Raw genomic sequence first — 57,671 nt, 5'->3', positions numbered from 1 at the left:
ATCATGCGCGACGCCGAGCCCGGGCTTAAGACCAACAAATGGGGCACGATCGAGGTCGAAGCCGGCTCGCAGCGCACCTCGATCCAGGACGTGTACTCCGGCGGCGACGCCGCACGCGGCGGCTCCACGGCGATCCGCGCGGCCGGCGACGGCCAGGCGGCGGCCAAGGAAATCGTCGGCGAGATCCCGTTCACCGCCGCCGAGATCAAGGACCGTGTGGAGCGCGCGGCGCGCTACACCGAGCTCGGCCAGATCGAACAGACCATCGTCGACAAGGTGACGCTGGCCGGCGGCATCGTCGAATTCACCGTGCGCGCCCCGATGGTGGCGCGCTCAGCGCAGGCCGGGCAGTTCGTCCGCGTGCTGCCGTGGGAGAAGGGCGAACTGATCCCGCTGACGCTGGCCGATTGGGACGCCGAGAAAGGCACCATCGACCTCGTGGTGCAGGGCATGGGCACCTCGTCGCTGGAGATCAACCGGATGGCGATCGGCGATGCGTTCAGTGGCGTCGCCGGCCCGCTCGGCCGCGCCTCGGAGCTGCATCGCTACGACGGCAACCAGACCGTGGTGTTCTGCGCCGGCGGCGTCGGCCTGCCGCCGGTGTATCCGATCATGCGCGAGCACCTGCGGCTCGGCAATCACGTCACGCTGATCTCCGGCTTCCGCGCCAAGGAGTTCCTGTTCTGGACCGGCGACGACGAGCGCGTCGGCAAGCTGAAGCAGGAATTCGGCAATCAACTGTCGCTGATCTACACCACCAACGACGGCAGCTACGGCGTCAAGGGCTTCGTTACCGGGCCGCTGGAAGAGATGATCAAGGCCAACCAGCAGGGCTTCGGCCGCAGCATCGCCGAAGTGATCGCGATCGGCCCGCCGCTGATGATGCGGGCGGTGAGCGATCTCACCAAGCCCTACGGCGTTAAGACCGTGGCGAGCCTCAACTCGATCATGGTGGATGCGACGGGAATGTGCGGCGCCTGCATGGTGCCGGTGACCATCGACGGCAAGATGGTGCGCAAGCACGCCTGCATCGACGGCCCGGAAATCGACGCCCACATCATCGACTGGGACAAGTTCCTGCCGCGCTTCAACGCCTTCAAGGCGCAGGAATTGGAGAGCAAGGCCAAGCACGGGTTCGCGTAGGGGCTCGACGTCGCGACATCGTCATTGCGAGCCGAAGGCGAAGCAATCCAGCTCCGTGCACGGAGCCTCTGGATTGCTTCGTCGGCTTCGCCTCCTCGCAATGACGCAACCGACACGAATCGGCCGGGGTTCGCCCCCGGCCATTGTCGTTCTGCGGAGGTGACCGCAGCGCCGTTCTTCCTCCCTCAATCTCGACCTCCTCGACGTCATCCTGAGGTGTCCGATGCGCCGCGCTTATGCGCGGCACATCGGACCTCGAAGGATGGGCCACGGTGCCCGTTGCCCTCATCCTTCGAGGCTCGCTTCGCTCGCGCCTCAGGATGACGGCGGCGCGAGGAGGCCAAAGAACAAGCCGGCTGATCCGACTCGCCGTGCCCGCGTTCGTCGCCGGCCATGACGAGGTTGAGCGATCAGTAGCCCCGGCTCCCGGCGCAGGTCTACCCGCCGTCCTCGACCTTCACCCCGCCCTGCATCCCGACGATCTTGGCCCGATAGGCTTCGGCGTCGCCGAAATCGGCGAAGCCCTGATAGTGCGGGTGCGGGCCTAATACGCGGCGGGCGTGCTTGATCGGGCACCAATACAGCTCGGTCCGCGCCGCGACCTCGCGGGCGAAGGAGATCACGCCGTTGCCGTAGGAGCAGTAGGCGCAGTTGATCTTTTCCAAGAGGTTCAGATAAGCGAGGTGGTGGCGGTCGAACACCAGATAGTCGCGGCGGCGCACTTTCGGGATCTTGTAGATCGGAAAGCAGATCGCCTGAAAGGCCATCACGCTGACATCGAGGATCACGAACGGCACGATCAGCGCGTAGATCACCGGCGCGGTGAGCACGATCCACGGATTGGCGTCGCGGATGTAGCGCGACAGCCGGATCTTGATCGCGCCGTGCAATCGCTCGACGCCCTGCTCGAACACGATCCGCTGGTTGTCCAGATGCCAGCGCAGCGCCTCGCGGCGCCTGGTCAGCTCGACCTCGATCTCGGCCTCGACCGCGCGCAGTCTGGCCATCAGATCGTCGAGGGGCGTGGGCATCGGGAGTCCTTTCGGGTGGGTCGGCGAGCGCCACCGGCGCATGGAACAGCAGCCCGCGCAACCGGATTTCCCGCGCACCGCAAAAATCACCGCCGCCCGCGTCCGGCAGGGTGTCAAAAGCCGCAAAACGCCTTAAGTTGCCGCCATGCCGAAATCCCCCTCGAAAGCCGCCGCGGCGCCCGCCGCAAACTCCCCTGCCCCGGCCGCCGCCAAGGCGCCGGGCACGGGCGATCACATCTTCCTGGTCGACGGATCGTCCTACATCTTCCGCGCCTATCACGCGCTGCCGCCGCTGACCCGCAAGTCGGACGGGCTGCAGGTCAACGCCGTGCTCGGCTTCTGCAACATGCTGTGGAAGCTGCTCCGCGAGATGCCGCCGGACAACCGGCCGACGCATCTGGCGATCATCTTCGACAAATCCGAGCACACCTTCCGCAACCAGCTCTACCCCGACTACAAGGCGCACCGGCCGCCGGCGCCGGACGATCTGATCCCGCAATTCGCCCTGATCCGCGAGGCGGTGCGGGCGTTCGACCTGCCGTGCCTCGAACAATCCGGCTTCGAGGCCGACGATCTGATCGCCACCTATGTGCGCGAGGCCTGCGAGCGCGGCGCCACGGCTACAATTGTTTCGTCCGACAAGGATTTGATGCAGCTCGTGACCGATTGCGTCACGATGTACGACACCATGAAGGACCGCCGCATCGGCATTGCCGAGGTGATCGAGAAATTCGGCGTGCCGCCCGAGAAGGTGGTCGAAGTGCAGGCGCTGGCCGGCGACAGCGTCGACAACGTGCCGGGCGTGCCCGGCATCGGCATCAAGACCGCGGCCCAACTGATCAATGAATATGGCGACCTCGACACGCTCTTGGCGCGCGCCGGCGAAATCAAGCAGCCGAAGCGGCGCGAGGCGCTGATCGAGAACGCCGAGAAGGCGCGGATCTCGCGGCAACTGGTGCTGCTCGACGACAAGGTGAAGCTCGACGTCCCGCTCGACGAACTCGCCGTGCACGAGCCCGACGCGCGAAAGCTGATCTCGTTTCTCAAGGCGATGGAATTCACCACGCTGACGCGGCGGGTCGCGGACTACTCCCAGATCGATCCGTCCGACGTCGAGGCCGAAGCCGCGCTGAAGTCTTCACCTCTCCCGCTTGCGGGGGAGGTCGGCGCGCGGAGCGCGACGGGTGGGGGCACGTCCACAGGCGGAGACCTTTTTTCGGGGCAAGTGCCCTCACCCCAACCCTCTCCCGCAGGCGGGAGAGGGAGCGCGCCGCATTCGGCGGAAGGTGGTCCTCTGAATGCCGGCCGCGGCCGCGACGGCCAGCCGGGCGAGGTGCTGTCGCCACAGATCCTCGCCGCCAAGCGCGCCGAAGCCGCGCGAAAAATTCCGGTCGATCGCACCGCATACAAGACCGTGCGCACGCGCGACGAGCTGCAGGGCTGGATCGCGCGCATCCACGACGCCGGCGCCTTCGCGGTCGATGCGATCGCGACCTCGATCGATCCGATGCAGGCGGAGCTGTGCGGCATCGCCTTGTCGCTCGGGCCGAACGACGCCTGCTACATCCCGCTCGGCCATCGTCAGACCGGCGACGGAAGCGGTCTGTTCGCCGCAGGATTGGCGCCCGACCAGCTCGGCGCGCGCGATGTGCTCGATGCGCTGCGGCCGCTGCTGGACTCCGCAGGCCTCGCCAAGATCGGCTTCAACATCAAATTCACCGCGGTGCTGCTGGCGCAGCACGGCGTCACCTTGCGTAACATCGACGATGTGCAACTGATCTCCTATGTGCTCGATGCCGGCCGCGGCAGCCACGGTCTGGATGCGCTGTCCGAAAGCAATCTCGGCCACACCCTGCACGTGCTCGGCGCATTGACCGGCAGCGGCAAGGCGAAGATCGCGTTCGATCAGGTGCCGATCGACCGCGCCACCGAATATGGCGGCGAGCGCTCCGACGTCGCACTCCGGCTGTGGCGCGTGCTGAAGCCGCGGCTGGTCGCCGAGCGGATGATGGCAGTGTACGAGACGCTGGAGCGGCCGCTGGTCGGCGTGCTGGCGCGGATGGAGCGGCGCGGCATCTCGATCGATCGCCAAGTGCTGTCGCGATTGTCCGCCGACTTCGCCCAGACCGCCGCAAGGATCGAGGCAGAGATCCGCGAACTCGCCGGCGAGGACATCAACATCGGCAGTCCGAAGCAGCTCGGCGACATCCTGTTCGGCAAGATGGGCCTGCCCGGTGGCAGCAAGACCAAGACCGGCGCGTGGTCGACCTCGGCGCAGGTGCTCGACGAGCTCGCCGAACAAGGGCACGAATTCCCGCGCAAAATTCTCGACTGGCGCCAGGTCTCGAAGCTGCGCTCGACCTACACGGACGCGCTGCCGACCTATGTGCATCCGCAGACCCAGCGCGTCCACACCACCTACGCGCTCGCCGCCACCACCACCGGGCGGCTGTCGTCGAACGAACCCAATCTGCAGAACATCCCGGTGCGCACCGAGGACGGCCGTAAAATCCGCCGCGCCTTCGTGGCGACGCCCGGCCACAGACTGGTCTCGGCCGACTACTCGCAGATCGAATTGCGCCTGCTGTCCGAAGTCGCCGATGTGCCGGCGCTGCGGAAAGCGTTTCAGGACGGCATCGACATTCATGCGATGACGGCGTCCGAAATGTTCGGCGTGCCGGTCGAGGGCATGCCGTCGGACATCCGCCGCCGTGCGAAAGCGATCAATTTCGGCATCATCTACGGCATCTCGGCGTTCGGCCTCGCCAATCAGCTCGGCATCCCGCGCGAGGAGGCCGGCGCCTATATCAAGCGCTATTTCGAGCGCTTCCCGGGCATCCGCGCCTATATGGACGAGACCCGCGATTTCTGCCGGACGCACGGCTATGTCGAGACGCTGTTCGGCCGCAAATGCCACTACCCGGACATCAAGGCCTCGAACCCGTCGATCCGCGCCTTCAACGAACGCGCCGCCATCAATGCGAGGCTGCAAGGCTCCGCCGCCGACATCATCCGCCGCGCCATGGTGCGGATGGAGGACGCGCTGGCCGAGAAGAAGCTGGCGGCGCAGATGCTGCTGCAGGTGCACGACGAACTGATCTTCGAAGTGCCAGAGGATGAAGTGACGGCGACGCTGCCGGTGGTGAGCCACGTCATGCAGGACGCGCCGTTCCCGGCCGTGATCCTCAACGTGCCGCTGCAGGTCGACGCAAGAGCCGCGGACAATTGGGACGAGGCGCATTGAGTAATGCCTTCGGCCTCTCATCGTAGCCGCTGGCTCTCCCCGCTCCGCAGCGCGCCCCCTCTCCCGCCTGCGGGAGAGGGTTGGGGTGAGGGCGAGCCGAGCACTGAGTCCGCTATCCGCTGAGAGTCAGCGTCCCCCACCCGGATCGCTGACGCGATCCGACCTCCCCCGCAAGCGGGAGAGGTTGCGCCGTGCCGGTTGCGACGACGCAATCCCAAATCGTGAATACCGCCGCTGCCCGCTGGCATCGGCCGATGCCGGCGGCTAGATTGCGGCCGGTCAACCTCAGAGAGCCCGCCCGTGTCCAAATCCGCGTCCCGCGCCCGCCTTGCCGACATCATCCGCACCCGCTCGTTCGGCCGTGGCGAGATCACGCTGGCGTCGGGGCGCAAGAGCGACTTCTATTTCAATCTGAAGCCGACGATGCTCGACCCCGAGGGCGCGGCGCTGCTGGCGGAATTGACCTATGAGGCGCTGCGCGACGAGCAGGTCGACTATATCGGCGGGCTGGAGATGGGCGCGGTGCCGCTGGCCGGCGCGATCGCGCAGCTGTCGTGGCTGAAAAACCACCCGATCGCGGCGTTTTTTGTGCGCAAGAAGCCGAAGGAGCACGGCGCCCGGCTGGCGGTCGAAGGTCTGGCGAAGGGCGAGAGCCTCGCCGGCAAGCGCTGCGTCATCGTCGAGGATGTCACCACCACCGGCGGCTCGGCCATCAAGGCGGTCGAGGCGGTGCGCGAATCCGGTGCCGAGATCGTGCTGGTGCTGACCATGGTCGACCGCGAGGAAGGCGCCACCGAAGCCTTCGCCGCAGCCGGGCTGCCGTTCCGATCGCTGTACAAGGCCAGCGAATTCCTCAATCGCTGAACACCCCGGCGCCCCGAAGAAACCGCGCGTTTACCATCCCGCACTAAAGTGAACGGGTCGCGGCCAGGCCGCAGCACGATCGCGTCGGGTGGAGTGAGCGTTGCGTCAAGCCTTTGAAATGCGGCGCCTTCGGCGCCCCGTGATGCTCGCGGCGGCGCTCGCTGTGGCAACCCCCGTGGCGCTGAGCCCGGTGCCCGCCGCAGCGCAGAACATCCTCGACATGCTGTTCGGCAGCGGCGGCCCGCAGCGGCCGCAGCAGCGCGGCGCGCCGGCGCAGGCCAATTTCTTCGCCGATCCGTTCGGGCTGAACCAGCAGGCCGCACCGCCACCGCCGCCGCGCCCGGTCGCCTCCGGCGGCGGACCGGCGTTCTGCGTGCGGCCGTGCGACGGCAAGTATTTCGCGCTGCAGGCGCGCGGCGGCATGACGGCGGCGCAGATGTGCAACGCGTTCTGCCCGGCCGGCAACGCCAAGGTCTACTATGGCAGCAATATCGACTACGCGACCGCGGCGGGCGGCCAGCGCTATGCCGACAGCGAAAACGCCTTCGCCTATCGCAAGGCGCTGAAGGCGGATTGCACCTGCAACGGCCGCGATCCCGCCGGCCTCGCGCAGATCGACCTGTCGCAGGACACCTCGCTGCGCGCCGGCGACATCGTCGCGACCGCGACCGGCCTCGCCGCCTATACGGGCGTCCGGCTCGGCGCCGAGCAGACTCCGGATTTCACCCCGGTGGCGGATTATCCCGGCCTGACCGCGCAGCTCCGCGCCCGGCTCGGCGAAATGAAGGTGGCGCCGGTGAACGATCAGTTCGTCGAAACGCCACTACCGATCGCCCGCGACGTGTCGCTGCCGGTCCCGGCGGCAGCGCAACCCGCGGTGCGCGGGCGCCGCGCGGGGGTGGATTGAGGCACAACCGTCATTCCGGGGCGCCGCGCAGCGGCGAGCCCGGAATCTCGACATTCGGGGCGCCCGGCGGTCCCGCGCAGAACAGCTCGCGATTCCGGGCTCGCTCGCTCTGCGAGCGCCCCGGAATGACCGTCCAGGGGACTACCGCCCGACGATGACGCCGATCACATTCGGCGCGGCGCGGTAGGTCTCTTCGATCCGGGCGCGGGCGGCGGCGCGATTTTCGGGCGTCAGCAGGCCACGCTTCTCGGCGAGGATCATCCAGCAATAGCCCCACCAGTCGGTCAGCATGCCGGAATCGTCGACGAGGTCGTAGCCGTGCTCGGCGGCGAAGATCCGCGCGCTCGATTCATCCAGCGTGTCGAGCCAGGCGAGATCGTCCGTCCAGAACATCTCGTCACACAGATCGTCCGGCGAATAGCCCCAGATCGACAGGCACACCGCATTGAACTCGCGGTCGAGCTGGTCGTCGTCGATCCATTGCCGCCGCGCCAGTTGATGCAGCCGCGACAGCGAGCGGGCGAAATCGGCGATCCGGGTCAGGGCCATCTGATCGAAGGCGATGGTGGACATGTAGTCCTCGCAAGTTTGGACAGGCCATAGATATTGTGGCGCCAAGCGCCGAATCAAGATGATATATCAATGGCTTGTAAAAATGTTCTTAATTTGTTCTAGACGCCCAATGCTCGGGTCGATGAGCGGGGACAATGCGCCCCGGCACCACGGTGTCTATTGCGACGCACGGGTTGCGGCGGAGCGACATACGGACCGTCGATCCGCGGTCGCGACCGCGTCAAACTCATCCGCTAGCAGTCTCCATCTCGCGCGAACGCTCGCCGTCCGGATGCCGTCGTTCAGCGCAGCTTCAGCGTCGCGGCGCCAGAACGCGAGTTGTGCACAAAACCAAGGCACAGCGCCGCAACGATGCACTCGTCATGGGTTTCGGTCCGGCGCTAATGTTTGTATGGTTTGAACTCATAAAACCCTTGTAGGATCATCATTTGCCCGCGCAGCCCGTGCCAGAGAAATTTCAGCAGCCGCCGATCGACGAACTGGCGCTGTCCGAGATCAAGAGCGCCATTCTGGCCAAGCTGACGCTTGCGATCGGCAAAGAGGCGACGCAGGCGACCAAGCACGATTGGTACAAGGCCGCGGCGCTGGCGCTGCGCGACCGCATCGTGCACCGCTGGCTGGTGTCCGAGAAGGAGAGCTACGACGCCGGCCGCAAGCGGGTGTATTACCTCTCGCTGGAATTCCTGATCGGCCGGCTGTTCACCGACGCGCTGAACAATATGGGCCTGCTGGCGCAATACGGCGCCGCGCTGGGCGACCTCGGCGTCGGCCTCAACGATTTGCGCAAATGCGAACCGGACGCGGCGCTCGGCAATGGCGGCCTCGGCCGGCTCGCCGCCTGCTTCATGGAAAGCATGGCGACGCTGGAGATCCCGGCGATCGGCTACGGCATCCGCTACGATTACGGCCTGTTCCGGCAGATCATCAATCACGGCTGGCAGCAGGAATTCCCGGACGAGTGGCTGTCGTTCGGCAACCCGTGGGAGCTGCAGCGGCCCGAGGTGGTGTATCAGGTGAAGTTCGGCGGTAGCGTCGAGCAGGTCACCGACCCCAAGGGCGTGACGCGCGCGGTCTGGACGCCGATCGAAACCGTGCAGGCGATGGCCTACGACACGCCGATCGTCGGCTGGCGCGGCGAGCACGTCAACGCGCTGCGGCTGTGGTCGGCGCGGGCGCCCGATCCGATGCTGATCGACGTCTTCAACACCGGCGACTATCTCGGCGCCACCGCCCACGAGGCGCGCGCCGAGGCGATCTGCAAATTCCTCTATCCCAACGACGAGAGCCCCGCCGGGCGCGAATTGCGGCTGCGGCAGGAATATTTCTTCGTCTCCGCCTCGCTGCAGGACCTGATCAAGCGGCATCTGGATTCGGACGGCCAGATCCGCAACCTCGCCAAGAAGGCGGCGATCCAGCTCAACGACACCCATCCCAGCCTCGCCGTCACCGAGCTGATGCGGCTGTTGATCGACGTCCATCACCTGCGCTGGGACGACGCCTGGCAGATCACCACCGCGACGCTGAGCTACACCAATCACACGCTGCTGCCCGAGGCGCTGGAGACCTGGCCGCTTGATCTGTTCGAGCGCACGCTGCCGCGGCATCTGCAGATCATCTACCGCATCAACGAGGCGCATCTGGCGCTCGCCGAGCAGCGCTGCCCCGGCGATATCGAGTTCCGCGCGTCGGTGTCGCTGATCGACGAGCGGGCCGGCCGCCGGGTCCGGATGGGGCACCTCGCCTTCATCGGCTCGCACCGCATCAACGGCGTCTCGGCGATGCATTCCGACCTGATGAAGGAGACCGTGTTCCACGATCTCAATCATCTCTATCCGGACCGCATCACCAACAAGACCAACGGCATCACCTTCCGGCGCTGGCTGACGCTGGCCAATCCGGGGCTGACCGATCTGGTGCGCTCGGCCTGCGGCGACGAGGTGCTGGACGATCCGACGAGGCTCGACCGCCTCGAAGCCTTCGCCGGCGACAGCGCGTTCCAGCAGCAGTTCCGAACCGTCAAGCACCGCAACAAGATCGCGCTGGCGCGGCTGATCAGCGAGCGCAACGGCATCCGGGTCGATCCGGGCGCGCTGTTCGACGTCCAGATCAAGCGCATCCACGAATACAAGCGGCAGCTTCTCAACGTGCTGGAGACCGTCGCGCTGTATCACGCGATCAAGGACGAGCCGAACCGCGACTGGGTGCCGCGCGTCAAGATCTTCGCCGGCAAGGCCGCGGCGAGCTATCGCTACGCCAAGCTGATCATCAAGCTGATCAACGACGTCGCCGAGGTCGTCAACAACGACGCCTCGATCGGCGGCAAGCTGAAGGTGGTGTTCCTCGCCGACTACAATGTCAGCCTGGCCGAAGTGATCATTCCCGCCGCCGATCTGTCCGAGCAGATTTCGACCGCCGGCATGGAAGCGTCCGGCACCGGCAACATGAAACTGGCGCTCAACGGCGCGCTGACGATCGGCACGCTCGACGGCGCCAATATCGAGATCCGCGATCACGTCGGCGCCGAGAATATCGCGATCTTCGGCATGGAAGCGCTCGAAGTGGTGGCGCGGCGCGCCCAGGGCCTCGACGCCAACGACGTCATCACCCGCTCGCAGCCGCTCGCCCGCGCCATCCGGGCGATCGACGCAGGCGCGTTCTCGCCCGACGATCCGGCGCGGTTCGCCTCGGTGGCGCACGCGCTGCGGCACCTCGACCACTACATGGTCAGCGCCGATTTCGACAGCTACTACGAGGCCCAGCGCGGCATCGACGCACGCTGGGCCGCCGGCCCCGCCTGGACCCGGGCCGGCATCCTCAACGTCGCGCGGATGGCCTGGTTCTCGTCGGACCGCACCATCCGCGAATACGCCGAGGACATCTGGGACGTTCCGACACGGCACGCGACGCAACCCCCGCCGGCACGGCTGGCGAAGGGGTAGCGGGGCCGAGCGGAGGTCGCAGCGCTCGCGCCAGCGCACAGCGCAACCTCTCCCGCTTGCGGGAGAGGTCGGATCGCGCAGCGATCCGGGTGAGGGAAGCTGACTTTCGGCGTCACGCGGACTCAGTGCCTGGCTCGCCCTCACCCCGGCCCTCTCCCGCAAGCGGGAGAGGGAGCAGAGGGGCGGCGTCGCATCACATGACGATCGACAGCCATTGCGCCCGGCCGCGGCGCGGGGCAAGTTGCGCCGAGAGAGCCAGACAAAAGCAAGAACAAGAAGGGAGCCACCATGGACGCCAAGGTTTTGGACGCCAGGGTTCACGACGCGCCGCATCCGTTCGACGTCGCGACGCGGGTTGAATGCGCCGACGGCCGCTGGCAGGGCGCGACCAGCGACGACTACCACGCCTTCGTCGGTCAGTTCGGCGGCGCCACCACCGCGACGCTGCTGCGCGCCTTGATGCAGCATCCCGAGCGCGCCGGCGATCCGCTGGCGCTGACGGTGAATTTCTGTGCGCCGGTCGGCAACGGCGCATTCGATCTGGCGCCGCGGCTGATCAAGGCGACCCGCTCCACGCAGCACTGGTCGATCGACCTGACGCAGCCCGAGGTCGGCGTCGCGGCGTTCGCCGCGGCCGTGTTCGCGCAGCGCCGCGAGACCTGGTCGCACCAGCCGACCGAGATGCCGCAAACGCCGCGCTATGAGGACTCCCCGGTGTATGGACGCGCCGGCGTCGCCGCCTCCTGGATCCGGCAATTCGAATTCCGCTTCGCCGAGAACGCGCCGAACTTCACCGGCACGCCACACGTGGAGCCGGCGAGCGCCCACACCAAGGTCTGGATCGGCCACGCCGTGCCGCGGGTGATCGACCTGCTGTCGCTGTCGGCGATCGCGGACGCGTTCTTCGCGCGGATCTTCCACGTCCGCGGCGAATTGCTGCCGATCGGCACGGTGTCGATGACGACGTATTTCCATGTCGACGCCGCGGACCTCGCCGCCGAGCCGATCACCGCCGTGCTCGGCGTCGCCGACGCCAACGTGTTTCACAAGAGCTTCAGCGATCAGACCGGGGAACTGTGGTCTGCCGGCGGGCGTTTGCTGGCGACCACGCATCAGATCACCTATTTCAAGGCCTGATCCAGCCGCGCCGCCATCGCGTTGTCGTCACGCGAAGCGGCTATGGCCTGCGCGTGACAACGCTCCGGCCCACTTGCCCGAAAGGCGCCGCGCATGACGCCCTCCAGCTCCGTGATCCCGCCCGATCCGAACCGCCGCGTCGCGCTGCTCGGGGTGCCGATCGAGATCGGCGCCGGGCTGCGCGGCACGCTGATGGGCCCGGCGGCGCTGCGCACCGCGGGTATCGGCCGCGTGCTCGAACAGTTGCGCATCACCGTCGAGGATCACGGCGACATGGCGCGGCCGCCACCTTGTCGCGACGCGGGTCCGACGCCGGCCAACGCCAATTATTACGACGAGGTGAAAAGCTGGGTCGGCGCGATCTCGGCGCGGGCCCATGAGCTGGCGCGTTCCGGCGCCGTGCCGCTGTTCATGGGCGGCGATCACAGCCTGTCGATGGGCTCGGTCAACGGCGTCGCGCGCTATTGGCAGACGCAGGGGCGGCCGCTGTTCGTGCTGTGGTTCGACGCCCACGCCGACTACAACACCCCGGCGACGACGCTCTCCGCCAACATGCACGGCATGTCGGCGGCGTTCCTGTGCGGCGAGCCGGGGCTCGATGCGCTGCTCGGCGACGAGCCCCGGGTGTCGATCCCGCCCGACCGGCTCGACCTGTTCGGCATCCGATCGATCGATCCGCTGGAGAAGGAATTGGTGCGCGCCCGCGCCATCCCGGTGGTCGACATGCGGGCGATCGACGAATTCGGCGTCGGCGTGCTGATCCGCCGGTTGATCGACCGCGTCCGCGCGGCGAACGGCGTGCTGCATCTGTCGTTCGATGTCGACGTGCTCGACCCTGCGGTCGCGCCCGGCGTCGGCACCACCGTGCCGGGCGGCGCGACCTATCGGGAGGCGCATCTGGTGATGGAGCTGCTGCACGACTCGGGATTGGTGCGTTCGCTCGACGTGGTCGAACTCAACCCCTTCCTCGACGAGCGCGGCCGCACCGCCCGGGTCGCGGTGGAGCTGATCGGCAGCCTGTTCGGCATGCAGATCTCCGACCGGGTGACGCCGAGCAACGCGCTGCTGCCCGAGGGGTGAGCGCCATCCCCGCGGTCGTCATTCCGGGGGGAGCGCTCTCCCCGCGCTCGTCATTCCGGGGCGCTCGCCCTTGCGAGCGAACCCGGAATCTCGCAGTTTTGGAAAAAACAGAGTCGCAGAACTCTTCGGGATCGTAAGTCTCGGGTGACCTCGGGATAGCCTAAGAGGTCTTGGGGCGGGCGTAACGAGTTCTCGGGAAGGTCGTTGGCGACCGTCGGAATCTCGTTCCCCGCCTCGTTTGGTCGGAAAGGCCGGACACCCGGACGGTAGTAAGTGCTGGCCGCACGATAGACGATCCAGGCGCCGGCCTTGCCTCGTGGAACAAGGCAGGGACATCATGACAGCCTCCCCCTCATCGGACAACATCTTCATCGGCATCGACGTCGGCGGCGCGAGCCTCGACGTGGCATGGCATCGAGGCGGTCGCGCTCATTACGCGAACCGCCCGGACGCGATCGCAGAGCTGGTTCAGCGTCTTGTCGCCGGGCCGCAGTTGACGCGGATCGCGGTCGAACCGACCGGCGGCTACGAGAAGCCGCTGGTCAAGGCGCTGCGCCAAGCGGGTCTGCCGGTCGAGATTGTGCACACCTCGCGGTTTGCGGCGTATCGCACGTTGATCGGTCAGAAGGCCAAATCGGATACGTCGGACGCGCGCCTGCTCGCTGCCTATGCGGCGAGTCCCGACGAAATCCGTGGTCGCAAGTCCGATCACGTCGAACTCGAGGAAAATCCAGTCCGAGAGGCGCTTCATGAATGCGCCAGCCGCCGTGACCAACTCAAACAGATGATCCACGCCGAGAGTTGCCGGCTGGCGACGACGCGGCTCGCCGAGATCCGGCAGGCGATCGAGCAGCACCTCGACATGCTTCGGGCCGAAGACAAACTGCTCCAGCAGAGGATGCAGACCCTGCTCCGCCAGAGCGCCGACCTGATCGCGGCCCAACGCCTCCTCACCACCATCAAGGGCATCGGCGTCACCTCGGCGACGACCCTGATCGCCATGGTGCCCGAGCTCGGCCGGGTCGACAACAAAGCCGCCGCAGCGCTGGTCGGCGTGGCGCCGTTCGTTCGCCAAAGCGGTACGATGACCGCTCCGGCCCGCATCCGCGGCGGCCGCGCGGCCGTCCGACACATCCTCTACATGGCGGCCGTCGCCGCCAGCCGGCACAACAAAATCCTGCGACCGTTCTACGAACGCCTGATCGCCGACGGCAAGCCAGTGAAGGTTGCGCTCATCGCCGTGCTCCGCCGGCTCGTCGTGTTCGCCAATGCCGTTCTGAGGTCCGGACAGCCATGGAAAGGCGCATCACTGACTTGACAGGAGACACGGTAGATTCCGGGTTCGCGCAGCGTTGCTGCGCGCCCCGGAATGACCGCTGTGGATCGGGCGTGTCTGGCGCATTGCGCCACTTTCGGCTAAACGCGCCGCAGCATTTTCCTCGCCCTGTGAGCCCATGATCCGTCTCGACAACATCTCCAAGCAGAACGGCCACCAGATCCTCTATATCGAGGCCTCCGCGACGCTGCTGCGCGGCGAGAAGATCGGCCTGGTCGGGCCCAACGGCTCCGGCAAGACCACGCTGTTCCGGATGATCAAGGGCACCGAGACCCCCGACGAGGGCCAGGTGTCGGTCGATCGCGGCCTGACCATCGGCTATTTCAGCCAGGACGTCGGCGAAATGGCCGGGCGCAGCGCCGTCGCCGAGGTGATGGAGGGCGCCGGGCCGGTCAGCGAGGTCGCCACTGAATTGGCCGAACTCGAACATGCGCTGGCCGATCCCGACAGGGCCGACGAGATGGAGCAGATCCTCGAACGCTACGGCGAGGTGCAGCACCGCTTCGAGGAGCTCGACGGCTACGCGCTGGAGGGCCGCGCCCGCGAAGTGCTGGCCGGCCTGTCGTTCACCCAGGAGATGATGGACGGCGACGTCGGCAAGCTCTCCGGCGGCTGGAAGATGCGCGTGGCGCTGGCGCGGATTCTGTTGATGCGACCCGACGTGATGCTGCTCGACGAACCGTCGAACCATCTCGACATCGAAAGCCTGATCTGGCTCGAACAGTTCCTGCGCGGCTTCGAGGGCGCGCTGCTGATGACCTCGCATGATCGCGAGTTCATGAACCGCATCGTCAACAAGATCATCGAGATCGATGCCGGCACGCTGACCAGCTATTCGGGCAATTACGAGTTCTACGAACAGCAGCGCGCGCTCGCCGACAAGCAGCAGCAGGCGCAGTTCGAGCGCCAGCAGGCGATGCTGGCGAAAGAGGTCGCCTTCATCGAACGCTTCAAGGCGCGCGCCTCGCACGCCGCCCAGGTGCAGAGCCGGGTCAAGAAGCTCGACAAGATCGAGAAGGTCGAACCGCCGCGCCGCCGCCAGACCATCGCGTTCGATTTCCTGCCGGCGCCGCGCTCCGGCGAGGACGTCGTCAGCCTCAAGCGCGTTCACAAGCGCTACGGCAGCCGCGTGATTTATGACGGACTCGATTTCCAGATCCAGCGCCGCGAGCGCTGGTGCGTGATGGGCATCAACGGCGCCGGCAAGTCGACGCTGCTGAAGCTCGTCACCGGCTCGACGACGCCGGACGACGGCACCGTGGCGATCGGCGGCAGCGTCAAGATGGGCTACTTCGCCCAGCACGCGATGGACCTGATCGACGGCGAACTCACCGTGTTCGCCTCGCTGGAAGAATGGTTTCCGCAAGCCGGGCAAGGCTCGCTCCGCGCGCTCGCCGGCTGTTTCGGCTTTTCCGGTGACGACGTCGAGAAGAAGTGCCGGGTGCTGTCCGGCGGCGAGAAGGCGCGGCTGGTGATGGCGAAGATGCTGTACGATCCGCCGAACTTCCTGGTGCTCGACGAGCCGACCAACCATCTCGACATCGCCACCAAGGAAATGCTGATCAAGGCGCTCGCCGAGTACGAGGGCACCATGCTGTTCGTCTCGCACGACCGGCATTTCCTCGGCGCGCTGTCGAACCGCGTGCTGGAACTGACCCCCGACGGCATCCACAAATACGGCGGTGGCTACACCGAATACGTGGCGCGAACCGGCCACGAGGCGCCGGGGCTGCATAGTTAGGTATCAGTAGGGTAGCTCTCCGCTTGCGGCGCTGCCACCTCTCCCGCTTGCGGGAGAGGTCGGATCGCGCAGCGATCCGGGTGAGGGCACTCCTCTCCGCGAGTCGCAAACTCACTGCACGGGGCGCCCTCACCCCAACCCTCTCCCGCAGGCGGGAGAGGGGGCGCGCTGCGGTCGGGGTGGCGCTTACTTCAAGACGCTTACTTCAACAAAACGCGAGAGCGGCTCAGAACAGAGGCTTCATCTGCGCGACCTTGATCGGGCCGAGCATCACGGCGCCGTCGACGAAGCGCAGCGGGACGGCGCGGGCGGGGCGGCCTTCGAGGGTGGCTTCCTGGCCGAGCGCGTTGATGCCGGCGGCGACGCCGACATTGGCGTTCTGGCGCACCACACGGCCGAGGCCGGGGATGGCGCGGTCGAGCGCGCCGAGCACGTTGTTGACGTCGTTGGCGCGCACGCCCGGCGCGAGGCGATCGAGCGTCGATTGCGACACGCCCTGTTCCAGCACCTTGTCGATGCCGAGCTTGGGGATCACCTGGTCGAGCCCCGCGACTACCATCTGCAATTCGCCGTCGACATTCCCCGCCGGGGTCAGCCCGAGCGCACCGATCGCAGTCGCGATCATCCCGCCCTGCTGAATCCGCGCCTGAGTGATTTCGATCCGGCCGCCGGCGGCCTGCAATTCGCGGAAGCGCTCCGGCCACGGCTTGGGGCGAAAATCCTTCAGCCCGCTCAGCGTCACGCGTAGATTCGCGTCGAACAGCTCGGCGAGCAGCGGATGCAGCTCCTGAATGCTGGCGCCCTCGAAGCGGAAATCGGTCTCGATCCGCTGCTGATCGGGCGCTGGGCCTTCGACCTGCCGCGCATGCATTTCGGCGTGGCGGGCGCGGGCCAGCGGCGTCTGCGTCGCGCCATCGACGCGGTCGAGCGCCGGCGCATCGAACACCAGTGCGACACGCTGCGGCGGCCCGGGCAGGCCGGCGACGCTGCTGCGCGCGGTGGCCCAGTTCAGCACCATCGAGGTCGGCCGGCCGCGATCGGCGAAGCTCGCCGGGCCCTTGAACTCGGCGATCAACAGGCGCGGATCGTAGATCTGCGCCACCACCAGGATCTCGCCGAGCTTCGCCGTCAGCGGCGTCCGGCTCGCCACCTGTTCGGCGGTCTGCGAGGTCAGCGCGACGCTGGCGTCGGTGCAGCGCACTTCGAGCCGGAACGGGAAGCCGGCGACGGTGCGGTCGCCGCACTCATAGACCCGGCCGGCGGCTGCCTCGCGCGCGCGCCAATTGTCGACGATGCGGTCGACCTGCGACGCAGAGACGAACCAGAACAGGCTCCAGCCGATCGCGGCGATCAGCAGCAGCGTCGGCATCAGGTACAACGGCCACAGCCGGCGGCGGGTGGTCGGGGGAATGTCAGTCATGGAGCCTACTTAGAGTGTGCGCCTGAAAAGGCAAATTCGAGGGAAAGCTCGCCGGGCGCGCCATGCCGGAACCGTGCAGCGGATCAGCTGCGAAATCGCTGACATCCGCATGGCTCTTGGGGTACAGACGGAATTTGTCATTAGAGCGATAGCCTGCCGTCATGTCCGCCAAGACCTTGTCCGATTCCGATCTGTCCGACGGCGATTTGTGGGTGTTCGGCTATGGTTCGCTGATGTGGAGCCCCGGCTTCGCCTTCGTCGAGCAGGTGCCGGCCCGGCTGATCGGCGAGCACCGAGCGCTGTGCGTGTATTCCTTCGTGCATCGCGGCACGCCGGAACAGCCGGGGCTGGTGCTCGGGCTCGACCGCGGCGGCGCCTGCCGCGGCATCGCCTTCCGGGTCGCTGACGAACACCGGATGCGGACGGTGGCGTATTTGCGTGAGCGCGAGCAGGTCACCAGCGTGTATCGCGAGGTCAAGCGCTCGGTCTGGCTGGGCGACGATGCGCGGCGGCGGATCAGCGCGCTCACTTACGTGGTCGATCGCGGCCATGCGCAATATGCCGGCCGGCTGACGCCAGCGGAACAGCTCCGGCTGGTGCGGCAGGGCCACGGCCGCTCCGGGGCGAACCGCGACTACGTGCTGTCGACGGTGCGCTCGCTGGAAGGCCAGGGCTGCCGCGATCCGCATCTGCACCGCCTCGCCGAGGGGCTACGCGACGACGCGCCGGTGCATCGCTGACCAGCAGCCGGCACGGCGCACTTCTCCCGCTTGCGGGGGAGGTCGGATCGCGCAAGCGATCCGGGTGGGGGAAGGGCTCTCGGCGAATCGCAGAGACCGTGCTCGGCTCGCCCTCACCCCAGCCCTCTCCCGCAAGCGGGAGAGGGGGCAGGCTGCGGCTTGTTGTGGCGTGGATTACTGATTGCCGATATTGCGCTTGGCCACTGTCGGTGCGGCAGCCGGGACGTTCGCGCTCGGCACCCGACCGAACAGCTCGGCCTGCTCCTTGCGACCGGCTTCGATCAGCCGGTTGCTGGCTGTCTCGATCAGCTCGCTGACGGTGTCGATGAATTCCCGCCGCGTCAGGCCGACCGGCAAGGGATCGAGAAATTCGACGACGATCGTGCCCGGGTAGCGCATGAACTGGCGGCGCGGCCAGAACAGTCCGGAATTCAGCGCCACCGGCAGGCACGGCACGTCGCAGTCGACATAGATCTGGGCGACGCCGGCCTTGTAGTGCGGCGGCGCGCCGACCGCGGTGCGGGTGCCTTCCGGGAAGATGATCAATTGCCGGCCGCGATTGACCTCCTCGCTGGCGCGGCGCGCCATCTCCATCAGAATGCGTCCGCCCTTCTTGCGGTTGATCGCGATCATGTCGGCCTTGATCAGAAACCAGCCGAAGAACGGAATCCAGGTCAGTTCGCGCTTCAAGATGTACAGCGGCGCGTCGAAGAACTGCAGCAACGCGAAGGTCTCCCACATCGACTGATGCTTGGGCGCGACGATCAGCGGGCCCTGCGGGATCTTCTCGAGGCCGCGGAATTCGACCCTGGTGTTGCAGACGACACGCATCAGCCAGATGCTGCTCCGGCCCCACAGCTTGGCGACCCCGATCAGCGCGCGGCGCGGCAGCACGAAGGTCGGCACCGCGACCAGAATCCAGAACACCAGCAGCAGATAGAACAGCACGTTGAAAATCAACGAACGGACGAAAATGCTCGTCATCGAAACGATCCGGTCAGTTGGCGAGCGCCGTCGCCGGTTTGTGGGCCACCGACTCGGGCGACTGCTCGGCGGCTTCGGGCATGATGTCGATGCCCAGTCGCGCCAGCCGCACCCGCGCTTCGACGGCGACGTATTTGGCGTATTCGGATAGCAGCAGCCGCAGCGTCGCGCCACTGCTCCACCACGCCTCGTCGCGCCACTTCTCGCCGATCACCGAGAACGGGATCAGCTCGATGTCCGGCATTGCGTGCGACATTTCGGCAATCGCGCGCGGCATGTGGTAATTCGAGGTGACGACGATCAGCGAGCGGAAGCCGCGCTCGTGCGCCCAGCGCCTCGTTTCGGCGGCGTTGCTGCGGGTGTTGAAGGCGGAGCGGTCGAGATCGACGCAACAGCCGAGCCAGTCCTTGCTGTCCGGCACCGAGCGCGAGATCTCGCTGGCGCCGCTCGTCCTGTGCACGCCGGAGATCAGCAGCCGCTTGCCGTAGCCCGAGGCGAGCAGGTCGACGGCATCCGATACCCGCGACGACCCGCCGGTCAGGACCACGATGCCGTCGGCGGCTCGGGACGGTCTGGATTCCTCGACGCGGAGCTGCAGCAGGAAGGCGGCGAAGCCGCCGACCCCGAGCACGCCGAGCCCCAGCACCGCCGCGACCGCCGCGCGCACGAATCCGAATCGGCGCATCGGTCTGGCCTGGCGTTGGTCGGACGGAAACTGGGCAGGACGCGGATCCATCGGATGCCGATATACCTCGATTGCGGGCCGCCGGTGCGGCTTCTTTCGGCGCACGCGCTGGCCGGAAACGACCGGACTCTAATGGGTTTTCCGGCGAAAGGGAGTCCGCCGGGCGTCCGAATTGGGTCCGGCCGGTCGCCGCCGGCGCCGCCGCATCAGTCGATCGCATTCAGCGTGCTGAACAGCGTCCGGCGCGACGCCAGCGCGGTGATCGCCGCGATCAGCGCCGCCTGCCCCGCCAGTGCCAGATAGCCGGTCGGGCGCAGCGAGAAGGTTCCCAGCAGCGCCGCGAACTGGTCGCCGACCGGGGTGCCGGAGAACCAGGTCGCGACCGATTCGGAGAAGCCGAACACGAACACCGCGGCGCCGCCGCCGATCAGCCCGCCCTGCAGGCCGAGCATCAGGAAGTGGCGGAAGAAGCGATCGGCGATGAAGCGATCGCTGGCGCCGACGAAATGCAGCACCTCGACGATCGGCTTGTTGGCCGCCATCGCCCCCCGGGTGGCGAACGAGACCGAGATGATGGTGGCGACGATCACCAGCGCCAGCACGCCGATGCCGGCGAACACCGTGGCGCCGGTCATCGAGCGCATTCGCTCGATCCAGGCGCGGTGATCGTCGACGGTGGCGCCCGGCGCCGCCTGAGCGATGCGGACGCGGAGATCGGCGAGATCGAGGGCGGTGCCCGGCGTGACCCGCGCCACGATCACCCGCGGCACCGGCAGATCGTCGAGCGACAGGCCGGTGCCGAGCCACGGCTCCAGCAGGCCGGCGGATTCCTCTTTGCTGAACGGCCGCACTTCGACGACGCCGGGCTGGTTGCGCACCACCTCGGCGACCATCGCGACGTCGCGCTCGAGACTGCGGCCCTGCACCGGGCGGACCTGGACGGTGATCTCGCTGGACACTTCGGACTGCCATTCCGCCGCCGACGCGCTGACCAGCAACACCACGCCGGTGGTCATCGAGGCGAGAAACGTCATGATCGCCACCACGGCGACCAAGGCGCGGCCGGCGATCGAGGCGCGCGGCACGATCGGCGACTGATTGCGCGCCCGCGCCGGCACCTGCGGCCGCTCGTCGCCGAGGTCGACCAGCACGTCGCGCCCATCGCGCGGTTGCCGCGGTTGCCTATTCATAGATGTGCAGCCGTCCCTGGTGCAGCACCATGCGCCGCGCTTCGTATTGATCCATCAGGTTGATATCATGGGTCGCGATCACCACCGCGGTGCCGGATTTATTGAGCTCGATGAACAGCCGCAGCAGCCGGCGGCCGAGCGTCGGATCGACGTTACCCGTGGGCTCGTCGGCGAGCAGCAATTGCGGCCGGCCGATCACCGCGCGGGCGATCGCGGCGCGCTGCTTCTCGCCGCCGGACAGCACCGGCGGCAGCGCATCCATCCGCTCGCCGAGCCCGACCCATTTCAGCAGGTCGATGACCTCCCTTCGGTAGCTGGATTCGTCGCGCCCGGTGACGCGGAACGGCAGCGCGACATTCTCGTAAGTGGTCATGTGATCGAGCAGGCGGAAGTCCTGCAGCACGATGCCGATCCGCTGCCGCAGCGCCGAGACCTCGTCCTTGGTCAGCAGCGAGACGTCGTTGCCGAACAGATTGACCAGCCCGCGGGTCGGACGCAGCGACAGGAACAACAGCCGCAGTAGCGAGGTCTTGCCCGCGCCGGACGGGCCGGTCAGGAACTGGAAGGAATGCGCCGGGATGGCGAAATTGAGATCCCGCAGGATCTCCGGACCGAGCCCGTAGCGCAGGCCGACATTTTCGAAGCGGACCACATTCAGCTCCGATCGCGATCGGCGCAGCGGGAAAGGGCACGCCACGCCAAATGCCCGTGGGTCGGTTGTGGGGCGGTTATGGTTTCCGATTCGTTAACGGTCGCCGGATAGGATCGGGCAAGGAACATAGCCAGCGATTCGTCATGCATATCGTTTGCCCCCATTGTACGACATCCTATGCGATCGATCCGGCGAAACTGGGCGACACCGGCCGGACCGTGCGCTGCTCCCGCTGCAAGGAGGTCTGGCTGGCGCGTCCGGAGGACGTGATCCAATCCGAGGCGCGGGTCGCCGCGATGACGGCCGAGGACAAGCAGCCGACCGACGATCTCGCCGCTGATGCCGGCTGGGGCCTGACCGAGGACGACCAGGACGCCCCTGTCGTCGACAGCCCGTCGATCGCGGCCGATCTTCCGACCAGCGAGGATCGCTCTCCTCCCGAGCCGGAACCGGACGCGGATGCCGACATCGCGCCCAGCGCGACCCGCAAGCGCAGCAAGCGCTCGTTTGGCGCGCGCCGCCCGAAAGGGCTGAAGGCGATGCTCGAGCCGCTCAAACAGGACCCGGTCGGCACGATCAAATCGGTGTTCACCGCCTCGACCGCCTGCGCGGCGTTCGGCGCGCTGGCGCTGGGGCTGCTGATCTGGCGCGCCGACGTGGTGCGGCTGCTGCCGCAGACCGGGACGTTCTACCGGCTGGTCGGGTTCGAGGTGAACCTGCGCTCGCTGGCGATCAAGGACGTCAAGATCACCCGCGAAACGGTGGAATCGAAGCCGGTGCTGGTGATCGAAGGCATGATCATGGGGCTCGGCCGCAAGCCGGCGGATCTGCCGCGACTGCGCTTCGTGGTCCGCGACGAGCGCGGCACCGAAATCTACGCCTGGAACGCCGTGCTCGAACAAACCGTGCTGCGCCCCGGCGAAGAGGCCTGGTTCCGGTCGCGGCTGGCGTCGCCGCCCGCCGAAGCCCGTTTCATCGATGTGCGCTTCTTCAACCGGCGCGATATGATGGCCGGGCGCGCGTGACGCCGCCCGGATCCGTCCGCACGCCGGCCGACCGCACCACCGCGCAAACTAGGACCGAGTGATGGCGCGAATCCTGATCGCCGACGACGAAGAATCGATGCGCCTCCTGGTGGCGCGCGCCATCGGCATGGACGGCCACGAGACCGTCACCGCCCAGGACGGCAGCGAGGCGCTGGAAATCCTGATCGAGAGTGCCGGCCGGTTCGATCTGTTGCTGACCGACATCAAGATGCCGATCATGGACGGCATCGCGCTGGCGCTGGCGGCGGCGCGCGACTTCCCCGATCTCACCATCCTGCTGATGACCGGTTTCGCCGATCAGCGCGAACGCGCCTCCGGGCTCGACGCCCTGATCCACGACGTCATCACCAAGCCTTTCTCGGTGGCCGACATCCGCAACGCGGTGGCCGCCGCGCTGGCGGCGAAGAAGACGGGCTGATCACCCAGCGCCGGGCCGCAGCCTGCCCCCTCTCCCGCCTGCGGGAGAGGGCCGGGGTGAGGGCGACGCGGGCAGTGACTCAGCCACTCGTTGAGAGGAGTGCCCTCACCCGGATCGCTACGCGATCCGACCTCTCCCGCAGGCGGGAGAGGTTGCGCCATGCTCGGCGTTAGCTAATCGCCCTAATAATCCTTCAGCAGCCGCTCGATGTAGTCGAGCTCGAGCTGCGGCCGGGCCGAATCGCCGAGGCGGCGGCGGAGTTCTTCGAGGATGCGGCGGACGCGCTGGACGTCGATTTCGCCGGGAATCTTCACCGTGAGATCGTCGCCGAATTCGCGGCCGCGCAACGGCCGACCGAGCGGATCGGTGTTGTTGCCGCTGCTCTGCTGCCGGCCGGGACGGCTGCCCGGGCCATCGCCCTGGCCCTGCCCGTCGCCCTGCTGCATCGCTTCGGCCAGCTTCTGCGCGCCCTTGCGCAGCGCATCGAGCGCACGGCCCTGGGAATCGACGGCGCCGTCGGCATTGCCTTCGCCGAGCCGGCCTTCGGCGTCGCCCATCGCCGACTCGGCCTGGTCGAGACCGCCCTCGCCCTGCTCGCCTTGCTGGCCCTGCTCGCCGTTCTGGCCGCGCTGGCCCTGCTGCCCCATCCCGCGCTTGGCGAGTTCCTGCTGCAGCTTGCGCAGCCGCTCCTGCAGGTTCTGCTGATCCTGCTGCAGATCGCCGAGGCTCTGCTCACCGTTCTGGCCGCGCATCCGGTCACGGCGCTGATCCTGGCCTTGCTTGAAGGTCTTGTCGCGCAGTTGCTGCTGCTTGCGGATCATGTCGCCGAGCTCGTTCATCGACTGCTGCATGTCGTCGTCGCCGCCCTGGCCGGGCTGCGCCATCTGCAGGTTTTCGAGCATCTGGGCGAGCTGTTCGAGCAATTGCCTGGCGGCATCCTTGTCGCCGGAGCGCGACAGCCGCTCCATGCGCTCGATCATGTTGTTGAGGTCCTGCTGCCGCATCACCCGGGTGTTCGGATCGAGCGGGCGGGCGAGTTGCTGCGGATTGTTCTTCATCTGCTCGGCGAGCTGGCGCATGAAATTGTCGAGCGCGGCGCGCAGATTTTCGGTGAGCTTCTTGATTTCCTCGTCGGAGGCGCCACGCTCCAGCGCCTGCTTCAGCGCATCCTGCGCGGCGCGTAGCGCCTTCTCGACGTCGGACGTATCGCCATCCTCGATCGCCAGCGCGAGCGACCACAGGCTGGCCACCACCTCGCGCAGCGCGTCGTCGGTGCGAGCGCGCTCGAGCTGGTCGGCGACGGTGTAGAGACCGAGATACTGGCCGGCGTCCGGCGTGAACGCTTCCGGCGCGATCATCAGCGCGTCGAGCGCGGTGTAGACCTGCGCGTTCCTGGTGGCGTCGAGCGCCAGGATGCGGCGCTGCTCGATCAGCGCCCGCGCCAAGGGCTTGGTGAACAGCCGCTCCGGCAGCCGCATCTTATGCGGTTCGCTGCGGCCCTCATTGCCGGCCTCGTCCTTGGCGGTCAGCGTCAGCGTCACTTCGGCGCCCGCATAGGGATCTTCGCTGAGATCCTTCACGGTCTGGCCGACACCGGCGCGGGTGCGCGCATTCGGCAGCGTCAGCGCGAAATGCGGCGGTTCGTATAGCGGCCGTGGCGGCTCGGTGGTCTGCGCGGCGGCGGAGGGCGACGGGGCGATCAGCGCATGGGCTTCGGTGACGCCGTAATCGTCTTCGAGCTTGTAGGACAATTGCAGCGAGCCGCGCGCCTGCCGCTCCGGCTCCTTGGCCAGAGCGATCGACGGCGCGTGATCGGTCGTCACCTTGAACGCCCATTGCGGCTGGCCGGACGGGGCGCGGACATGCGCGGTGCCGTCGCCGGTGATCTTGAAATGCCGCTCGCTGGTGCCCGCCGGCGCCTCGCCCTCCGGCTGGGCTTCGACAATCCCGCCCGTCACCGCGACGTCGAGCGCGCCGCCGCTGGATCGCACCAGCAGCGTCGAGCCGGCCGGCACCGGCAGCGCCGCCTGGTTCTGCGCGGCGAGATCCTTGTTGGCGGCCGACAGGATGATCGGCGGCTTGTTGGTGTAGACCGGCGGCGTCACCCAGGCATCGACCCGGACGTTGGGCGCGGCCAGCGCGCCGTTCCAGTCGAACGCCGCGGCGACGCGCGCGGTCCGTTCCTCGCCGGCGGCGATGAAGGTGGCGACCAGCAGCACCGCGACCAGGGCGCGCAGCGCCCATGGATCGTGCTTCGGCAGCCGCGGCGCCGGCAGCCCGGCGCGAATGCCCTGGAGCGCCGCCAGCGTGCGCTCGCGTTGCGCCCGCCACAGCGCCTGCGCCACCGGATCGCTCGACGCCAGCGTATCGGTCAGCGCTGTTGCGGGCCGATGCTTCAGCCCGGTGTTGCGGTCGAGCCGGACGAGCGCCTCGTCGCGGCTCGGCCAGCGGAACTTGAGGACGGGGTAGAGCGCCACCAGCGCCAGCGCAGCGAACAGCACCAGGCCGACGATGCGCCCGGTGAACGGCAGCGCCAGCCACAGCCCGGCCCAGGACGCCGCCAGAAACAGGCCCACGACGCTCAGCAGCCGGACCAGCAGCGGCCAACTCCGCTCCCAGGCGATCGCGACCGTCGCCCGCTGCAGAGCCGTGGCCAGCCGCAGCCGCGCGGTCGCGTCTGGATCGCGCGGGGCCTGTGACGGGTCGGGACTGCGTCCGCTCAACAATCTCTCCGGGTTGTCGACACTGCAACCTAGCACAGCGGCGGCAATGAGGCACCTCGGACCCCGGCCCCTGAACCCCGGTTTGCCCGACACGAATGCGTGACGGCGCCGGCGGCAATCCGTAACGTCCGCGCCATTGCAACAAGAGGACCCATGATGGACAAGACGACGCACGACAAGGGGCTCGAGATCCGCAAGGCGGTGCTGGGCGAAGCCTATGTCGAAAACGCGCTGAAGAACGCCGACGACTTCAACAAGCCGTTCCAGGAAATGGTCACCGAATATTGCTGGGGCGCGATCTGGGGCCGCGAGGAACTGCCGCGCAAGACCCGCAGCATGCTCAATCTGGCGATGATCGCGATCCTGAACCGGCCGCACGAACTGCGCGTGCACATCAAGGGCGCGCTGACCAACGGCGTCAGCCGCGACGAGATCCGCGAGATCTTCATGCAGGTCGCCTGCTACGCGGGGGTCCCCGCGGGCGTCGACAGCTTCCGCCTCGCCCGCGAGGTGTTCGCGGAGGTCGACAAGGGCTGAGCCGTGCGAACGCCTGGCATCGCCCGGCGGTTAAGGTTGATCGGTTAGGTTAAGCAATGGTTTGCGTTGCTGCGGCGCGGCGGATCGATACGGTCACCGCGTCGCGCGAACTGGCCGGCGACGCCGCAATCCCGGCCACGATTGCAATGCGCGATCCGGGACCGCCAGCTTTTGTTCACCGCGTTCTGGCGGTCCCACCCCTCGCTTCCAGCATCAGCGAAGGGGAAGGCCGCGCCTCACAGCCACGGCGCCGGCCGGTCCAGCGCGATCAGTTGCTCGACCTCGATGCGCGGGCGCACCACCGCGTACTGATCGTCCTTGACCAGCACTTCGGGCACCAGCGCGCGGGTGTTGTAGGTACACGCCTGTACCGCGCCATAGGCGCCCGCCGTCATGATCGCGATCAGGTCGCCGGATTTCAGCTCCGGCAGTTGGCGGTCGAGCGCGAGGTAATCGCCGGTCTCGCAGACCGGGCCGACGACGTCGGCGGTGATCAGCTTGGCGCCGGGCGCGGGGGCCGCCACCGGCAGAATTTCGTGATAGGCCTCGTACAGCGTCGGCCGGATCAAATCGTTCATCGCCGCATCGATGATCACGAAGGTCTTGCCGTCGCCGTGCTTCACATAGATCACGCGCGCGACCAGGATGCCGGCATTGCCGACGATCATCCGGCCCGGCTCGAACAGCAGCGCGCAGCCGAGATTGTGGGTGACGCGCTTGACCATCTGAGCATAGGCGAACGGCTCCGGCGGCGCGTCACGATCCTCGTAGTACGGAATGCCGAGGCCGCCGCCGAAATCGACGTGACTGATCGTGTGGCCATCGCCGCGCAACTGGTGCACGAATTCGGCGACGAGGCGGAACGCGGCCTCCATCGGCGCCAGATCGATGATCTGGCTGCCGATATGGACGTCGACGCCCGATATCAGGATGCCGGGCAGCTTCGCCGCGCGCGCATAGACCTCACGCGCATGCACGAGCGGAATGCCGAATTTGTTCTCCGACTTGCCGGTCGAGATCTTGGCGTGGGTGCCGGAATCGACGTCCGGATTGACCCGGATCGAAATCCGCGCGGTCCGCCCGGTCTCGACCGCGAGCCGCGACAGCAATTCCAGCTCGGGCTCGGATTCGACGTTGAGGCACTTGATGTCGTGCGCCAGCGCGGCGCGCAATTCGGCCTCGGTCTTGCCGACGCCGGAGAACACGATCTTGCTCGCCGGGATGCCCGCGGCCAGCGCGCGCTGCAATTCACCGCCCGAAACAACATCGGCACCGGCGCCGAGCCTGGCCAGCGTGCGCAACACCGATTGATTCGAGTTCGCCTTCATCGCGTAGCAGACCAGCGCGTCGGTGCCGGCGAAGGCTTCGCTGAAGACGCGGTAGTGCCGCTCCAGCGTCGCGGTGGAGTAGCAATAAAACGGCGTGCCGACCTCGCGCGCGAGCACTTCAAGGCCAACGCCTTCGGCGTGCAGCACGCCGTCGCGGTAGTCGAAATGACGCATCGCGGATCAGTCCAGCAGCGGGTCGAGGATGATGCGCTTCTTCTGGCCCTTGGCGGCGACCGGCGGCGCGTTGGTGCCGTAGGACGAATCGAACACGTCGCCCTTGGCGGCCGGCGTCGAAGAGGCCGACGACGCCGGCGTCTCGGCGGCGCCGGACGGCAGATCCAGCCCGCCTTTGCGGCCGCAGCCCGCGAGGGCCAGCGTCGCTACGGCAATCACAACAAGCGCCCATCGCGATGGGCCGGCAGTGCGGTTCACGTCGAAATCCCCAATTGCGGCCGCATCCTACAGAGATTGCCGCGGTCTGGCGAGACCCGGCGCGGCAGAGAATTATCCCGCGGCTTCCCGGTTCAGCCCAATTTCCGCTCTTTTTCCAGTCGCTTGAGCCACGCCTTGGCCTGCGCGCGGACGTTCTTCGGCGCCGTGCCGCCGTAAGAGGTGCGGCTCTTCACCGAGGATTCGACGCTGAGCACCGCCAGCGCATCCCTGGTGATGCGCTTTTCCACCGCCTGCATCTCGGCGAGCGGCAGTTCGTGCAGCGCCAGGCCCTGCTTGGCGGCGAGGCCGACGATCCGGCCGGTGACATGGTGCGCGTCGCGGAACGGCATCTTCAGCGTCCGCACCAGCCAGTCGGCGAGGTCCGTGGCGGTGGCGTAGCCCTCGCCGGCGGCCGCCCGCATCCGGTCGTGCTCCGGCACGAGGTCGCGGACCATGCCGGTCATCGCCCGGATCGCCAGCGACAGCGCCGCGAAGCCCTCCATCGCGCCCTGCTTGTCTTCCTGCATGTCCTTTTGATAGGCCAGCGGCAGGCCCTTCATCACGATCAACAGGCCGTTGAGCGCGCCGATCACCCGGCCGGTCTTGGCGCGGACCAGCTCGGCGGCGTCCGGATTGCGCTTCTGCGGCATGATCGAGGAGCCGGTGGTGAACTTGTCCGACAGCCGGATCAGGCCGACCAGCGGCGAGGTCCAGATCACGATCTCCTCGGCGAAGCGCGACAGATGCACCGCGCAGATCGACGCCGCCGACAGCGTCTCCAGCACGAAATCGCGGTCCGACACCGCATCCAGCGAATTCGCCATCGGCCGGACGAAGCCGAGCTTCTGCGCGGTGGCATGGCGATCGATCGGGAACGAGGTGCCGGCCAGCGCCGCGGCGCCGAGCGGGCTTTCGTTGAGCCGCTTGCGGGCATCCTGGAAACGGCCGCGATCGCGCGCTGCCATCTCCACATAGGCCATCAGATGATGACCGAAGGTGACCGGCTGGGCGGTCTGCAGATGGGTGAAGCCGGGCATCACGGTGTCGGCCTGCTCCAGCGCCCGCTCCGCCAGCGCGAATTGAAACGCCGCCAGCGCCGCATCGGTCTCGTCGAGCACGTCGCGGACGTAGAGCCGGAAATCGGTCGCGACCTGATCGTTGCGCGAGCGCGCGGTGTGCAGCCGCCCGGCGGCGGGGCCGATCAACTCGGCGAGCCGGCTCTCGACATTCATATGGATGTCTTCGAGCGCGCGCTTGAAGGTGAACTTGCCGGCGCCGATCTCTGACAGAATCGTGTCTAGACCCTTGCCGATATTTTTCGCATCGTTCGCGGTGATGATGCCCTGCGCGGCAAGCATGGCGGCATGGGCCTTGGACGCGGCGATATCCTGGGCGTAAAGATGCCGGTCGACGTCGATCGAGACGTTGATCTCTTCCATGATCGCATCGGGGCGATCCGTGAACCGGCCGCCCCACATTTTGTTGCTCATAGTGTGCCGCTCACGATCATGCCCGCCTTTGCCTTTGTTCGAACCCGCCAGCAGCCGCCTGCGAGCCTGCGCAGCTATCCGGTGTTGAGTGCCTGATGACCGAGACCCCGCCCGACCTCACCCCGCCGCGCCGCGCCGGCCGCCGCACCATCATTCTGGCCGCGATCGCCGTGCTCGTGGTCGCCGGAGCAGCGGGGGTATACGGGATCGGCGGGCTGCAGCGCAATGCATCGGGCGATCCGACCTGCCGGCCGGCGGTGGCGCTGGCGCAGCAGCTCAAGCCGCTGGCGCGCGGGGAAGTTGCGGCGGTGACGATGGCCTCGGCACCGCTGAAGCTGCCCGACCTGATTTTCCAGGACGGCGCCGGCCAGCCGAAGAAATTGTCCGACTTCCGCGGCAAGACCCTGCTGGTGAACCTGTGGGCGACCTGGTGCGTGCCCTGCCGCAAGGAAATGCCCGCGCTCGACAATCTGCAGGCGAAGCTCGGCAGCCCGCAGTTCGAGGTGGTGGCGATCAACATCGACACCCGCGACCCGGCCAAGCCTAAGAAGTTTCTCGACGACGAGAAGCTGACCCGGCTGAACTACTTCACCGACGCCTCGGCCCGGGTGTTCCAGGACCTCAAGAGCGTCGGCCGCGCGCTGGGGATGCCGACCTCGGTGCTGGTCGATGGTCAGGGCTGCGAGATCGCCACCATCGCCGGCCCCGCCGAATGGGACAGTGCCGACGCGCTGGCGCTGGTCAAGGGCGCGCTGCCAAAATAGCAGCCGCGACAAAAGGACCCGGCGCCGGGTTGTCGGACAGTTCTCGCTTCGATCGTCCTGCGACCGGCCGCATGCTGCTGCGGACGCAGACAGATCGGGGAGGAGAACGGATGTCCTATGTCGACGGGTTCGTCGTGCCGGTGCCGAAAGCCAAGCTGGCGGACTACGCCAAGCTGGCGCGCAAGGCCGAGAAGGTGTTTCGCGAGCATGGCGCGATCGACTATCGCGAGTGGGTCGCCGACGACGTGTCGCCTGGAAAGACCACCTCGTTTCCGCGCAGCGTGAAGCTGAAGCCGAACGAGATCGTGGTGTTCTCCTACATCGTCTACAAATCGCGCAAGCAGCGCGACCGGGTGATGGCCAAGGCGATGCAGGACCCGCGGCTGGGCGGCCTGGACCACAACACGATGCCGTTCGACACCAAGCGGATGTTCTTCGGCGGCTTCAAGAAGCTGGTGTAGGCGGAGACGCCTGACGGCGGATCAGGCGGTGATGTCGAGATTGCCGCCGATCCCGGCGCCGACATTGGCGAGCGACGACGAACCGCCCTGCCCGATGCCGAGCAGCGTCTGCACGGTGTCGCGTTCGGTCCGGGCGTTCGACGCCTGGATCGTCGTCGCGATCTGCATCTGCGTGCTGCTCGCCTGCATGCCGAGCGCCGCACTGATCATGCTCATGTCCATCGCCGCAGCTTAGCCGGAAAGCGTTAACAACCTTCTGCATCTCCGCTGCCGGCGAATGGTATCGCGGACCGCTGTCACAGCGGGGCCGCCGTCTCGTCCCGCAAGTGGAGTGCAAAGCCGCTGCTGCCGGGGGCGCCCAGACCGGGGCGCAGCTCCATGCTCGGGATCAGGTAGTCGCCGCCGTTCTGGCGCCGGTAGGGAATCGGCGGCGTGGTCGCGAGCGTGCGCATCCGCTCGCGCAGCTGCTCGGCGGTGATTTCGAACCCCGCCTGGTCGAGACGGCCGGCCTGATACACGACGAACGGCGGCAGCACGTCGTAGCCCGGGTAGAACAGAATGCCGTGGTGGATCGGAAACAGCAGGTCGTCGATCGGCCCGTTGACGCCGCGGGCGCCGTAGTGCTGTTCCCAGCCGCCGGTGGTCACGATCAGCATCGCGCGCTTGCCGGCCAGATTGCCTTCGCCGTAACGGTCACCCCATCGCTCGTCGCTGTGCTCGCCGACCCCATAGGCAAATCCGCAGGCGTAGACGCGGTCGACCCAGCCCTTGAGGATCGCCGGCATACTGAACCACCACAGCGGGAATTGCAGGATCAGGACATCCGCCCAGAGCAGCTTGTCGATCTCGGCGCGGACATCCTGCGTCAGCTCTCCGGCGTCGAAGCTCGCCTTGGAGGCCGCGCTCGTCAGCAAGCGCTCGTCAGGCGCGAGGTTCGGAAAATCGGCGCGGTCGATCGCGGGCTTCCAGTTCTGGGCATAGAGGTCCGAGATCCGCACCTCGTGGCCCTGGCGCTGCAGCTCCGCGACCGCGGCGTCGCGCAGAGCGCCATTCAGCGAAAGAGGTTCGGGATGGGCGAAGACCAGAAGAACTTTCATGGCCGTGGCTCCTCGATGATTGATCGGAGCCTCCGAGTAGACCGGCCGCGACTATTCCGGTAGGCGTTGAGTTTCGATATGATTGTGCCGAAAAATGGATAAATCAGCCATCACCATCGAACGGATCCGGACCTTCGTGCGCATCGCCGAGCGCGGAAGCCTGTCGGCGGTCGCCCGCGATTTGAATGTCGGCCAGTCCACCGTGACGCGGCAGTTGCAGGAACTCGAAGCGGCGATCGGCGCACCTTTGCTGAGCCGCACCACCCGCAGAGTGACGCTGACCGAGGAAGGCAGCCGCTATTATGCGCGCTGCGTCCAGATCCTGCGGCTGCTCGAGCAGGCGGGCGACGAAGCGCTCGGCGCGTCCGGCGCGCAGGCCGGCACCATCCGGATCTCCTGCACGGCATCGTTCGGCATTCTGCACGTCTGCCGGCTGATCTTCGCGTTCCAAGATCGCTATCCGGAGATCGGGGTCGATCTCGGCCTGACCGATCACCGGATCGATCTGGTTCGCGAAGGCGTGGACCTGGCGCTTCGCCTGGCGCCGCTCACCGAGAGTTCGATGAAACTCCGCACGCTCGGCCACAGCCAGCGCCTGCTGGTGGCCTCGCCGGACTATCTGTCGGCTCACGGCCGACCGACGTCGCCGCATGATCTGTCCGGTCATCAGGGCGTCCGCATGATGAACGTCGCGGGCAGCGACATGCTGGTGCTGCAGGGGCCGGGTGAGGAGACTCATCGGGTGCCGTTCGGCGGCAAGCTCAGGGTCGACCACGGGCTCGCGGCGCGGGAGGCCATGATCGCCGGGCGCGGCATCGCGGCGACGCATCGCTGGCTGGTCGATGATCTGCTGGCCGCAGGGCGGCTCGAGGTCATTCTGCCGGAATATCGACTGGCCGCGGTGCCGCTCAATTTGCTGATCGTGCCGGAGCGCGCCGGCATCGCACGTGTCCGGCTACTGATCGACTTCCTGGTGGAGCAGATCAGAACCGTGCCGGGAATCGCGTAAGGCGCTCAGCGCGTCGGGACCGGCTTGTCGCCGCGATAATCGTAGAAGCCACGCTGGGTCTTGCGGCCGAGCCAGCCGGCCTCGACGTATTTCACCAGCAGCGGGCACGGCCGATACTTCGAGTCCGCCAGGCCCTCGTGCAGCACCTGCATGATCGACAGGCAGGTGTCGAGGCCGATGAAATCCGCCAGCTCCAGCGGGCCCATCGGGTGGTGCGCGCCGAGCTTCATCGCCATGTCGATCGCCTCGACATTGCCGACGCCTTCATACAGCGTGTAGATCGCCTCGTTGATCATCGGCAGCAGGATGCGGTTGACGATGAAGGCCGGGAAATCTTCCGACACCGCGATCTGTTTGCCGAGCTGGGTGACGAAGGCTTTCGCGGCGTCGAAGGTGGCGTCGTCGGTGGCGATGCCGCGGATCAGCTCGACCAGCTCCATCAGCGGCACCGGATTCATGAAATGAATGCCGATGAAGCGCTCCGGCCGGTCGGTCGAGGCGGCGAGCCGAGTGATCGAGATCGACGAGGTGTTGGAGGCGACGATCGCCTCCGGCTTCAGCGTCGCGCACAGATCGTGGAAGATCTTGCGCTTGACCTCTTCCTTTTCGACCGCGGTCTCGATCACCAGATCGCAATCGGACAGGCCGTCGAGCTTTTCGGTGGCGGTGATGTTGGCGAGCGCCGATTTGCGGGCGTCCTCGGTGATGATCTTCTTGGCGAGCTGGCGCGACAGATTGCCGTTGATGGTGGCCATCGCCGATTTCAGCCGCTCGGCCGAGACGTCGTTCAGCACCACCGCAAAGCCGCCGAGAGCGGCGACATGCGCGATGCCGTTGCCCATCTGACCCGAGCCGATTACGCCGACCTTCTTGATTGCTGCCGCCATCTCGCCATCTCGTTGGGAGTCCGGCCGCGCGATCCGCCGGCCGGTCAGTATCGGATATTTTACGCCGCCATCCGTTGCACCGGCGCGGCGATCGTATCACGTCAAAAATGAAGGCTTCGGCAACGGACCCGGCCGCAGCCGGATCCGTGCGCGAGCCGCCGTCTACTTGCCGAGCTTGCCCAGTTCGTCGGTCAGTTCCGGTACCGCCTGATACAGATCGGCGACCAGACCATAATCGGCGACCTGGAAGATCGGCGCGTCTTCGTCCTTGTTGATCGCGACGATCACCTTGGAGTCCTTCATGCCGGCGAGATGCTGGATCGCGCCGGAAATGCCGATCGCGATGTACAGCTCCGGCGCCACCACCTTGCCGGTCTGGCCGACCTGCCAGTCGTTCGGCGCGTAGCCGGCATCGACCGCGGCGCGCGAGGCGCCGACACCGGCGCCGAGCTTGTCGGCGAGCGGCTCGATGTATTTGGTGAAGTTCTCGCGGCTCTGCATCGCGCGGCCGCCGGAGACGATGATCTTGGCCGAGGCCAGTTCCGGACGGTCGCTCTTGGCGACCTCCTCGCCGACGAAGGTGGAGAGGCCCGGATCCGCCGCAGCCGCCACCGGCTCGATCGCGGCGCTGCCGCCCTCGCCGGTCGCCTGGAAGGTCGAGGTGCGGACCGTGATCACCTTCTTGGCGTCCTTCGACTTCACGGTCTGGATCGCGTTGCCCGCATAGATCGGCCGCTCATAGGTGTCGGGCGCGATCACCTTGATGATCTCCGACACCTGCATGACGTCGAGCAAAGCGGCGACGCGCGGCATCACGTTCTTGAAGCGCGAGGTCGCGGGCGCGACGATCGCGTCGTAGTTCGGCGCCAGCGACACGATCAGCGCCGCCAGCGGCTCGGCGAGATCGTGCTCATAGAGCGGCGCATCCGCCAGCAGCACCTTGGCGACGCCCTGCAGCTTCGCAGCGGCTTCGGCGGCCGCCTTGGTGCCCTCGCCACCACCGGCGACCAGGACGTGAACCTCGGCGCCGAGAGCGGCTGCCGCGGTCAGCGCCTTGTTGGTCGCATCCTTGAGCTGAGCGTGGTCGTGTTCGGCAATCAGCAGCGTGGCCATCAGATAACACCCGCTTCGTTCTTGAGTTTGGAGACCAGTTCGGCGACGTCCTTGACCTTGACGCCGGCCTTGCGGCCGCTCGGCTCGACGGTCTTGAGGACCTCCAGGCGCGGCGCGAGATCGACGCCGTACTGGTCCGCCGTCTTCTCGGCGATCGGCTTCTTCTTCGCCTTCATGATGTTGGGCAGGCTGGCGTAGCGCGGCTCGTTCAGCCGCAGGTCGGTGGTGACGATCGCCGGGCCCTTGAGCTTCACGGTCTGCGAGCCGCCGTCGACTTCGCGCGACACCTGGAAGTCGGAACCGTCGACCTCGAGTTTGGAGGCGAAGGTGGCCTGCGACCAGCCGAGCAGCGCGGCCAGCATCTGGCCGGTCTGGTTGGAGTCGTCGTCGATCGCCTGCTTGCCGAGGATGATCAGCCCGGGCTGCTCCTCGTCGGCGATCGCCTTGAGAATCTTGGCGACGGCGAGCGGCTCGACGCTGCCCTCGGCCTTGACCAGGATGCCGCGGTCGGCGCCCATCGCCAGACCGGTTCGGAGCGTTTCCGACGCCTGCGCCGGGCCGATCGACACCACCACGATTTCGGTCGCCTTGCCGGCCTCTTTCAGCCGCAGGGCTTCCTCGACCGCGATCTCGTCGAACGGATTCATCGACATTTTGACGTTGGCGAGTTCAACGCCCGATCCGTCGCTCTTGACCCTGATCTTGACGTTGTAGTCGACCACCCGCTTGACCGGCACCAGAACCTTCATCGATCCTCTTTCGTGTTGCGCTGGGTTTATCTTGTCGTTCTATCGTGGCGGCGGAACCTAAAGCGCCCGCTATCGCCGGTCAACGCGCGAAAATCCAAAACCGCCCCCTCGAAACCGCCGATTCTAGCGGTTCTGGCCGGGAACCCAGAGAACGTCGCCGGCGCCGTCGTCGTTCACCGCGCGGCTGGCGACGAACAGGAAGTCCGACAGCCGGTTGACGTATTGCACCGCCGCCGGGGTCACGATCTCGTCCGGCTTGGCGGCGAGTTCCGCGATGATCCGTTCTGCGCGGCGGCATATTGTCCGCGCCAGATGCAGATGAGCGGCGCCGGGCCTGCCGCCGGGTAGCACGAATGACGTCAACGGCGCGAGGCGCTCGTTGAGCTCATCGATCTCGCGCTCCAGCCGCTCGACCTGGCTCGACAGCACCCGCAGCCGCTCGGCCTTGCCCTCGCGCTCCGGCACCGCGAGGTCGGCGCCGAGGTCGAACAGATCGTTCTGGATCCGCGCCAGCATCGCGTCGATCTCGGGATAACCGGCCATATGTAGCCGTGCCACGCCGAGCGCGGCGTTGGTCTCGTCGATCGTGCCATAGGCGCTGAACCGCAGATCGAATTTCGGCCGGCGCTCGCCGGTGCCAAGCGCGGTCGAGCCGTCGTCGCCGGTCCGGGTGTAGATTCGATTGAGAACGACCATCGTGCAGGAACCTCGCAACCCGAACGGGCATCACGAAACACGGGAGGACTGAGGGCTCGTGGCTAGCGGCCCAGCGCCCAGACCGCAAGCATGGCCACGACGATCGCGGCGAACTGCAACAGCACCCGCCAGCGCATCAACGTCTGGGACCGGTTCGGCGATCCGCCCCGCATCATGTTGATCAGGCCGAGCAGAAGAACCAGTGCGACGGCGCACAAGGCGATCGGCAGGAGAAACGTGCTGAGGAATGTTGCCATTGGGGTCTCATAACACCGCCGGCCGGGACGCGCCATCCCGGGAAACGCCGATGGCGCGGCAACGAAGTCGGTTTGAGCAGGTTGGTAGCGATGCTAATGTTTGCGCCTCCGCCCGTCCCAACCGCCAGTCAGGTGACCCTTGCAGCAGATCCGCTATGTCTATGCGGTCGCGATGGACGCATTCTACACGTTTCTGGCCGATGACGGGTGGGCGATCGCGAGCCATATCGCGCTGTCCTCGCTGATGGCGCTGTTTCCGTTCCTGATCGTGCTGACCTCGGTGGCCGGCTTCTTCGGCTCCAAGGACCTCGCGGATCAGGCCGCCGAGCTGATGCTGCAGATCTGGCCGGCCCAGGTCGCCAGCACGCTGTCGGGCGAAATCCACGACGTGCTGACCACCACCCGCGGCGACGCGCTGACGATCGGCCTGCTGCTGGCGCTGTATTTCGCCTCCAACGGCGTCGAGAGCCTGCGGGTGGCGCTGAACCGCGCCTATGCGGTGATCGAGATGCGGCCGTGGTACATGCTGCGGCTGGAATCGATCGGCTACACGCTGGTGGCGGCCTTCACCGCGCTGGCGATGGCGTTCCTGATCGTGCTCGGCCCGCTGATTCTGGCGACCGCCCGGCACTACGTGCCGCTGATGGTCGAGGACAACCAGACGCTGCTGACGGTCGCGCGCTACGGCATCACCGTCGGCGCGCTGATCCTCGCTTTGTTCATCCTGCACGCGCGGCTGCCGGCCGGGCACCGGACGGTGAAGCAGATCGTGCCCGGCATCGCCTTCACGGTCGTGGCGTCGCTGGCCTCAGGGGTCGGCTTCGGCTTGTATCTAGCGCGGTTCGCCAACAACTACGTGACGATGTATGCGGGTCTCGCCTCGGTGATCATCGCCCTGGTGTTTCTGTATTTCATCGCGGCGATCTTCGTCTATGGCGGCGAACTCAACGCCGCCATCATCAAGTCGCGGCTGCCGGACGGCGTGACGCTGCAAGCAGCGCAGTTGCGAGCGCGCGGGGAGACACCGGCTTGAGCAGAAAGGCGTCGGCGCCCGCCATCCGCGCCGCGGCCTCGTCCTGATCGCGGCCGGAGACGCCGATGATCGGCACCGCGCCGAGCGGCGCCGCGAGGGCGCGGATGCTGCGAATGGCCTCGGGCCCGCTGATGCCGGGCAGCACCATGTCCATCAGCACGGCATCGAAACCGCCTTGCGCCAGCCGTTCCGGCGCCAGTTCGCCGCTGCCGACGAATTCGGCGTGATGGCCGAGTTCGGTGAGGATGGCGTTGAGCACGACGCGGCCGAACGGATTGTCCTCGACGCTGAGCAGGCGCATCGGCCGCACGCAGGCGCCTTTGGCGGCGTGCGACGGCGCCGCCTGCTGCGGCGGTTTCGTCCGCGTCAACCGGACCGTGAGGGTGAACACCGCGCCGCCCTTCGCCCCCTGCGCCACAGCGACATCGCCCTGCATCGCCCGGGCGATCTGACGCACCGAGGAGAGGCCGAGGCCGGCGCCGCCGAACCGCGACGCGATGCTGACATTGGCCTGCGAGAACGGGCGGAACAGCCGCCTGATCTCGGTCAGGGTCAGTCCGATGCCGCTGTCGGACACCGCGAAACTCACATCGGCCTTGTCCTTGCCGGCCGCCGCCGAGGTGACCTTGAGCGCGACGTCGCCTTGCTCGGTGAACTTCACCGCGTTGTCGATCAGATTTTCCAGCGCCGCGCGCAGCCGCACCATGTCGCCGACCACGAAGGCCGGCAGCCGCGGCGAGATCGTCACCTTGGCGCGCAGGCCCTTGGCGGCGGCGCGGCCGGACAGCGAGTCGCCGGCATGGCGCGCCAGCGCGCGCAGATCGAAGAACTCGCTGCGGCCCTCCAGGCCGGTCGCGCCGAGCCGCGCGGCATCGACGAAAAGCGTCGCCAATCCAGATAGATGCTCGGCGCCGGCCTTGATGGTGTCGACCCAGCGGCGCTCGCGTTCGCCGAGGTCGGAGGTCGCCAGCAGGTCGCTGACGGCGAGGATGCCGGTGAGCGGGGTGCGGACTTCATGCGCGAACGCGGCCAGCGCCGTCTCGACCATGCCGGCCGTTTCGGCCTTCTTGCGGGCACGCTTGATCGGCGACCGCTTGACCGGCGTCCGCCCGCGGCGCAAGGCGCGCGACTTCACTGCCATGGTTCCCCCGACCCCAACGCCCGGCACCATGCCATGGCGGCCTTGGCGGAGCCATCGGGAAAACGAGATTTCGGGGCTGTCCGGCTTGCGGCAAAGTTCGGGCAAACTTCAGGCAGATGCAGCCAGCCCGACCATCGCGCGGATCTCGCTCGGCGTGCCCCCCGCGGCGCGCAATTCGCGCAGCCCGGTGGCGCCGGTCGACTTCGACAGCTTGCGCCCCTCGGCATCGCGCAGCAGTGGATGGTGCCGATATACCGGAGCCGGCAAATCGAGCAAAGTCTGGAGCAGGCGGTGGACGCTGGTCGACCAGAACAGGTCGGCGCCGCGCACCACCTCGGTGACGCCCTGCAGCGCGTCGTCGATCACCACCGCGAGGTGATAGCTGGTCGGCGTCTCTTTGCGGGCGATCACCACGTCGCCCCAGGCTTCGGGCCGGGCCGCGACCATGCCGGCCTCACCGTCGGGGCCGAGACTAAGCTCGCGCCAGAACAACTCGCCGGCGAGCGCCCGCGCAGCTTCCATGTCGAGCCGCAGCGCATAGGGCGCGCCGGAGCCGATCAGTTGCGCGCGTTGCTCCGCCGAGAGCAACTTGGCCGAGCCCGGATACAGCGGCGCGCCGTCGGGGTCACGCGGCCATGGCGCCGTCGTCTCCTTCGCCGCGACCAGGCGGGCGATCTCGGCGCGACTCTCGAACGCCGGATACACCAGCCCGCGCGCTGCCAGCCGCTCGACCGCGTCGCGATACAGATCCAAGTGATCGGATTGCCGCCGCACCTCCGGCTCCCAGGCGATGCCGAGCCAGGCCAGATCGTCGACGATCGCCGCTTCATACTCGGGCCGGCAGCGCGTGGCATCGATGTCCTCGATCCGCAGCAGCAGCCGGCCGCCGCTCGCACGCGCCAAATCGAAATTCAGCAACGCGGAATAAGCGTGACCGAGGTGGAGAAAGCCGTTCGGGCTCGGGGCGAATCGGAAAACGGGTGGCGGCATCGAAACCCCGGCGTCATTGCCGGACTTGATCCGGCCATCCATCGCGTGGAAGACTCGTCTTACGAGTACGGATGGATGCGCGGGTCAAGCCCGCGCATGACGGCGCCAGCGAGTTGAAGAGCACCATGACCATCCATCTCGACACCCAGGCCGACCTCGAAGCCGCGATCACCAATCTGGTGAAGCAGGACAAGCGGCTGCGGCCGGTGCTGAAAACCGCGGGAATGCCGGCGCTGCGGCGGCGCGATCCCGGCTTCCGCGGGCTCGCGGCGATCGTCTGCGGCCAGCAATTGTCGGTGGCGAGCGCGGCGGCGATCTGGGCCCGGGTCGACGCCGCGTTCGATCCGTTCGACCACGCCGCGATCCAGCGCGCGCGCAGCGACCGGCTCGGCCGGCTCGGCCTGTCGGCGGCGAAGATCAAGACGCTCAAGGCGCTGGCCAAGGAGTTGCATGCCGAGCGGCTCAATCTTGACGTGCTCGCCAATGAGGATGCCGACATCGCCCACACCACGCTGACCGCGCTGCACGGCATCGGGCCGTGGACCGCCGACATCTATCTGCTGTTCTGTCTGGGCCATGGCGACGCCTGGCCGGCCGGCGATCTCGCCGTGCAGGAGGCGATGCGGATCGGCCTCGGCCTCGAGGCAAGGCCGAGCGTCAAGCAGATGGCGCCGCTCGCCGAACCCTGGCGCCCGCTGCGCGGCGCCGCGGCGCATCTGTGGTGGGCCTACTACCACGCGGTGAAGAAGCGCGACGGCGTGATCGCGGGGAAGGCGAAGACGGCGACGGCGTAGTTCCGTCCCTGCATGCGCGAGAAGCGACATGCAGGAACGCGGGCGCGAGGTGGCCGGATAGCGCTTCGCTGATCCGGACTACTAGAGCAGTTTTGTCTCTGATGGAATCACAGAGCTCGCGGTCCGATTGCCGCCGTCATCCTGAGGTGCCCGCTGGGCCGCGCTGTGCGCGGCGCGGCGGGCCTCGAAGGATGGGCCACGGGCACCTCGGGGCCGCATCCTTCGAGGCGCGCTACGCGCGCACCTCAGGATGACGACTCTGCAATCGAAAAGGCCGCATTGCCCAATCAATCGATGAAGTGCTCCAGTCAGCGCATCCCCCAAACGACAAGGCGCGCCGGCGTTGCCGCCGACGCGCCCCTCGTAAACTCGCTGGTTCCCAGGCGCCGGGGCGCCCTGGCCGAGCGGACCTCGATCGGGTCAGATCAGCGGGCGGCCCCAACGAGGTGACAGCGTTTCGAGTGAGACACTGGATCACCTCCTTTCGTTGTTTCAGGAACTGAAAGAATAGGAATGATTCTCGCGATTGAAAAGCCCCCGCTGCGACGTTTTCGCGCCGGGGCCGATCGCGGAACGGGCGTCGCGATCCGCCGTTGTCCCCACTCACAGGGAGACGAAACAGATGACCCCGGAAACAAGCGAGACCGTCAGCCTGATCGGCAGCGACAAGGTGCAGGGAACCGCCGTCTACGGCGCCGACGGCGAGAAGATCGGCAGCATCGAACGGGTGATGATCGAGAAGGTCAGCGGCAAGGTGTCCTACGCCGTCTTGAGCTTCGGCGGCTTCCTCGGCATCGGCGACGATCACTACCCGTTGCCCTGGCCGTCGCTGAAGTACAATGTCGACCTCGGCGGCTACCAGACGATGATCACCAACGATCAGCTGCAGAACGCGCCGCACTACGGCCGCGACGACGAATACGACTGGAAGCGGGCCCGCAAGGTCGACGACTATTACGGCGTCACGCTGAGCTGACTCGCCGAGCCCCGACGACAGTCACCCCAACGCGACATTGCGCGGGCCGCGACACGCGGCCCGCATCGTCGTGACCGGCCGACGCGGCCCGGCCCGCTCGCCGTATCGACAACAAAGCGTAAATCCCGACGCCGGATTCGGGCATCCGCTCCGCGGCTCACCCCTTAGTGACCCATACCCCCGGTTGTCGGACCTCGTATTTACCCGGTCTTAGGTTCCCGAACGTCACAATGGCCCCGAACGCCGCGAAGAATTCGCGATGCGGGGGCCGAACCATGCAGAAGCTGCTTGATACCCGTCACATCGGGCGCCTGCCGCGGCGCTTCGGGCGCGATCGATCCGGCAATATCGCGGTGATCTTCGCGATCGCGCTGCTGCCGATCCTCGGCTTCATCGGCGCGGCGATCGACTACGCGACGGCGAACCGCATCCGCACCAAATTGCAGTCGGCGCAGGACGCCGCGGTGCTGCTGGCGGTCAGCAACTCGGAGATCAACCGGACGACGGCGCAGGCCAAGGCCGACGCCGAACAGTTCTTCAACGCTACGATCGGCGCCTACGGCCTGACCGCGACGATCAAGATCGAGGTCACCGAAAACGACGGCAAGCGCAGCGCGACCGCGGATTTCACGTCCACCGTGACGACCAATTTCCTCAATCTGATCGGCTATCCGACGCTGGCGATCGGCAACCGCTCGACCTCCACCGTGTCGCGGCCGATCTACCAGGACTTCTATCTGCTGCTCGACAATTCGCCGTCGATGGGCGTCGCCGCCACGACGGCCGACATCGCCACCATGGTCGGCAACACGTCGGACAAATGCGCCTTCGCCTGTCACGACCTGTCGGACTCCAACAACTACTACAATCTCGCCAAGAAGCTCGGCGTCAAGATGCGGATCGACGTGGTGCGGCAGGCGGTGCAGCAGCTCACCAGCACCGCGACGCTGATGACCGCGGTGAACAACCAGTTCCGGATGGCGGTGTACACGTTGGGCGGCTCCTGCGCGTCGCTGGGATTGACGACGATCGCCAGCCTGTCGTCGGCCATGTCGAGCGTGCAGACGGCCGCCGGCGCCATCGACCTGATGTCGATCCCGAAGCAGAACTACAACAACGACCAGTGCACCGACTTCAACAGCGCGCTGGCGGCGATGAACACGACGATCCCGTCGTCCGGTACGGGGACCGCGGCGCAGCCGCAGAAATGGCTGTTCTTCGTGTCCGACGGCGTCGCCGATTTCAACAACCCGTCGGGCTGCACGCAGCCCACCGTGAGCGGCGGCCGCTGTCAGGAGCCGCTGACGGTCACGCAATGCAAGGCGATGAAGGACCGCGGCATCCAGATCGCGGTGCTGTACACCACCTATTTGGCGCTGCCGACCAACCAGTGGTACAACGATCACATCGCGCCGTTCAATGCCGGCCCCTACGGCCCCTCGGTCAACAGCCAGATCGCCGCCAAGATGAAGAGCTGCGCGTCGCCGGACTTCTATTTCGAAGTCAGCCCGACCCAGGGCATCTCGGAGGCGATGGACGCGCTGTTCAAGAAGGCGGTGGCGAAGGCGCGGCTGAGCAGCTAGCCGATGTCGCGACGAAGCGTAGGGTGGGCAGAGGCGCGGAGCGCCGTGCCTCCGCAAGTGTCGTCCCCGCGCAGGCGGGGACCCATAACCCCTGCCTATTCACATGAAGAAAGACCTCTGCCACCGGGCTTCCATCGAGATGCTGCGGCGTATGGGTCCCCGCCTGCGCGGGGACGACAGAGGATAGACACGGCACGGTAGGGTGGGCAAAGGCGCTGTTGCGCCGTGCCCACGCGTAACACAAAACGACGCATCGACGTCGGCGTGGGCACGGCGCTGCGCGCCTTTGCCCACCCTACGAAGTACCGGAATCGCGTGCGCAGTGCTCGGGGACCCCCACCCCCCGACCCCTCCCCGCAAGGGGGAGGGGAGCAGCGGCCTCATCGCTTCACCGCGACTACACCACCGGCTCGGGCGCGCGGCCGATGATGACGCCCTCGTGGCCGCGCAGATCGAGCGTGGCGCCGACGCGTTCGCCGGCGCGGTCCATGAGGGTCGACAGCAGCACCTCGCCGTCGAGCCCGAACGCATCGGACGCCGCCGACACCGGCGCGGCGCCGAGATTGAGTGCGATCAGCACCGATTCGCCCTGATGACAGCGGCGATACAGCAGCAGCTCGCCCTGCACCGCGAGCGGCTGATAATCACCGAGCGACAATTGCGGCCGGGCGCGGCGCAGCCGCAGCAGCGCGCGATACAGATTGAGGATCGACTGCGCGTCGGCGCGCAGATTGGCGACGTTGTCCTGCGCCGCGTCGGGCCCCAGCGGCAGCCATGGCTTCGCGTCGGAAAAGCCGGCGTTCGGCGAGGAATCCCACGGCATCGGCGTGCGGCAGCCGTCGCGGCCGACCCCGATGCCCGGCACGTTCTTCTCGAACGGGTCCTGCACGTCCTGCGGCGCGATGTCGACCTGCTCCATGCCGAGCTCGTCGCCGTAATACAGCGTCGGCGTGCCGCGCAGCGTCAGCAGCAGCATCGCGGCAACGCGGGCCTGCGCAGGACCGACGCGGCTCGCCACCCGCGGCCGGTCGTGATTGCCGAGCACCCAGTTCGGCCACGCGCCCGGCGGCAGCGCCGCCTCGTAGCGATCGATCAGCGCCGCGATGTCGTGCGCGCGCCACGGCGTCGACAGCAGCGCGAAGTTGAACGGCAGATGCGCGCCGCGCAGATCGGCGCCGTAATACGCCACCAGCCGCTCGATCGGCAGATAGATCTCGCCGATCAGCAGGCGCTGATCGAACTCGTCGCACACCGCGCGCAGCTGCGCGACGATCTCCTGCGTCTCCGGCCGATCGGCCGAATACGCCGTCAGCAAGGCGGCGTGCGGCGGCAGGCCGGGCCTGAACTCCGGATTGGGCGGGTTGTCGCGATATCGATCGTCCTTGATCAGGTGCCAGATCACGTCGACGCGGAAGCCGTCGACGCCCTTCTTCAGCCAGAACCGCATCGCATCGTAGATCGCTGCGCGCACCTGCGGATTGCGCCAGTTGAGGTCGGGCTGCTGCTTGAGGAAGGCGTGATAATAATACTGGCCGGTGGCATCGTCGTATTCCCAGCCGCTGCCGCCGAATTCCGACAGCCAGTTGGTCGGCGGTCCGCCGTCCGGCGCGGGATCTCGCCACAGATACCAGTCGCGTTTCGGATTGTCGCGCGAGGACCGGCTTTCGACGAACCACGGGTGCTGGTCGGACGAATGGTTCGGCACCAGGTCGAGAATCACCTTGAGTCCGCGCGCATGCGCGGTCAGCACCAGCGCGTCGAAATCATCCATGGTGCCGAAGATCGGATCGATCCCGACATAGTCGGCGACGTCGTAGCCGAAATCCGCCATCGGCGACGGAAAGATCGGCGACAGCCACAGCGCGTCGACGCCGAGATCCGACAAATGATCCAGCCGATCGATGATGCCGCGCAGATCGCCGATGCCGTCGGAATCGGAGTCCTGAAACGAGCGGGGATAGATCTGATACAGCGCACCGGCCGCCCACCAGGACGGGCTCGTCTCTTTGGTCATCGGCATTCCTTGTTCTGCCCCGTCACAGACGCCCGAACCCGTCGCGTGGTTCCGGGGCGTCGCGTGTCGCCACATCGCACAACGGTGCGTCAGTGCCGTGAAGCTCGGGCCGGCGGGACCGCCGCCCGCCTCCCAAGAGGCACCCCTATCAATCTACCGATCAGCATGACGGCGCCCGCGGCCGGCGTCAAAACAGCGCGGTTCCCCTGGCGATCATTCACCGCGCACTTACTTAGTTTTCTTCGACGCGTTATCGCCGGTAAGTCGATGCCCGAATTAGCTTGCCGCAGCGCGAAAATGTGCGAGATTGGGAACCGGGCCGGGGCCGTCGAATTGTCAGAAAATACTGAGATTCTTCAGTCTCCCCATTATGATCGAGGAAGGTAAGCATGACGCAAATTGTGAAAGTGTACGACGACGCGAAGAAGGCCCAGGCGGCGGTCGCCGAGCTCAAGGCTGCCTCCTTCGATAACGCCGCGCTCGTGACCAACAAAGACGGTAACGTGGTAAGCGTCGACCCGCCGTTCGGCAAGGGCGGCCAGGCCGAAGCGATCCTCAACCGCCATGGCCCGGCCCGGTCGGCTGCGCCGAGCTACGCCTCGTCCTCGGCGAACCTGAGCGGCGCGCCGCGCCTGACCGACTCCCGCACCACGCTGGGCGGCATCTTCCCCGAACTGACCAGCCCGAACTTCTTCCTGTCGTCGATGTTCGGCCCGCTGCTGTCGTCGTCGCAGGCGCCGATGTCGTCGCTGGCGGCGAGCCAGAAGCCGTGGTCGTCGCTGACCTCCAGCCAGAAGCCGTTCTCGCAGCTCGCGGCCAATCAGAACGGTTCGGCCAAGCTGATCAACGATCCGACGCCGTTCTCCTCGATGCTCGGCCTGCCGGTGCTGCTCGGACGCTGAACCAATTACCAGAATGACGAACTAAGCATCAGCGCCGGGCTCTCGCCTGGCGCTTTTGTTTTGAGCTTGCAGCACCTTATGCGCCAGAATCCGCTTGCGCAGGCCCCCCGCTTGCGGAATCAATCTGTTCCACAAGGGGTGAGGATGCTGATTGCTGATGCCGAACGATCCGGGCGGACAGCTGGGCTGGTCACAGCCGGTCGCCGGATTCGGCCACGATCGCCGCACTCATCCCGGTTAGCACCACTCTCCGCGTTCGTATCAGGCCGCGCGTTCGCTTCGGCGGCCGCCGATGCTTGAACTCGGCATCCTCGCGGTCATCATCCTTGCCGCCGTCTACTGGATGGCGCTGTGGCTGATGGGCCGGCGTGAGGACGTGCTGTACGGTTCGTTCGTGTCGCCGCCGCAGGGCGGCACGCCGGAGCAGGCGCCGGAGCCGGGCGGCGGCGCAGCGTTGTCGGCGCCATGGTCATCGGAATTGCCGCCGCCGGAATTGCCGCGCCGCCCGCGCGCCGCGCCGACGACCGGGCTGCTCGCCGGCCATCCCACGCCCCTGCAGCCCAAGACCCTGCAGCCCACGTCCCTGCAGCCCACGTCCCTGAAGCCCACGGCCCTGCAGCCGACGACGACGGCCTCCGCCACGCCGGCGACGGCCGACCTCCCGCCCGCCGCCGTGCTGGCGTCGCTGCTGGAAACCATCAAACGCGATCTCAACGACGCCGCCGGCAACGAGCCGCACAACCAACCGATCAAGTAACCGCTCGACGAACCGCCTGCGTGCCGCTCGGCCGAACCGAAACCGGCGACGCGTCGGCCCGGGTGATCAGCGTGCGGTCAGGTCGTGCCGTGCGGCTGCTGCGGCCCGGCGCTGGCGTGCCGGTGCTCGCCTTCGTGGCCGGCGAAGATCACCACGCCGAACAGAATCACAACGGTGGACAGTGCGGCGGCCGCGAGCAGCAGAATGTCGTAGGTCATCATGGTCGTATCCCCCTGCATTGCATGCAGTGGGCGCAGCATCACGCGGCGTGGCGACGGCGACGTTGATGCCGATCAACTCTCGCGACGCCCGCGCGCGGGCGGCCATGCGCCGGACACAGGACTTGATTGGAACGCTGCAAGCGGGACGGTCATTCGTCGGCGGGCGCAGATGGGCGCGCGGCAACGGACCGTGATGGCGCATCGTGGCGATGGGGGATCGGATCGCCGGGGTCGGTCGTCGGGTCCACGCCGGTCAAGGCGACGTGCACCATGGTGCGCACCAGGCGGCGGCGCGCGTCGTTCTCAGCGCGTCGCCGACACAGAGGCCGAGACGCGGCGCGGCGCGGTGCCGCTGCTCAGTCCGAGCTGTCCGGACTCCGCCAGTTCGCGCAGCCGGTTGCGCGCCCACACGCGCGTCGCCCGGTCCGAGCGAGTATCAGCAACACCGGTCCGATCGATCTGATCCATCCGGTCCGTTTCACGTTCATTGGTCCGACCCGCCATCAACCTTCCTCCTGTGTGAACCCGGCTCATCGCCGCGCGTCGCGCCGCATGGGCGTTGCCCGATGCTGCGACTGCGACCGACTCCTTGCACTGATTCACGCCGGAAAGGCGGTAGATTCCGACGGTGCGCGTTCTGAATAGTTCAAAACTACGAATGGCTTGATGGCGGTCATGCGTTGCCACGGGAAGCGAAAATTTGATCTCGATCAAAGCCTGCGCCGGGCCGATCTGCATCGGCGGATTCGCGTCTGTTCGTAATTCCGATGACGTGCCCGCGGCCGAGCCGCCGCGTCTGCACGACGCCGGAAACGTCGTGAAGGGAGCGCGGCGTGCGCGCTCCCTCGTTGTCGTGATGACGATGGCTCGCTCAGACGAAGCGGAAGTCGTCGGCGGCGAGCGAGGTCATCTGGACGTTGGCCAGCGTGATGCTGGTGTCGGCGTCCAGCGTGACCACCACGCTGCTGCCGACCTGCGCGGTGTGCGCCATCACGTCGGCGAAGTCGGCGAACATGTCGCTGGAGAACTGCAGCAGATCGGCCGACGACCCCGTGGTGGCGAAGTCGGTGACGGTGTCGTTGCCGAAGCCGGCCGCGAACACGAAGACGTCCGCGCCGGAACCGCCGGTCAGGATGTCGTTGCCGGCGCCGCCGGTGATGATGTCGGCGCCCGACCCGCCCTTCAGCGTGTCGTTGCCGGCACCGCCGGTGACGATGTCGTCGCCGGAGCCGGCATCGACATTGTCGTCGCCGTCGCCGGCCGCGATGACGTCGTTGCCCGAACCGCCCTTCAGCGTGTCGTTGCCGAGGCCGCCATCCACGATGTCGTTGCCCGAACCGCCGTCGATCGCGTCGTTGCCTTCGCCGCCGGAGAGCGTGTCATTGCCGTTGCCGCCGTCGATCGCGTCGTTGCCGGCGCCGCCGTCGAGGCTGTCGTCGCCGTTGCCGCCGGTGATAACGTCGTTGCCGCTACCGAACACGAAGCTCTCGATCGAGCTGAAGTGATCGGTGCCGATGCCGGCGCCGCTGACGGTGCCGCTCACCAGATTGAGCGTCACCGCCCCGGTGGCCTCCGACAGGTCGAGCGTGTCGAAGCCCGCGCCGCCGTCGATGGTGTCGTCACCGGCGCCGCCGGTGATGATGTCATTGCCGAGACCGCCGTTGAGGACGTCGTTGCCGAGACCGCCGGACAGGATGTCGTCGCCGTCGCCGCCGTCGAGCAGGTTGGCGGCGTCGTTGCCGCTCAGCCGGTCGTCATGCGCCGAGCCGATCACCGACTCGATGCTCGACAGCGTATCGTTGCCGTCACCGGAGGCGACGCCGGCCGCAAGGTCGACGTCGACGCCGGCGGCCGAAGCCGCATAGCTCACGGTATCGACGCCATCGCCACCGTCGATCACGTCGTCGCCGGACGTGCTGATGATCACGTCGTCGCCGGGCGTGCCCGAGAGCACCCGCCGCGCCACCACGACGGTGACGTCCGCCGTGGCGGTGCCGCCTCGGCCGTCGGATGCCACATAGCTGAACGACGCCTCGCCCGAAAAGCCTTCGGCCGGGGTGAACACGACATTGCGGTCGGCGTCCAGCGCGACCGTGCCGCCGACGCCGGCCGCCACCGACAGGATCACCAGCGCGTCGCCGTCGGCATCCGTATCATTGGCCAGCAAGGTGGCGGCGGCGATGGTCAGCGCCGCACCAAAGTCGGTCGCCGGAGCGCCGTCGTCGGCCGCGACCGGCGCGGTGTTGGGCGGCGGCGCATCGGCGATCTTGCGCAGCGAAATATCGTCGAGCGCGGCGCCGTAGCCGTTCAGGCTGGTTTCGGTGCCCTGGAAGATCAGCTGATTGGTTCCGTCGCCGGCATTGCCCACGACCTCGATCGTGATTTTCTGCCAGATGCTGGTCGGCACACCTTCATACACGACCTGGCCGCCCCAATAGACGCGCACGCCGTCATCGGTGGTGCTGGCGTCGGCGTCGGCGATCGAAAAGGTCAGCCGGTAGGTGGCGCCGGCCTCGACGCCGGCGACGGTCTGCACCAGCCTGGCGTTGTTGCCGTTGCCGTCCATATCGAACCAGACATTGCCGTCCGCGGCCGACACGCCGTTCTGGGTGTCGAAGTGCAGTTCGGCGCGACCGCCGGCGGAGGTTTCGACCTGGGTCCAACCCGGAATGACGCCGCTGTTGTTGCGGTAGCCCCAATCGCCGCTCCAATTGCCGTTGTTGGCGCCGGTGAGGTCCTCGAAGCTGCCGTTCACGATCAGATTGGGGCTCTCCTGCAGCCGGATCAGCGCCACGTCGTCGAGCGCCACGCCGGCGCCGTTCGGACTCGGCGTCACGCTTTCGAAGGTCAGCGTGTTGAAGCCGTCACCGTCGCCGCCGATCACGTCGATGGTGATCTCCTGCCACTTGTTCTTCGGCGTTCCCGTATAGATCAGTTCGCCGCCCCAATAGACCTTGACGGAGTCGGTCGTCTGCGCGGTGTCGGTGTCGGCGATCCTGAAGCTGAGCTGATAGGTCGCGCCCTGTTCGACGCCGGCGACGGTCTGCACCAGTTTGGCGTTGGTGGGCGCGCCTTCCAGGTCGAACCAATAGGTTCCTTCCGCCGCGCCGATGCCGCCGACCGTATCCTTGTGGACTTCCGCGCGGGTGTCACCGCGGTTGACCCAGCCGGGAATGACGCCGGCCGGATTGGTGTTGCGATAGCCCCAACTCGCTCCGTTGTTGGCCCCGGTCAGATCCTCGAAGCCGCCATTGACGATGAGGTTGGTCTCGACGACCACCGGGGGCTCGACGGCGAGATCGGGCGCAGCGGCGAGCAGCTGTTCGAGCGCCGGCAGCGCGGCGGTGACGCCGGCGTCGGTGCCGCTCGTGGCGCGCGCCAGCAGCTCGGTGGCGGTGAGCGTCACGCCGTCGGCAAAACTCACCGCGCCGGGCAGGCTCGCGGCATTGCCGGCGCCGTTACGGATCACCAGCGCGTCGTCGCCGATGCGGACGATCAGATCGGCGCCGTCGCGTATCACCGTGATGGCGCGCGAGTCGATGTCCTGGAAGTCGATGCTGCTGGCGGCGTCGAGCGCGACAAGGTCGATGCCCGAGCCACGGCGGAACAGCACGGTGTCGCCGCTCGCCAGCACGACATCGTTGCCGGCGCCGCCGTCGAGAACGTCGCGACCGGCGTCGCCGGACAGCAGATCGGTGCCCGAACCGCCGACCAGGATGTCGTTGCCGGCGCCGCCGAACAGAGCGTCGTCGCCGCCGTCGCCATAGACCAGATCGTCGCCGGCCCCGGACCAGACGATGTCATCGCCCTGCATGGCGTAGACCACGTCGTTGCCGGCGGTGCCGGAGGCGCCGTCGATTTCCGGCGTTCCGTAGACGACGTTGGCGCCGGCGATCGCCTCGATGCTGGCGCGGGCGAGCCGGGTATCGTCGACGAAGACCGCGTCCACGCCCATGTCGATCAGGCTCTGGATGTCGGACCGGGCCCCGAGAATCGTCCAGGCCACCACCTTGAGGCCGGCGGCATGCGCGGCCGCGACGTCGGCCGCGGTGAACGAGCCGACGCTGGGCGCGGCGTAGTCCGCAAAGGTCGCGATCTGGCCCGGATTCGCAATGCCGCTGCCGAGATAGGCCAGCGGGATGTCGACGCCGTATTGCGGCATGATGGTGTCGTGCAATTGCTGCAAATTGGTCGACGCAAAACTCTGGATCACGACCCGGTCCGGATCGGTGAAGTCGTGGGCGATCAACTCCTTGATCACGGCTTCGCTGGTGGCGTAGTCGGTGCTCTTGGTCTCGGGAACGATGCCGATGTCGCGGCCGGTCTCGATCGACATCGCCTTCACGAGCTCGATGATCTCGCCGAACGTCAGCAGCGACGGCTCGAGGGCTTTCGCCTCGGCGTAGCTCAGATTGGAATAATTGTGGTTGTCGTGGCTGGAGACCAGCACGCCGTCCTTGGTCAGATAGAGATCCGGCTCGATGAAGTCGGCGCCGCAGTCGATCGCCCAGACATAGGCGTCGCGCGAATGATCCGGATAGGGGTTGCTGCCGCGATGCGCGAGAAGAACGATATCAGACATGATGAGCTTTCCTGGGACGATGGCATCTGCTGCGACCGCAACGTCGCGGCGGCCGCTTTCTCGACCAGCCGATCTGCATCGGCGGATTCGCGTCTGTTCGTAATTCCGATGACGCGCCCGCAGCCGAGCCGCCGCGTCTGCCCGACGCCGGAAACGTCGTGAAGGGAGCGCGGCGTGCGCGCTCCCTTCGTTGTCGTGGGGACGGTTAACTCGCTCAGACGAAGCGGAAGTCGTCGGCGGCGAGCGAGGTCATCTGGACGTTGGCCAGCGTGATGCTGGTGTCGGCGTCCAGCGTGACCACCACGCTGCTGCCGACCTGCGCGGTGTGCGACATCACGTCGGCGAAGTCGGCGAACATGTCGGTGGAGAACTGCAGCAGATCGGCCGACGACCCCGTGGTGACGAAGTCGGTGACGGTGTCCTTGCCGAAGCCGGCCGCGAACACGAAGACGTCCGCGCCGGAACCGCCGGTCAGGATGTCGTTGCCGGCGCCGCCGGTGATGATGTCGGCGCCCGACCCGCCCTTCAGCGTATCGTTGCCGAGACCGCCGGTGACGATGTCGTCGCCGGAGCCGGCGTCGACCGTGTCGTCGCCGTCGCCGGCCGCGATCACGTCGTTGCCCGAACCGCCCTTCAGCGTGTCGTTGCCGAGCCCGCCATCGACGATGTCGTTGCCCGAACCGCCGTCGATCGCGTCGTTGCCGTCGCCACCGGAGAGCGTGTCGTTGCCGTTGCCGCCGGCGATGGTGTCGTTGCCGGCGCCGCCGTCGAGGCTGTCGTCGCCGTTGCCGCCGGTGATGACGTCGTTGCCGGCGCCGAACACGAAGCTCTCGATCGAGCTGAAGTGATCGGTGCCGATGCCGGCGCCGCTGACGGTGCCGGCTGCGAGATTGAGCGTCACCGCCCCGGTGGCGTCCGACAGGTCGAGCACGTCGAAGCCTTCGCCGCCGACGATGGTGTCGTCGCCGTCGCCACCGCGCAGCAGGTCGTCGCCGTCGCCGCCGTCGAGGACGTCGTCGCCCGCGCCGCCGGAGATCATGTCGGCGCCGGCACCGCCGTCGACCGTCTCGGCCTGCGCCGCCCCCGTGAAGACGTCGTCACCAGCCCCGAGCAGGATTTTGCCGGTGACCGCCGAGGCGCCGGACAGAGCGACAATGTCGTTGCCGCCGCCCATGTCGATCGCCGTGCCGTTGCCGCCGATGATCGTGCCGGTGCTGGTCAGGGTGTCGTCGAAGTCGCCGACCAGCTTGATGCCGAAGCCATCGCGTCCCTCGATCGACCCGTCGTTCTGGATGACGGTGGCGAGATAGCCCCAGCCTCCCGAGCCGTTGTCGACCAGAATTGCGTGGTCCACACTGTAGATGGACGCGCCGACATGGTTCCGGATCTCGCCGCCGCCGGCCGCAATCCCTTCCGAGAAATTCTCCGCGCCCTTCTTGTAGCCTTTCGCCCCGAGGGCTTCGATCCGCCCGTAATTTTCGATGAACACGGCAGCGTCGACGTCGATGCCGTCGCCGTCGATGTCGCTCGCGGTCGTATCTGGCACATTGCGCTCGGCGGCGCCGCGGATGGTGCCGTAATTCGTCACCACGACCGGGCCGTCGCCCGCCAGGGTGGTGTCGAAGTTGATGCCCGACCCGTTACGGCCGGAGATCACCGCGCCTTCCGCGTTGGTGATCGTGATCTCTTCCTCGCCGGTGATGCCGTGGCGATTCCCTTCGATCAGGCCACCGGCCAGATTGTCGATGACAACGTTCACCCACGCCTCGATGGCGTCACCGCCCGTCGAACCGCCAGCGACCTCCGCCGCGTTGACGATCTGCCCGGCGTTCCGGATGATCATGCCTTCGCTGCAGGCGATCACGTCCTGGCCCGCAACGGCGCGGATGACACCCGTGGCCCCGTTGTTCACGACGACCGGCATCGTCGTGCTGACGAAGCTGAGTGCCCGGCCGGCCGCCGCGGTCGCCTCCATCAGTCCGTCGTTGTTGACGACGATTGATCCGCTGCTCAGCCGCGAGCCGATCGTGAGAACGCCGGCGCTGGCCGTCATCACCCCGCCCTCGTAGTTGTTGATGGTGATGTGGCGCGGATCACCGGTGGTCGTCGTCGCGGTGGACCTGATCACTTGGCCGGAATTTCCGCCGGCGGTCATGGTGCCATAATTGTCGATGACCACGTCGGTCGAGACATCGTTCCAATTGATTGCGCCGCCATTGGAGCCGACCGTGTTGCTGCTGATCGTTCCGCCGGCCTCGACCACAACGTGATCGGTTCCGCTGACGAAGATCGTGCTGGTGACGGTCGCGCCGTTCTCGATGGTGATATCGGTGTAGGCGGCGCTGTTGGTCACCTTCCACGAGCCGCCCGCGACCTCCAGGGACTCGACCGCTGTCGTCGCGGCAAGCGTCGCGCTCCCGCTGCCGCCGAGCACCACCGTGTCGTCGCCGTCGCCGCCGTCGATGCCGGCCGGAATGCTGCCGCCGGCCGCGACGATGAACAGGTCATCGCCGGCGCCGCCGATCACCTTCTCGATGTCGATCAATTCGTCCGCGCCCTGGTCGTCGCCCACCACTGTGCCCGCGGCGAAGTCGACCGTGATGCCGGCCAGATCGAACGCGTAGTCCGCCGTGTCGATGCCGTCGCCGCCGTCGAGCGTGTCGTCGCCGGCGCCGCCGAGCAAGGTGTCGTTGCCGGCGCCGCCGAGCAGTTCGTCGTCGCCGGCGTTGCCCTGGAGGTAGTCGTCGCCGTCGCCACCCGAGACGAAGTCGTCGCCGCCGCCGCCATACAGCATGTCGTTGCCGGCGCCGCCCTTGACCTGGTCGTCGCCGTCACCAAACGCGACGGTGTCGTCGCCGTCGCCTGCGTCGACCACGAAGTCGCCATAGGCGCTCGCCGTCAGCAGGTCGTTGCCGCTGCCGAGCAGCACGGCGCCGCCGACGCTCGCGCCGACATAGAGGTTCACGACGTCATCACCATCGCCCATATCGACATCGCCGGACATCACGCCGGACTGGCCCAGCTTGTCGTTGCCGTCGCCCATGACGAGATCGCCGATGATGCGGCCGGTCGAGACGTTGATGACCTCGTCGTTGCCGGCGCCGGCCAGCACGTCGCCGGTCACGGTGCCGCGATTGACGAACAGGTCGTCGCCGTCGCCGAGATCGACCGCCGAGCCGCCGGTGGCGGTCATGCTGCCGTCATTGACGAGCGTGTCGGCGCCGCCGCCCATCTTGACGCCGCCGATGATCACGCCGGTCGCGCTGTTGCTGACGCTGTCGGCCCAGTCGCCGACGAGATTGATCGCCTCGCCGCCGCGGATGCGACCGGCGAAGAGCTCTTCGTCCTCGGGCGTCACGCCTTCCGGCCCATGGCCGTCGCCCTGGATCAGGCCGGCATTGGCGATGGTGGTTTGGGCGAGGGCGCCGCCGTTCTCGCTGTCGTCGGCCTGGATGGCGCGGCCGTAGCCGTAGATCGTCGCGCCGGCATAGTTGCGGATCGTGCCGCCGCCGATCGCAATGCCTTCCGACACGTTCGGCTCGCCTTTGTGATAGCCGTCGGCGCCGAGACCCTGGATGGTGCCGTAGTTGTCGAGCACCAGAAGTCCGTCGACGTCGATGGCATCACCGTCCGACTCCGAGTCCAACCCGCCGCCGTCGACAGCCTCGCCACTGATCAACCCGTGATTGGTGACGTAAACGGTTTCCGCGACCGTCGCATCGTTGTCGATATTGATGCCCGATCCGTCGCGACCGCGCAGGGTCGCGCCGGCCGCATTGGTCACCGTCGCGCCCGCCTCGCCGGTGATCGCGTGGCGGGACCCCTCGATGAGGCCTCCGGCGAGGTTGTCGACGACGGTGGCGACCACCGCGTCGCTCTTGTAGCCGGTGGCGTAGATCTGACCGGCATTGACGACTTCCGGCGCGGTCACGACCACGATTTCCTTGCCGTTGCTGCGGATCACACCGGTGACGCCGTTGTTCAGGATCGACGTACCCCCGCCGCTGCTGATCGTCAGCGAGACGGCCGACCCGGTCGTCGTACCGCTGGTCGATTGGATCGTTCCGTCGTTGTTGACGACCACGGTGCTGCCGTTTCGCGTGATCGTCCTCAGTGTGTCTCCGGCCGAGGTCATGACCGCCCCGGCCGCATTGTCGATCGTCAAGTCGACCACCGACGTGGACGACAAGTAGACAGCAGTCTTCTTGGCGGTGGTGCTCTCGATCAGTCCCTCGTTCGTGATCGAGACGTTGCCGCCGCTGGCGAGCTTGAGGATCTGTTCACCGCCGGTGATGACGCCGGTGGCACTGTTGACCAGATTCGCCGCTCCGCCGAGCGTCGTAGCGCCCAGCGTTCCGTCGTTGATGATGGTCACCTCGCCGGCCGAACTGCTGGCCGTCGTGACCGAGGCGATCGACGCGCCCTCGTGGTTGGCGAGGGTGATCGCCGATCCGGTTGCGCTGAGGGACAGCGCGACCGCGCCGATCGACCCGCCCTCGTGGTTGTCGAGGGTGATCGCTGCCGTGGCGGTTCGGGTTTGCAGGCTCATCTTGCCGATGGCGCCGCCATTGTCGATCGCGACCGTGCCGTTGGAGACCGCGGCTTCGACCGCATATTTCGACGCGCTGGATGCGGAAATCGTGCCGCTATTGACGAGCGCGACGTCGCCGTTCGTCGCGTTGATGGACACGCCGTTGCCCTGGCTGGAGGAGATGCTGCCGGCATTCTCGATGGTCGTCGTTCCACCCTGCAGGTTTCCGTTGACCACGACGGTGTTGCCGATCGACGACAGTTCTCCGCTCGTCGCGTTGGTCAAGGCGGCAGCGCCGTTGGCACCCAAAAGAGAGACCGCGACGCCGTTCGTCACCGAGGAGGCGATGACTCCCTCGTTGACGATATCGATCGAGCCGCCGCCGAGATCGAGCGACAGGTCGATTGCCGTCTTCGCCGAGACGACGCCTCCGGCGCGATTGTGGATCGTCAGATTCCACTCGCCGCCGACCGCCGCCTGGCCGTCGGCGATCGCCGTGCCGCCGGAATAGGTCTGGCTGATCGTGCCGGAATTGTCGATCACGGCGCCGGCCGAAGGTCCGTTCCACAAGATCGACGGCTGCGTGCTGGTGGTCGATGTCGTGACGGCGCCACCGACGTCGATGGTCAGCAGATCGCTGTCGCTCAGCACGATCTGCGATGTCACCGTCGCCCCGGTTCCGATCGTGATGTCGTCATAGGCGGCACTGCCGGCCACCGTCCAGGTGCCGCCGGTCACGATGAGGGTTTCGACCGCCGCGGTGGCGTCGAGCGCGCCCGCGCCGGCACCCGCGAGCCGCAGAATGTCGTCGCCGTCGCCGCCGTCGATAGTCGCGGGGGCGCCGCCGTCGGTGGTTACCTCGATGCGGTCGTCGCCGGCACCGGCCAGGACGGCGTCCAGCGCGCCGGCCAGCAACACGTCGTCGCCGTCGCCACCGATCAGCGTATCGGCACCGCCGCCGCCGCTCAGCACGTCGTCGCCGGCGCCGCCGGACAGCACGTTGGCGTTGCCATCGCCGATCAGGGTGTCGTCGCCGGCGCCGCCGGTGACATTCTCGATGGCGACGAGCGTGTCGTAGCCGGCGTCGTCGCCAGACGCTTCGCCCGCCGACAGATCGACCGTGACCCCCGCGATATCGAACGCGTAGTCCGCCGTGTCGATGCCGTCGCCGCCGTCGATCGTGTCGTCGCCGGCGCCGCCCAGCAGGGTGTCGTTGCCGGCGCCGCCGAGCAGCTCGTCGTCGCCGGCGTTGCCCTGGAGGTAGTCGTCGCCCTCGCCGCCCGAGACGAAGTCGTCGTCGCCGCCGCCATACAGCATGTCGTTGCCGGCGCCGCCCTTGACCTGGTCGTCGCCGTCACCAAACGCGACGGTGTCGTCGCCGTCGCCTGCGTCGACCACGAAGTCGCCATTGGCGCTCGCGGTCAACAGATCGTTGCCGCTGCCGAGCACGATGGTGCCGCCGACGCTGGTGCCG

The 57,671-nt window shown here is 67.2% G+C and carries 47 protein-coding genes (2 of these 47 only partly in view); 22 read left to right on the top strand and 25 right to left on the bottom strand.

Annotated features, from left to right (window positions below):
* On the top strand, positions 1 to 1,143 hold the 3' end of the coding sequence (locus tag RPB_RS04320) for a sulfide/dihydroorotate dehydrogenase-like FAD/NAD-binding protein (RefSeq protein WP_011439750.1). 1,686 nt of this gene lie to the left of the window's left edge; 1,143 of the gene's 2,829 nt are visible here — the last part of the coding sequence; its start codon lies beyond the left edge, outside the window; the stop codon is at positions 1,141 to 1,143.
* A gap of 437 nt (positions 1,144 to 1,580) precedes the next feature.
* On the opposite strand, the gene RPB_RS04315 is transcribed toward RPB_RS04320, so the two are convergent.
* Positions 1,581 to 2,174, bottom strand: coding sequence for a hypothetical protein (locus RPB_RS04315; protein WP_011439749.1), 594 nt, complete (start codon positions 2,172 to 2,174; stop codon positions 1,581 to 1,583).
* 145 nt (positions 2,175 to 2,319) lie between these two features.
* Here RPB_RS04315 and polA point away from each other — a divergent pair, with 145 nt between their 5' ends.
* The 3 genes from polA (at position 2,320) to RPB_RS04300 (ending at position 7,189) form a co-directional block, all read left to right on the top strand.
* Positions 2,320 to 5,418, top strand: a complete 3,099-nt coding sequence (polA, locus tag RPB_RS04310) for a DNA polymerase I (RefSeq protein ID WP_011439748.1) — start codon at positions 2,320 to 2,322, stop codon at positions 5,416 to 5,418.
* Positions 5,419 to 5,718: 300 nt separating this feature from the next.
* Positions 5,719 to 6,282, top strand: coding sequence for an orotate phosphoribosyltransferase (pyrE, locus tag RPB_RS04305; RefSeq protein WP_011439747.1), 564 nt, complete (start codon positions 5,719 to 5,721; stop codon positions 6,280 to 6,282).
* 100 nt (positions 6,283 to 6,382) lie between these two features.
* Positions 6,383 to 7,189 (top strand): DUF2865 domain-containing protein, encoded by an 807-nt coding sequence (locus tag RPB_RS04300; protein ID WP_011439746.1) that lies wholly within the window; start codon positions 6,383 to 6,385, stop codon positions 7,187 to 7,189.
* A gap of 141 nt (positions 7,190 to 7,330) precedes the next feature.
* Here the strand turns inward: RPB_RS04300 and RPB_RS04295 are convergent, their stop codons facing one another.
* Positions 7,331 to 7,762 (bottom strand): hypothetical protein, encoded by a 432-nt coding sequence (locus RPB_RS04295; protein WP_011439745.1) that lies wholly within the window; start codon positions 7,760 to 7,762, stop codon positions 7,331 to 7,333.
* 428 nt (positions 7,763 to 8,190) lie between these two features.
* On the opposite strand from RPB_RS04295, the gene RPB_RS04290 reads away from it, so the two are divergent.
* The 5 genes from RPB_RS04290 (at position 8,191) to RPB_RS04270 (ending at position 15,995) form a co-directional block, all read left to right on the top strand.
* On the top strand, positions 8,191 to 10,701 hold the full coding sequence (locus RPB_RS04290; protein WP_011439744.1) for a glycogen/starch/alpha-glucan phosphorylase: 2,511 nt from the start codon (positions 8,191 to 8,193) through the stop codon (positions 10,699 to 10,701).
* A 288-nt stretch (positions 10,702 to 10,989) separates the two neighbouring features.
* The gene (locus tag RPB_RS04285; RefSeq protein ID WP_011439743.1) at positions 10,990 to 11,838 is read left to right on the top strand and encodes an acyl-CoA thioesterase; all 849 of its coding nucleotides are present in this window, start codon (positions 10,990 to 10,992) and stop codon (positions 11,836 to 11,838) included.
* A gap of 93 nt (positions 11,839 to 11,931) precedes the next feature.
* Positions 11,932 to 12,918, top strand: coding sequence for an arginase (rocF, locus tag RPB_RS04280; protein ID WP_011439742.1), 987 nt, complete (start codon positions 11,932 to 11,934; stop codon positions 12,916 to 12,918).
* Positions 12,919 to 13,255: 337 nt separating this feature from the next.
* Positions 13,256 to 14,236: an IS110 family transposase gene (locus tag RPB_RS04275; protein WP_011439741.1), complete on the top strand. Its 981-nt coding sequence runs from the start codon at positions 13,256 to 13,258 to the stop codon at positions 14,234 to 14,236.
* A 136-nt stretch (positions 14,237 to 14,372) separates the two neighbouring features.
* On the top strand, positions 14,373 to 15,995 hold the full coding sequence (locus RPB_RS04270) for an ABC-F family ATP-binding cassette domain-containing protein (RefSeq protein WP_011439740.1): 1,623 nt from the start codon (positions 14,373 to 14,375) through the stop codon (positions 15,993 to 15,995).
* Positions 15,996 to 16,221: 226 nt separating this feature from the next.
* On the opposite strand, the gene RPB_RS04265 is transcribed toward RPB_RS04270, so the two are convergent.
* A complete protein-coding gene (locus RPB_RS04265; protein WP_011439739.1) occupies positions 16,222 to 17,415 on the bottom strand; it encodes a DUF2125 domain-containing protein in 1,194 nt (397 codons plus the stop codon).
* 161 nt (positions 17,416 to 17,576) lie between these two features.
* On the opposite strand from RPB_RS04265, the gene RPB_RS04260 reads away from it, so the two are divergent.
* Positions 17,577 to 18,155 (top strand): gamma-glutamylcyclotransferase, encoded by a 579-nt coding sequence (locus RPB_RS04260; RefSeq protein WP_011439738.1) that lies wholly within the window; start codon positions 17,577 to 17,579, stop codon positions 18,153 to 18,155.
* Between the two features lie 174 nt (positions 18,156 to 18,329).
* Here RPB_RS04260 and RPB_RS04255 read toward each other — a convergent pair whose 3' ends face one another.
* The 4 genes from RPB_RS04255 to ftsE all read right to left on the bottom strand — a co-directional run bounded on the left by RPB_RS04255 (position 18,330) and on the right by ftsE (position 21,666).
* Positions 18,330 to 19,139 (bottom strand): lysophospholipid acyltransferase family protein, encoded by an 810-nt coding sequence (locus tag RPB_RS04255; RefSeq protein ID WP_011439737.1) that lies wholly within the window; start codon positions 19,137 to 19,139, stop codon positions 18,330 to 18,332.
* Positions 19,140 to 19,152: 13 nt separating this feature from the next.
* Positions 19,153 to 19,824, bottom strand: coding sequence for a YdcF family protein (locus RPB_RS04250; RefSeq protein ID WP_245258308.1), 672 nt, complete (start codon positions 19,822 to 19,824; stop codon positions 19,153 to 19,155).
* A gap of 206 nt (positions 19,825 to 20,030) precedes the next feature.
* A complete protein-coding gene (locus tag RPB_RS04245) occupies positions 20,031 to 21,014 on the bottom strand; it encodes a cell division protein FtsX (protein WP_011439735.1) in 984 nt (327 codons plus the stop codon).
* The gene (ftsE, locus tag RPB_RS04240) at positions 21,007 to 21,666 is read right to left on the bottom strand and encodes a cell division ATP-binding protein FtsE (RefSeq protein ID WP_011439734.1); all 660 of its coding nucleotides are present in this window, start codon (positions 21,664 to 21,666) and stop codon (positions 21,007 to 21,009) included. The genes RPB_RS04245 and ftsE overlap by 8 nt, the downstream gene beginning before the upstream one ends.
* Positions 21,667 to 21,809: 143 nt before the next feature.
* Between ftsE and RPB_RS04235 the strand changes: the two genes are divergently transcribed.
* A complete protein-coding gene (locus RPB_RS04235; protein ID WP_011439733.1) occupies positions 21,810 to 22,691 on the top strand; it encodes an MJ0042-type zinc finger domain-containing protein in 882 nt (293 codons plus the stop codon).
* 61 nt (positions 22,692 to 22,752) lie between these two features.
* Positions 22,753 to 23,130, top strand: a complete 378-nt coding sequence (locus RPB_RS04230; protein WP_011439732.1) for a response regulator — start codon at positions 22,753 to 22,755, stop codon at positions 23,128 to 23,130.
* A gap of 182 nt (positions 23,131 to 23,312) precedes the next feature.
* On the opposite strand, the gene RPB_RS04225 is transcribed toward RPB_RS04230, so the two are convergent.
* Positions 23,313 to 25,853 (bottom strand): TIGR02302 family protein, encoded by a 2,541-nt coding sequence (locus RPB_RS04225; protein WP_011439731.1) that lies wholly within the window; start codon positions 25,851 to 25,853, stop codon positions 23,313 to 23,315.
* Positions 25,854 to 26,009: 156 nt separating this feature from the next.
* Between RPB_RS04225 and RPB_RS04220 the strand changes: the two genes are divergently transcribed.
* Complete coding sequence (locus RPB_RS04220) at positions 26,010 to 26,390, top strand: carboxymuconolactone decarboxylase family protein (protein WP_011439730.1); 381 nt, start codon at positions 26,010 to 26,012, stop codon at positions 26,388 to 26,390.
* Between the two features lie 236 nt (positions 26,391 to 26,626).
* Here the strand turns inward: RPB_RS04220 and lysA are convergent, their stop codons facing one another.
* The 3 genes from lysA to argH all read right to left on the bottom strand — a co-directional run bounded on the left by lysA (position 26,627) and on the right by argH (position 29,640).
* The gene (lysA, locus tag RPB_RS04215) at positions 26,627 to 27,892 is read right to left on the bottom strand and encodes a diaminopimelate decarboxylase (RefSeq protein WP_011439729.1); all 1,266 of its coding nucleotides are present in this window, start codon (positions 27,890 to 27,892) and stop codon (positions 26,627 to 26,629) included.
* 6 nt (positions 27,893 to 27,898) lie between these two features.
* Positions 27,899 to 28,150, bottom strand: coding sequence for an LPS translocon maturation chaperone LptM (lptM, locus tag RPB_RS04210; RefSeq protein ID WP_011439728.1), 252 nt, complete (start codon positions 28,148 to 28,150; stop codon positions 27,899 to 27,901).
* Between the two features lie 92 nt (positions 28,151 to 28,242).
* Complete coding sequence (gene argH / locus RPB_RS04205; RefSeq protein ID WP_011439727.1) at positions 28,243 to 29,640, bottom strand: argininosuccinate lyase; 1,398 nt, start codon at positions 29,638 to 29,640, stop codon at positions 28,243 to 28,245.
* Between the two features lie 95 nt (positions 29,641 to 29,735).
* Here argH and tlpA point away from each other — a divergent pair, with 95 nt between their 5' ends.
* Both tlpA and RPB_RS04195 read left to right on the top strand, forming a co-directional pair.
* Positions 29,736 to 30,404 carry a thiol:disulfide interchange protein TlpA gene (tlpA, locus tag RPB_RS04200; RefSeq protein ID WP_011439726.1) on the top strand — a complete coding sequence of 223 codons (669 nt, stop codon included), beginning with the start codon at positions 29,736 to 29,738 and terminating at the stop codon, positions 30,402 to 30,404.
* Positions 30,405 to 30,514: 110 nt separating this feature from the next.
* Positions 30,515 to 30,865, top strand: coding sequence for a DUF1428 domain-containing protein (locus RPB_RS04195; RefSeq protein WP_011439725.1), 351 nt, complete (start codon positions 30,515 to 30,517; stop codon positions 30,863 to 30,865).
* Between the two features lie 21 nt (positions 30,866 to 30,886).
* Here RPB_RS04195 and RPB_RS04190 read toward each other — a convergent pair whose 3' ends face one another.
* Together RPB_RS04190 and RPB_RS04185 are read right to left on the bottom strand one after the other, a co-directional pair.
* Positions 30,887 to 31,087, bottom strand: a complete 201-nt coding sequence (locus tag RPB_RS04190; protein WP_011439724.1) for a hypothetical protein — start codon at positions 31,085 to 31,087, stop codon at positions 30,887 to 30,889.
* A 74-nt stretch (positions 31,088 to 31,161) separates the two neighbouring features.
* Positions 31,162 to 31,962: an NAD(P)H-dependent oxidoreductase gene (locus RPB_RS04185; protein WP_011439723.1), complete on the bottom strand. Its 801-nt coding sequence runs from the start codon at positions 31,960 to 31,962 to the stop codon at positions 31,162 to 31,164.
* Positions 31,963 to 32,056: 94 nt separating this feature from the next.
* Here RPB_RS04185 and RPB_RS04180 point away from each other — a divergent pair, with 94 nt between their 5' ends.
* Positions 32,057 to 32,971 carry a LysR family transcriptional regulator gene (locus RPB_RS04180; protein WP_011439722.1) on the top strand — a complete coding sequence of 305 codons (915 nt, stop codon included), beginning with the start codon at positions 32,057 to 32,059 and terminating at the stop codon, positions 32,969 to 32,971.
* Positions 32,972 to 32,976: 5 nt separating this feature from the next.
* Here RPB_RS04180 and RPB_RS04175 read toward each other — a convergent pair whose 3' ends face one another.
* The 5 genes from RPB_RS04175 to RPB_RS04155 form a co-directional block, all read right to left on the bottom strand.
* The gene (locus tag RPB_RS04175) at positions 32,977 to 33,858 is read right to left on the bottom strand and encodes a 3-hydroxybutyryl-CoA dehydrogenase (protein ID WP_011439721.1); all 882 of its coding nucleotides are present in this window, start codon (positions 33,856 to 33,858) and stop codon (positions 32,977 to 32,979) included.
* A gap of 162 nt (positions 33,859 to 34,020) precedes the next feature.
* A complete protein-coding gene (locus RPB_RS04170; protein WP_011439720.1) occupies positions 34,021 to 34,971 on the bottom strand; it encodes an electron transfer flavoprotein subunit alpha/FixB family protein in 951 nt (316 codons plus the stop codon).
* Positions 34,971 to 35,720 (bottom strand): electron transfer flavoprotein subunit beta/FixA family protein, encoded by a 750-nt coding sequence (locus RPB_RS04165; protein WP_011439719.1) that lies wholly within the window; start codon positions 35,718 to 35,720, stop codon positions 34,971 to 34,973. The genes RPB_RS04170 and RPB_RS04165 overlap by 1 nt, the downstream gene beginning before the upstream one ends.
* A 123-nt stretch (positions 35,721 to 35,843) precedes the next feature.
* Positions 35,844 to 36,416 carry a cob(I)yrinic acid a,c-diamide adenosyltransferase gene (locus tag RPB_RS04160; protein WP_011439718.1) on the bottom strand — a complete coding sequence of 191 codons (573 nt, stop codon included), beginning with the start codon at positions 36,414 to 36,416 and terminating at the stop codon, positions 35,844 to 35,846.
* Between the two features lie 62 nt (positions 36,417 to 36,478).
* Positions 36,479 to 36,673, bottom strand: a complete 195-nt coding sequence (locus RPB_RS04155) for a twin transmembrane helix small protein (protein WP_041797938.1) — start codon at positions 36,671 to 36,673, stop codon at positions 36,479 to 36,481.
* 139 nt (positions 36,674 to 36,812) lie between these two features.
* Here RPB_RS04155 and RPB_RS04150 point away from each other — a divergent pair, with 139 nt between their 5' ends.
* On the top strand, positions 36,813 to 37,706 hold the full coding sequence (locus RPB_RS04150) for a YihY/virulence factor BrkB family protein (RefSeq protein WP_011439716.1): 894 nt from the start codon (positions 36,813 to 36,815) through the stop codon (positions 37,704 to 37,706).
* On the opposite strand, the gene RPB_RS04145 is transcribed toward RPB_RS04150, so the two are convergent.
* Both RPB_RS04145 and gluQRS read right to left on the bottom strand, forming a co-directional pair.
* Positions 37,633 to 38,847: an ATP-binding protein gene (locus RPB_RS04145; protein WP_011439715.1), complete on the bottom strand. Its 1,215-nt coding sequence runs from the start codon at positions 38,845 to 38,847 to the stop codon at positions 37,633 to 37,635. The genes RPB_RS04150 and RPB_RS04145 overlap by 74 nt on opposite strands.
* A gap of 108 nt (positions 38,848 to 38,955) precedes the next feature.
* On the bottom strand, positions 38,956 to 39,837 hold the full coding sequence (gene gluQRS, locus RPB_RS04140; RefSeq protein WP_011439714.1) for a tRNA glutamyl-Q(34) synthetase GluQRS: 882 nt from the start codon (positions 39,835 to 39,837) through the stop codon (positions 38,956 to 38,958).
* 125 nt (positions 39,838 to 39,962) lie between these two features.
* Between gluQRS and RPB_RS04135 the strand changes: the two genes are divergently transcribed.
* The 3 genes from RPB_RS04135 to RPB_RS04125 all read left to right on the top strand — a co-directional run bounded on the left by RPB_RS04135 (position 39,963) and on the right by RPB_RS04125 (position 43,190).
* On the top strand, positions 39,963 to 40,631 hold the full coding sequence (locus RPB_RS04135) for a DNA-3-methyladenine glycosylase family protein (protein WP_041798553.1): 669 nt from the start codon (positions 39,963 to 39,965) through the stop codon (positions 40,629 to 40,631).
* Positions 40,632 to 41,253: 622 nt separating this feature from the next.
* Complete coding sequence (locus RPB_RS04130; RefSeq protein ID WP_011439712.1) at positions 41,254 to 41,607, top strand: PRC-barrel domain-containing protein; 354 nt, start codon at positions 41,254 to 41,256, stop codon at positions 41,605 to 41,607.
* A gap of 275 nt (positions 41,608 to 41,882) precedes the next feature.
* The gene (locus tag RPB_RS04125) at positions 41,883 to 43,190 is read left to right on the top strand and encodes a TadE/TadG family type IV pilus assembly protein (protein WP_011439711.1); all 1,308 of its coding nucleotides are present in this window, start codon (positions 41,883 to 41,885) and stop codon (positions 43,188 to 43,190) included.
* A 397-nt stretch (positions 43,191 to 43,587) separates the two neighbouring features.
* Here RPB_RS04125 and RPB_RS04120 read toward each other — a convergent pair whose 3' ends face one another.
* Positions 43,588 to 45,204 carry an alpha-amylase family glycosyl hydrolase gene (locus RPB_RS04120; RefSeq protein ID WP_041798552.1) on the bottom strand — a complete coding sequence of 539 codons (1,617 nt, stop codon included), beginning with the start codon at positions 45,202 to 45,204 and terminating at the stop codon, positions 43,588 to 43,590.
* 389 nt (positions 45,205 to 45,593) lie between these two features.
* Between RPB_RS04120 and RPB_RS04115 the strand changes: the two genes are divergently transcribed.
* Both RPB_RS04115 and RPB_RS24405 read left to right on the top strand, forming a co-directional pair.
* Entirely contained in the window at positions 45,594 to 46,106 is a 513-nt protein-coding gene (locus tag RPB_RS04115; protein WP_011439709.1) for a hypothetical protein, read from the top strand.
* A gap of 292 nt (positions 46,107 to 46,398) precedes the next feature.
* Positions 46,399 to 46,863: a hypothetical protein gene (locus tag RPB_RS24405; protein WP_011439708.1), complete on the top strand. Its 465-nt coding sequence runs from the start codon at positions 46,399 to 46,401 to the stop codon at positions 46,861 to 46,863.
* A 77-nt stretch (positions 46,864 to 46,940) separates the two neighbouring features.
* On the opposite strand, the gene RPB_RS24820 is transcribed toward RPB_RS24405, so the two are convergent.
* The 4 genes from RPB_RS24820 to RPB_RS25015 all read right to left on the bottom strand — a co-directional run.
* Entirely contained in the window at positions 46,941 to 47,084 is a 144-nt protein-coding gene (locus RPB_RS24820; RefSeq protein WP_011439707.1) for a hypothetical protein, read from the bottom strand.
* A gap of 303 nt (positions 47,085 to 47,387) precedes the next feature.
* Positions 47,388 to 47,822, bottom strand: a complete 435-nt coding sequence (locus RPB_RS24480) for a hypothetical protein (protein WP_011439706.1) — start codon at positions 47,820 to 47,822, stop codon at positions 47,388 to 47,390.
* 133 nt (positions 47,823 to 47,955) lie between these two features.
* Positions 47,956 to 51,666, bottom strand: a complete 3,711-nt coding sequence (locus RPB_RS04105) for a glycerophosphodiester phosphodiesterase family protein (protein ID WP_011439705.1) — start codon at positions 51,664 to 51,666, stop codon at positions 47,956 to 47,958.
* Between the two features lie 214 nt (positions 51,667 to 51,880).
* Positions 51,881 to 57,671: the 3' portion of a hemolysin-type calcium-binding region gene (locus RPB_RS25015; protein WP_011439704.1), read on the bottom strand. It continues 2,867 nt past the right edge of the window; the window shows 5,791 of its 8,658 coding nt (coding positions 2,868-8,658); the start codon falls outside the window, past its right edge; it ends in the stop codon at positions 51,881 to 51,883.

Origin of the sequence: Rhodopseudomonas palustris HaA2 (genome assembly GCF_000013365.1) — a bacterium.
Taxonomy (GTDB): domain Bacteria; phylum Pseudomonadota; class Alphaproteobacteria; order Rhizobiales; family Xanthobacteraceae; genus Rhodopseudomonas; species Rhodopseudomonas palustris_J.
The sequence above is the reverse complement of the archived record's forward strand: the minus strand, read 5'-3'. Positions and strand labels throughout refer to the sequence as shown.

Coding starts and splice junctions, on each gene's coding strand:
- RPB_RS04315 (WP_011439749.1), bottom strand. CDS start 2,174: ATGCCCACGCCCCTCGACGATCTGATGGCCAGACTGCGCGCGGTCGAG.
- polA (WP_011439748.1), top strand. CDS start 2,320: ATGCCGAAATCCCCCTCGAAAGCCGCCGCGGCGCCCGCCGCAAACTCC.
- RPB_RS04295 (WP_011439745.1), bottom strand. CDS start 7,762: ATGTCCACCATCGCCTTCGATCAGATGGCCCTGACCCGGATCGCCGAT.
- RPB_RS04285 (WP_011439743.1), top strand. CDS start 10,990: ATGGACGCCAAGGTTTTGGACGCCAGGGTTCACGACGCGCCGCATCCG.
- rocF (WP_011439742.1), top strand. CDS start 11,932: ATGACGCCCTCCAGCTCCGTGATCCCGCCCGATCCGAACCGCCGCGTC.
- RPB_RS04275 (WP_011439741.1), top strand. CDS start 13,256: ATGACAGCCTCCCCCTCATCGGACAACATCTTCATCGGCATCGACGTC.
- RPB_RS04270 (WP_011439740.1), top strand. CDS start 14,373: ATGATCCGTCTCGACAACATCTCCAAGCAGAACGGCCACCAGATCCTC.
- RPB_RS04265 (WP_011439739.1), bottom strand. CDS start 17,415: ATGACTGACATTCCCCCGACCACCCGCCGCCGGCTGTGGCCGTTGTAC.
- RPB_RS04260 (WP_011439738.1), top strand. CDS start 17,577: ATGTCCGCCAAGACCTTGTCCGATTCCGATCTGTCCGACGGCGATTTG.
- RPB_RS04255 (WP_011439737.1), bottom strand. CDS start 19,139: ATGACGAGCATTTTCGTCCGTTCGTTGATTTTCAACGTGCTGTTCTAT.
- RPB_RS04250 (WP_245258308.1), bottom strand. CDS start 19,824: ATGCGCCGATTCGGATTCGTGCGCGCGGCGGTCGCGGCGGTGCTGGGG.
- RPB_RS04245 (WP_011439735.1), bottom strand. CDS start 21,014: ATGAATAGGCAACCGCGGCAACCGCGCGATGGGCGCGACGTGCTGGTC.
- RPB_RS04235 (WP_011439733.1), top strand. CDS start 21,810: ATGCATATCGTTTGCCCCCATTGTACGACATCCTATGCGATCGATCCG.
- RPB_RS04230 (WP_011439732.1), top strand. CDS start 22,753: ATGGCGCGAATCCTGATCGCCGACGACGAAGAATCGATGCGCCTCCTG.
- RPB_RS04220 (WP_011439730.1), top strand. CDS start 26,010: ATGGACAAGACGACGCACGACAAGGGGCTCGAGATCCGCAAGGCGGTG.
- lysA (WP_011439729.1), bottom strand. CDS start 27,892: ATGCGTCATTTCGACTACCGCGACGGCGTGCTGCACGCCGAAGGCGTT.
- argH (WP_011439727.1), bottom strand. CDS start 29,640: ATGAGCAACAAAATGTGGGGCGGCCGGTTCACGGATCGCCCCGATGCG.
- tlpA (WP_011439726.1), top strand. CDS start 29,736: ATGACCGAGACCCCGCCCGACCTCACCCCGCCGCGCCGCGCCGGCCGC.
- RPB_RS04195 (WP_011439725.1), top strand. CDS start 30,515: ATGTCCTATGTCGACGGGTTCGTCGTGCCGGTGCCGAAAGCCAAGCTG.
- RPB_RS04190 (WP_011439724.1), bottom strand. CDS start 31,087: ATGGACATGAGCATGATCAGTGCGGCGCTCGGCATGCAGGCGAGCAGC.
- RPB_RS04185 (WP_011439723.1), bottom strand. CDS start 31,962: ATGAAAGTTCTTCTGGTCTTCGCCCATCCCGAACCTCTTTCGCTGAAT.
- RPB_RS04180 (WP_011439722.1), top strand. CDS start 32,057: ATGGATAAATCAGCCATCACCATCGAACGGATCCGGACCTTCGTGCGC.
- RPB_RS04175 (WP_011439721.1), bottom strand. CDS start 33,858: ATGGCGGCAGCAATCAAGAAGGTCGGCGTAATCGGCTCGGGTCAGATG.
- RPB_RS04170 (WP_011439720.1), bottom strand. CDS start 34,971: ATGGCCACGCTGCTGATTGCCGAACACGACCACGCTCAGCTCAAGGAT.
- RPB_RS04165 (WP_011439719.1), bottom strand. CDS start 35,720: ATGAAGGTTCTGGTGCCGGTCAAGCGGGTGGTCGACTACAACGTCAAG.
- RPB_RS04160 (WP_011439718.1), bottom strand. CDS start 36,416: ATGGTCGTTCTCAATCGAATCTACACCCGGACCGGCGACGACGGCTCG.
- RPB_RS04155 (WP_041797938.1), bottom strand. CDS start 36,673: ATGGCAACATTCCTCAGCACGTTTCTCCTGCCGATCGCCTTGTGCGCC.
- RPB_RS04145 (WP_011439715.1), bottom strand. CDS start 38,847: ATGGCAGTGAAGTCGCGCGCCTTGCGCCGCGGGCGGACGCCGGTCAAG.
- gluQRS (WP_011439714.1), bottom strand. CDS start 39,837: ATGCCGCCACCCGTTTTCCGATTCGCCCCGAGCCCGAACGGCTTTCTC.
- RPB_RS04135 (WP_041798553.1), top strand. CDS start 39,963: ATGACCATCCATCTCGACACCCAGGCCGACCTCGAAGCCGCGATCACC.
- RPB_RS04130 (WP_011439712.1), top strand. CDS start 41,254: ATGACCCCGGAAACAAGCGAGACCGTCAGCCTGATCGGCAGCGACAAG.
- RPB_RS04125 (WP_011439711.1), top strand. CDS start 41,883: ATGCAGAAGCTGCTTGATACCCGTCACATCGGGCGCCTGCCGCGGCGC.
- RPB_RS04120 (WP_041798552.1), bottom strand. CDS start 45,204: ATGACCAAAGAGACGAGCCCGTCCTGGTGGGCGGCCGGTGCGCTGTAT.
- RPB_RS04115 (WP_011439709.1), top strand. CDS start 45,594: ATGACGCAAATTGTGAAAGTGTACGACGACGCGAAGAAGGCCCAGGCG.
- RPB_RS24405 (WP_011439708.1), top strand. CDS start 46,399: ATGCTTGAACTCGGCATCCTCGCGGTCATCATCCTTGCCGCCGTCTAC.
- RPB_RS24820 (WP_011439707.1), bottom strand. CDS start 47,084: ATGATGACCTACGACATTCTGCTGCTCGCGGCCGCCGCACTGTCCACC.
- RPB_RS24480 (WP_011439706.1), bottom strand. CDS start 47,822: ATGCAGATCGGCCCGGCGCAGGCTTTGATCGAGATCAAATTTTCGCTT.
- RPB_RS04105 (WP_011439705.1), bottom strand. CDS start 51,666: ATGTCTGATATCGTTCTTCTCGCGCATCGCGGCAGCAACCCCTATCCG.